Here is a 49,442-nt window from a genome sequence, read left to right as displayed (position 1 = left end):
CTGCGTCCATGACGACGACGTCCGGCACCGATCTCGATCCGCGCACCCCCGTCATCGTGGGGGTGGGGGAGGCCTCCGAGCGGCTCGGCGAGCCGGGGTGCGCGGGTCTGTCGCCGGTGGCGCTCGCCGCGGCGGCGGCGCAGGCGGCGCTCACGGATGCGGCCGTCGCGGCCGACACGGGTGACGCGTCGCAGACGTCCGTCGTGGATCGGCTCGCGCGGGACGTCGACGTCGTCGCGTTCGTGCGGCCGTTCGAGGACTCGGGTCTCGAGGAGCGGTCGCCGCTCGGCCGGGCCGACAACGCGCCGCGCGCGGTGGCGCGGCGGGTCGGTGCGGATCCGGTGCGGGCGGTCCTCGGGGTGGGTGGCGGGCAGTCGCCGCACGACCTCGTCGTCGAGTTCGCGGCGGAGATCGCCGCGGGTCGGGCGAAATCGGCGCTCGTCGTCGGCGCGGAGGCGTTGTCGTCGTCGCGGCACTGGTCGCAGCGCCCCGCGGAGGACCGGCCCCACTGGACGGAGACGGTCGGCGGTGACCTCGAGGACCGCGGGCCGGGGCTCGCCGACATGACATCACCGCGGCAGGCCGCTCTCGGCCTGGACCACGCGCCGCCGGCCTACGCCCTCTTCGAGAACGCCCGGCGGGCCCGCCTCGGCCTCCCGCGCGAGGCATACGCCCGCACGATGGGGGAGCTCTTCGCGCCGTTCACGGAGGTCGCGGCGACGAACCCGCACGCGGCGGCACCCACGCGGCGCAGCGCGGAGGAGCTCGTCACCGTGACGGAGCGCAACCGGCTCGTCGCCGAGCCGTACCCGCGGTTCGTCGTCGCCCGGGACCAGGTGAACCAGGGCGCGGCGGTGCTCCTCACATCGCTCGGGCGGGCGCGTGACCTCGGCCTCGATCCGTCCCGGTTCGTGTTCTGCCACGGTCACGCCTCCGTCAAGGAGCGGCCGCTCATGGAGCGGGCCGATCTGTCGACGTCACCCGCGGTGGCGCTCGCCGTCGGCGCGGCCCTCGACGAGGCGGGTCTTGCCGCGGACGATCTCGACGTTCTCGACGTGTACTCGTGCTTCCCGATCGCGGTGACGGTCGTCCGCGAGGCGTTGGGGTTCGCCCCGGACGACCCGCGGGGGTTCACGGTCACCGGTGGTTTGCCGTTCTTCGGCGGGCCGGGCAACGACTACGCGCTGCACTCCCTCGCGCAGGCGGCCGCCCGCCTGCGGGAACGCCCTGGGACGAAGGGTCTCGTCACGGCGAACGGGGGCATCCTGTCGAGCCAGTCGATGGGGGTGTGGTCGAGCGCGCCGGCGCTGTGGCGCCCGGGCCGCGACGACGCCCTCGCCGCTGAGGTCGCCTCGTGGGAGGCCCCGCGGACGACGGACGACCCGCGGGGTGCCGCGCGCGTCGAGACGTTCACCGTCGTCCACGACCGGGACGGCTCGCGGCGTGGCCTCGTCGTCGGACGTCTCGACGACGGCGACCTGCGCTTCCTCGCCCGGGCCGCCGACGACCCGGCCACGTGGGCACTGCTCGACGCCGACCAACCCGTCGGCGCGGCGATGGTCGTGGGGGCGGACGGGCTCGTGCGGGCGGCCGCGGCGGAGACCGACGCCTCGTCGTGACGGCGAGGCGGGCCGACGACGCCGCTCAGGCGGGTCGGTGGGCCTCGACGACGAACTGGAGGGGGAGGCGTTCGGGCCGGTCGTGGAGACGGTAGCCGCCGTCGCCGTCGTCGCACATGAGGTCGGGCCAGGGGCACCAGGCCGACGTCGTCGTCTCCTCGAGGGCGTCGAGCACGAGTCCCGCGCGGAGCAGGGCGGTGACGATCTGGCCGAGGCCGTGGTTCCACTGGTGGTTACGGCCGTGGGTGATCCGGGGTGCGTCGGGGCCGGCGTCGACGTAGCTCGTGTCGTCGTCCCAGGTGAGCGGGTCGGGGAGTTCGAGATAGGGCTGCTCGACCCGCAGTCCGTCGGTGACGTCGTCGCCGATCGTCATGAACATGGGGTGGTCGTCGCGGATGACGAACCGGCCACCCGGCCGGAGGAGCGAGGCGACGATGCGCGCCCAGGCGGTGACGTCGGGGAGCCAGCAGAGGACGCCGAGCGACGTGAAGGCGAGGTCGAAGTCGCCGGTGACGGCCTCGCGGGCGTCGTAGACGTTCGCCTCGACGAACTCGATGTCGGCGCGGACCTCGTCGGCGATCGCTTGGGCCCGGCGGAGTGATTCGCCGGAGAGGTCGAGCCCGACGAGGCGACGGGCGCCGAGACGCGCGAGCCCGACGGTGTCCGTGCCGAGGTGGCACTGGAGGTGGATGACGTCGAGGCCCGTGAGGTCGCCGAGGCGGTCGACGTCGGGCGCGAGGGTGGCGGGCACGGCCTGCGGGTCCGCCAGCAGGTCGGCGATGCCGTAGCCGGCGGCGACGTGGACGGCGGCCCGATCGTCCCAGTTGCGTCGGTTGTCCTCGAAGAGGCGTGCGCGGGAGGGCTGGTCGGGGAAGGCGGGCATCCCTCGACCCTAGCTGCACTGATCGGGGAGGTTGGTTGAGTTGTCGTGACCGCACGGTCATATCGAGTTGCGAGCGTTGCCTGGACGGTTGTCCATCGGCGGCTGCCCTAACCTCGGGCCCATGGGAAATCCCGTGCATCACATCGAGCTGTGGACGTCCGACCTGGCGGCGTCACGGCCGGCGTTCGACCGGGTCCTGAGCGCTCTTGGCTGGCGCGCCGAGCAGGATCCTGACTGGGCGGTGGGCGAGATCTGGCACCACCCCAGTGGTGCTTACATCGTGCTCGAGCAGTCCCCGGACGTCACGGGTCCGCACGAGCGAACCCGGGCAGGTCTCAACCACCTGGCGTTGCGCGTGGAGAGCCGCGCTGCCCTGGACGTACTTCGCGCCCAGGCCTGTGCGAACGGATGGTCCGAGCTGTTCGCAGACCGCTACCCCCACGCCGGGGGACCTGATCACACTGCGCTGTTCATCGAGAACTCCGAGGGCTTCGAGCTCGAGCTCGTCGCCGACTGAACCACCCGCTCGTGCCGCATCGCGGGCGGCTACGCTCGCCCGCTCGTGCCGCGCTGCGGGTTCAGCGGTAGACGTCGGCGCGGTGCTCGATAGCGGTGACGGTGACGACATCGCTGAGGCGGTAGATCACCCGATAGTCACCGCGGCGGGCGCTGTGCAGTCCTTCGAGCTCGAAGCGCAGGGCCTTGCCGACGCGGTGCGGGTTCTCGGCCAAGGGGCCGTAGATGAACTCGCCGGCAGCGGTTGCCACCTTTTCGGGCAACCGCGTCAGGGCGCGCTTGGCCGTGGGGGTCCAAGCGATGGCGTAGGGCTCGGTCATCAGGGGCGGAGGGCGGCGAGGACGTCGTCCTTGCTCAGGACCTCCGCCTGGCCGGCCTGGAGCTCGTCCAGGCTGTTGCGGATCTGTCCGATCAGCTTGGGTCGGCTCACGATCTCGAGCGTCTCCTCGAGAGACGCGAGATCGTCTGCGCTGATGACGACGGCGGCCGGCTTGCCGTGACGCGTGATGACGACGCGGTCGTGCTCACGCGCGACCTGGTCGACGACCTCGGAAAGGCGGTTCTTCACGTCGCGCAGCGCCATGGCAGCATCAGTGAACATGGCTACAAGTGTAGCCATGACCGGATCGCAGTCAACCCACTCTTCTGCCGCCGACGGATCGACCAACGTGTCTGGGCATCACATCTGGCCACGTCCGTGCCTCACCGCGACGTGCTTCCTACCAGCCCCACCGTCCGGGACGCGACGGGCCGACGCCGCGACGGGCCGGCGCGACGGCGGTCCTCACCGGTCGATGCGGTGCGGGCGGGTCGTCGAGGTGATGCTCGCGTTCCCCTGCCGTGAGGGCCCGGCGCGGTCAGCGGCCCCGGGAACGGGAGGCGACCTGCCGGCGCACCCAGCGGGCTCCGGAGCGGAGGGTGGAGACCGGGGAGGTGCGCAGGTCCTCCCAGGCGCCGTCGGGGAGGGCGTAGCGGAAGACCTTGCGCCACACCGACGCGTACTGGCGGTGCAGGGGGCCCGTGACGTAGGGCAGGTCGTAGCGCTCCATGATGTCCCGCACCCGCGTCGCGACCTCGGCGTACCGGTTGCTCGGCAGGTCGGGGTACATGTGGTGCTCGATCTGGTGGGACAGGTTGCCCGTCATGAGGTGAAAGAACGGGCTGCCCGAGAGGTTCGCCGAGCCGAGCATCTGCCGCAGGTACCACTCCCCGCGGGATTCGCCCTCGATGGAGTCGGTCGCGAACGTCGCGACGCCCTCGGGGAAGTGACCGCAGATGATGACGGTGTTCGTCCACAGGTTGCGGGCGAGGTTGGCGGTGAGGTTCGCCGTCATCGTCGACCGCCACGACGGCCCCGACAATGCCGGATGGACGACGTAGTCCCGGACGACGTGACGGGCGATCTTCTTCACCGCCGCGGGGGCATCACGGCGGAAGCGCTCCCGCGACTCCGGGGTGCGCTTCTCCGGTTCGGAGAGGTAACCGACGAGGTCGAGGTCGTAGAACGCGATCGAGTACTGGAAGAACAACGCGTTGAGGACGTTCCACAGCGGCTGCGCGAGGAAAATCGGCCGCCACGGCTGGTCCGCGTCGACGCGGAGGATGCCGTAGCCGAGGTCGTCGTCCTGGCCGATGACGTTCGTGTACGTGTGGTGGAGCTCGTTGTGGCTGTGCTTCCACATGTGCGCCGGGGCGGCGTGGTCCCACTCCCACGTCGAGGAGTGGATCGCCGGGTCACGCATCCAGTCCCACTGGCCGTGCATGACGTTGTGGCCGATCTCCATGTTCTCGAGGATCTTCGCGAGCGTGAGGCCCGCCGTGCCGACGACCCACGCGCCGCGGTGGCGGGAGAACAGGAGGACGAGACGCGAGGACGCCTCCAGGGTGCGCTGGGCGCGGATGAGGCGCCTGATGTACGCGGCGTCGGCGGCGCCGCGGGAGGCGACGATCTCCTCGCGGAGCGCGTCGAGCTCCCGTCCGAGCTCGTCGATCTGCTCCGGCGTGAGGTGCCCGGCCGGGTCGGTGTCGCCCTCGTGCTTGGGGGCCCAGTGGCGTTCCGTCGTCGTGCCGGCGATGCGGGAGGAACGCGTCGGCGTCGGACGCGCGGGGGTGGGGGCAGGCGTGATCTCGTCGGTCGCGTCGGGGGTGTCCGCGAAGGTGCCGTCCTGCGGGGACGTGGGGGTGGGGCGGGGAAGTGTCGTGGTCACGTCGTGCTCCTGTGGTGTCGGGGTCGGGCGGTGGCCCGGGGATGGGGCGCCGGGGTCGCGCGCCGGTGGTCGGACGCCGGTGGTCGGGGCGTGTGGGGCGGGGCCGAGCAGGTGGTCAGCCGTCGATCTCGCAGGCCCCCGCAGGGGCGGAGATGCACGTCTGGACGCGGACGCCGTCGCCGCCTTCGGTGAGCTCGCCGGTGCGGAGGTCGCGGACGACGCCCTCGCGGAGGGGGAGGGCACAGCCGAAGCAGATGCCCATGCGGCAGCCCGAAGGGAGGAGGGCGCCCGCCTCCTCGCCGGAGTCGAGGATGGGGCGGTCGCCGGGGGCGTCGACGGTGAGTCCGGAACGGGTGAAGCTCACCTCGCCGCCCGCGTCGTCGACGACGGCGACGGCGGGTCGGAACCGTTCGACGTGGAGCCGGTCGGCGGAGCCCGCGGCCTCCCAGTGGGCGGTGGCGTCGTCCAGGAGGCCGGTGGGGCCGCACACCCACGTCTGCCGCCGGCGCCAGTCGGGGACGAGGTCGTCGAGCTCGGCGAGGTCGAGGAGACCCGCCTCCGCCGTGTGCCGTTCGACGAGGTGGATGCCGCCCTCCGCGGCGAGGGCCCGCAGTTCGGGGCCGAAGACGACGTCCTCGGCGCGCGGGGCGCTGTGGACGACGGTGGCGTCCTGCACGTGCCAGACGTGGTGACGCAGCATCGCGATGACGGGGGTGATGCCGCTGCCCGCGGTGAGGAAGAGGAGACGACCGGGCGGGACGACGGGGAGGGTGAAGTCGCCGGTCGCCTGGTCGAGGACGAGGAGGTCGCCGGGGCGGGCGTGGTCGACGAGGTGTTCGCTCACCCGACCGCCGGGGAGGCGCTTGACGGTGATCGCGATGGTGCCGCGCGGTGCGTCGGGGCCGTGGGTGAGGGAGTAGGCCCGCCAGTGACGCACTCCGTCGACGTCGACGCCGACGCGGACGTACTGCCCGGGGACGTGGCCCTGCCAGCGGCGACCGGCGCGGATCACGAGCGTCGTGGCGTCGGGGGTCTCGGGGCGGCGTTCGACGATGCGGCCCTGGAGGTCGGCGCCGAACGTGAGGGGGGCGACGAGGCCGAGGTAGTCCCTCGGGAGGAGCGGGGTGGTCGCGAATTGCGCTGCACGGAGGAGGCCGTGCCCCACGCGCCGGGGGATCCCTCTTCCCGCAGGGGAGTTCAGAAGGATGAGCGAGGGCGGTGTAACGGCCATGTGTCCAGCATGTTGGACTGAGGGGGCTAAAGTCTTGACCGAATTATGTGAATGCCTTCCCTCGGATTGATCGCAGAGGACAAGCATGCCTGATTCCGCCCCCGCGGTCCGCCCCGCCCGTCTCGAACTCACCCCCGACCTCGCGGCGCGTCTGCGCGGCGAGCTGGGGCCGCTCGCCGACGAGGCCGTCGACTCGATCATCGCGGAGGTGCCGGCCTACGCCCGCCTCGACTCCCACGACGGCGGTCTGTTGCGGGAGGCGGTGACCCTCGCGCTCGGCGCGTTCCTCACGTTGGTCGGACAGCAGGTCGACGCGTCCGTGCCGATCGCCCCGAGCACATCGGGGGCATACGACCTCGGCCGGGGCGAGGCCCGCAGCGGGCGGAGCCTCGACGCACTCCTCGCCGCCTACCACATCGGGGCGCGCGTGAGTTGGCGTCGCCTCTCCCGGGTGGTCGCGCAGGAGGGGGTGTCGGCGGCGGCGGTGGGGGCGTTCGCGGAGCTCGTGTTCGCGTACATCGACGCGTTGTCGGCGGCGAGCGTCGCCGGTCACTCCGACGAGATCGCGAAGACGGGTCGGGCGCGGGAGCGGTACCTCGACCGTCTCGCCGAGGCGCTCGCGGCGGGGGCGCCGGACGCCGAGCTCGACGCGGCGGCGGAGCGGGCGGTGTGGTCGCCGCCGTCGACGCTCACGGCGGTCGTCCTGCCGGGGGCGTCGGCGACGCAGGTGCGGCATCTCTTCGACGACCGGTCGCTCCTGGGGTCGGGGGAGGCCGTCGGGCTCGACGACGACACGGCCGTGCTCTTCGTGCCGGACGTGCGGGATCGCGCGCGGGTGCGGCGCATCCTCGCCGAGCACGGCGCGTCGATCGGCCCGGCGCGGCCGTGGCGGGAGGCGCGGTGTTCGTTGCTGCGCGCGGTGCGGGGGCGGGGGCTGGCGTCCTGGCCGGGGGAGAGCGTCGACACCGACGATCGTCTCGCCGACCTCGTCCTCACCGCCGACCCCGAGGCGCTCGACGAACTGAGGACGCGGGTGCTCGCGCCGTTGCAGGGGGCGCGGGAGGCGACCCGGCCCGTGCTCGAGGAGACCCTGCGGTCCTGGCTCCTCCACCGGGGCAGGCGCGCCGACGTCGCCGCCGACCTCCACGTCCACCCGCAGACGGTCCGTTACCGGATGGGACTCGTCCGCGACTGCTTCGGCGACGCCCTCGACGACCCCCGCACGGTCCTCGCCCTCGTCGTCGCCCTCGGAGCCCCGAGAGCGCAGCGGTGACGCGGGTGGCCCGGTCCGGGGCGGATTCCCCTGAGACGGCCCTGGTTCGGGCCATGACGGGCCGTTACTCTTCGGCTCACCGTGGACGCAGGGTTCGCGCGTTGTGATGACCGACAGGAGCGCTTCCGATGAACCTCGCCGCCAACCTCGCCGTCACGGCTGCGCGCCTCCCCGACGCGATCGCCGTCAAGATCGACGACGAGGAGTGGACCTACGCACGCCTCGCCGACGCGGCCGCGCGGTTCACGGCCCACCTCCGGTCGACGGGGATCCGCCCCGGTGATCGGATCGCCCTCAGCCTCCCGAACGTCCCCGCGTTCCCGATCGTCTACTACGGCGCCCTCGCGGCGGGGGCGATCGTCATGCCCCTGAACCCGCTGTTCAAGCCCCGCGAGGTCACCTACTACCTCGAGGACGCCGGCGCGTCCCTCCTCGTGTGCCTGCCCGACTCGGACGCGGAGACCTCCGCCCGGGCCCTCGGGGTCGACGTCGTCACGGCCGACGCGTTCTCCGACCTCCTCGCTGCCTGCGAACCCGACACGCGCATCGAGGACCGCGACGAGCGGGACACCGCCGTGCTCCTCTACACCTCCGGGACGACGGGGCGGCCCAAGGGTGCCGAACTCATGCATCTCAATCTCCAGTCGAACCAGCGCGTCACCGGCGACGTCCTCATCCACGCGACGGAGGACGACGTCGTCATGGGGTGTCTTCCCCTCTTCCACGTCTTCGGCATGACGTGCGCGATGAACATGGCGTTCGCGGTGGGGGCGACGCTCACCCTCATCCCTCGTTTCGAACCGGCCAAGGCGCTCGACATGCTGCGCCGCGACCGGGTCACCGTGTTCTTCGGCGTGCCGACCATGTACGGCGCCCTCCTCGCCGCCGCCGGCGCCCTTCCCGAGGGCACCGACCTCGGCATCGACGCCCTCCGCGTCTGCATCAGCGGCGGTGCCTCGATGCCCGTGGAACTCATGCGCCGTTTCGAGGCCCGGTTCGGATGCATGATCCTCGAGGGTTATGGGCTCTCGGAGAGCTCGCCCGCCGCCTCGTTCAACCAGCCGCACGCCGAGCGCAAGCCGGGCTCCGTGGGGTTCCCCGTGCCCGGTGTCGAGATGAAGCTCGTGCCCGTCGCCGTCGAGGGCGACGAGGGCTCCGCTGCGGCCGAGGGTCTCGGCGAGATCGCCATCCGCGGCGAGAACATCATGCGCGGCTACTGGAACAACCCGGAGGCCACGGCCGCCGTGCTCGACGAGGACGGCTGGTTCCGCACGGGCGACATGGGCCGCGTCGACGAGGACGGCTACTACTACATCGTCGACCGGGCGAAGGACCTCATCATCCGCGGCGGGTACAACGTGTACCCCCGGGAGGTCGAGGAGGTCCTCTACGAGCACCCGGCCGTCGCGGAGGTCGCCGTCGTCGGCATGACCCACGAGCAGTACGGCGAGGAGGTCGGCGCCTACGTCGTCGCCCGCGCCGGCCACTCGATCGACGTCGAGGAGCTGCGGGAGTTCGCGAAGGAACGCGTCGCCGCGTACAAATACCCCCGCGTCATCCGCATCCTCGAGGAACTGCCCAAGGGCGCCACGGGCAAGATCCTCAAGCGGGAGCTCCCGCGCGACGTGTGACCCACCTCGGCCTGGGCGGCTCCCGGCGCGACGTCAGGGACGCGGGGTCCTCGACGCCGACCTCGTCGTCGCCGGATCGGGCGGGCGCAGTCGTACAGTGATCCGGAACGCGTCGCCGCGAGGAGGCGGTGGGGCGTCGTCCCACGTGAGGAGGTCGTCATGGCACGGCAGGTGGATGTCCATCCGGTCGACCCCCAGCCGCGAGTGGTGTCGCGGGTGGTGCAGCGGCTCCGGGACGGTGAGGTGATCGCCTACCCGACGAGCTCCGGCTACGCCCTGGGCTGCACGATCGACAACGTCGACGGGCGGGAACGGATGATCCGCATCCGTCACCTGCGCGACGACCACCACTTCACGCTCCTCTGCCGCGACTTCGCGCAGCTCGGGCAGGTCGTCGACGTGTCCAACGCGGTGTTCCGCGCCGTCAAGGCGGCGACGCCGGGGCCGTACACGTTCATCCTCCGTGCGACGCCGGAGGTGCCGCGGCGTCTCTCCCACCCCAAGAAGCACACGGTCGGCGTGCGTATCTCCGACGACCCGCTCGCGCAGGCGCTCCTTGCCGAACTCGGGGAGCCGCTCCTCACGACGACGCTCATCCTCTCCGGCGAGGACACCCCGATGACCGAGGGCTGGATCGTCAAGGACGAACTCGACCATCTCGTCGACATCGTCCTCGACACCGGCGAGTGCGGTGCCGAACCGACGACCGTCGTCGACCTCTCCACCGGCACCGCCGAGGTCCTCCGCCACGGCGCGGGCGACGCCTCCCCGTTCGAGATCGACTGACACGCCGCCACCACCCCGGGCCCGCGACCCGGGGGCATCCGGTGGGAATCACCCCGAAGAACACGGTCGTTCGACTCGATCCTCGTTGTACCCATGCAGGTCACGGCGTGCAGGGTGGGGCTCCGGCGTGCCCGTAGCCTGGTCGGGTGAGACGGGTGAGGATGCGACCGATGCCGGCCCTGCGACGGCAGGACGTGCTCGTGTTCACGGCGAGCCTGCCCGTCCTCGCCCTCGGCGTCGCGCCGGTGTGGCTCGCGGGCGAGTCGATGTGGCGGATCCCCTGCCTCGTCGCGCTCGTGCTCATGCACCTGCCCCTCCTCGTCCGCTCCCGCCTGCCGTGGGTGACATTCGCGGCGACCGCCGTCGGAGCACTCGTGCTCCTCACGTCCCCGGCCCTCCCGCCGTCGGCGACACACCTGCCCGGGGCGTTGCCCCCGGTGCTCCTGCCGAGCGCCGCCCTGTTCGGCGTCGCGATCTACTCCGTCGCCGCCCACGCCCGCACGTACCGCCCGCTCGCCGCGCTCATCGGCGTCGCCGGCGCGGTCGAACTCACCGCCGCCCTGTGGAACGGCCTGCCCTGGCTCCTCGTCCCGTCGATCCCCGAGGCGTGGCGCGTCGCCGTCGGCCTCGGCGGGGCCCTGCTCGTCGCCCTCGCCTACGCGTGCGGCCGGTGGCGTGCCCTCGCCGCCGCCCACGGCGACCTCACCGCCCGCTGGTCGTACGCCTCCGAGGAGAACCACCACCAGCACCTCGACCTCGCCGTCACCCAGCAGCAGGCCCGCATGGCCGGGGAGGTGCAGCGCGCCGTCGCCGCCCACCTCGAGGACATCCTCGACCAGGCCCGGGAGGGACGCCGCGCCGCACGCCGCGCCCCCGGACTCGCCGCCGACGCGCTCGCCGGCATCACGACCTCCGGCGAGGAGGCCCTCGGTCGGGTGCAGTCCCTGCTCTCCCTCCTCGACGCGCCCGACCCGACGAGGTCCTCGACCACCAACCCGTCGTCGCCGTCCTCGCCCCCGAGCACGCCCTCTCGCCGCAGCCGCAGCTCGTCGACCTCCCGCGCCTCATCGACGCGGCCCGCGGGGAGGGCCTCGCCGTCACCCTCGAGATGATCGGCGACCGTCGCGACCTCACCGTCGCCGGGCAGCTGGCGCTCTACCGCACCGTGCAGGAGGCCCTGACGAACACCGCCCGTCACGCCGGCCCCGGCGCCGTCGCGCACGTCGAGTTCGACTGGGAACGGCCCGACTCCGTCGCTGTCGTCGTCGAGGACGAGGTGCCCGGCGCGACCGACCCCGGCGCGGGGGACGCCCTGTTCGGGGACGCCGACCACGTCGAGGGCCGCGGCCTGCGGGTCGTGCGGGAACGCCTCGAATCCCTCGGCGGCGCGCTCGAGGTCGAGCAGATGGAGGACGGCTACCGGGTGCGGGGCGTCGTGCCCCGCGACGCTCAGCTGCTGCCCGGCTGACCCTCACCCGTGCCGGCCTCGGACGCTCCCGCGTCCTCCCGCTCGATCGGGTGCCGCATGACGAGCACGGCCTCGGCAGGGCCACCGATCGGGACGAACACGTGCGGCTGGTCGGCCGCGTACGCGACCTGGCCGCCGGTCTCGATCTTGCGGGGGGTGCTCGCCGATCCCGCCGACAGCACCCCGGCCACGAGCGTGAGGTAACCCCGCGTGCCCGTGCGGGCGGCCGGGCGCCGCACCGTGTCGGTGATGCGCACACGGTGGATCTCCACCTGGACGTCGCCCTCGGTCCACACGTCGAGGACCTCCACCTCGAGTCCCGGCACCGACGTGAGACGGCACCGGCCCCCCGAGACGCGATCACGGAGGAGGTCGGGGACCGGCACTCCGAGTCCCGCCGCGATCTTCGCAAGCGTGTCGAGACTCGGGGTCCGCAGCGTGCGTTCGAGGTCGGTGACGGTGCCACGCCCCACGCCGCTCCGCTCCGAGAGCTCGGCGATAGTGAGCCCCCGCTCCTGCCGTTCGGCGCGGATCCGTGCGCCGAGGCGTTCGACGGCCCTGCCGGTGGACGAATCGGTCATCGGATCCTCTTCTCGCGTGAACGTGCAGGGGCGCCCTCGACAGTACGCGAGCCGTCCGACGGCCCGGGCGACACGCCACCGACCTCGATGTCCGCGACCCCGCGCTCGCCGGTCCTGGGGGCCTGCTGTCGTGGCCCCGATCCCGCGCGCCGGTGGCTCGCTTCGGCCGGGATCCGCGTCGAGGCGCCGGCCCCGGGCCGCCCACCCCGAACGTCGCCCCTGCTCGCCGGGTCGCCCCGCGGCCCGGCGCGGGATCAGAGCGGCCGATCCGTCGGGGAACAGGTCGTGCGTACCACGAAGCAGGACACTACGGTGGGACGGGTGACCGATGACTCCCTGCACACCTCCGTGACCATGGCCGCCCTCGCCGGCGGCACCGTCGCCGCCTGGACGGCCCTGCCCGAGTACGTCGATGGGCGGTGGAAGCGGCTCGCGGCACGCGGGGCGCTCCTCGCCACGTCCTCCGTCGGGGTGATCCTCGCCGACGATTCCGACCCTGTCCCGCACCCGGAGCGCGACGCGAAGTTCGCCGTCCTCAGCCGCGCCCTCGAGGACCCGGTGCAGCGGGCCGCGATCTGGCTCATCGCCCTCGTCGGGCTCTCGGCCGTCTCGTCCGTGCAGGAGAAGGCCCTCGACACTGCGGCCGCGCGGTTCCGTGCCCGTGGCGCCAGCGCTCCCCGCACCTCGCTCGGCCTCGCCCTCGGGGCCATCGCGGCGGGCACCCAGCTCGCCCCCGCCCCGAAGGCGAAGGACTGACCTCCTCGCTCCACCACGACGCTGCGCCCTCCTGTCGAGGGCGCAGCGTCGTCATAGGTCCGCCGTGCGCAGGCACGAGCGCGGTCGGGTGCCCCGTCGAGCAGGAGCACGAGGACCCACGCGGAGGCGGCCCGGGCACGGGCCGGCCGGCCTCGTCCCGCTCGCGGACGCCCAGGCCTGTCGGGCTCGAGCGAGCCCGGCCCGTTGCCGCCCGGCCGATGTCGCCTCAGGGGCGGCTCGTGAACTCCGGGTGGCGCTTCTCGAAGAAAGCGGTGAAGCCCTCCTGGGCGTCGGCGGTCGTCGCACCCGCGGCCATCGACTCGATCGCGAGGTCGTAGGCGGCGCGCTGGTCGAGCCCGATCTGGGCGTAGAAGGCGTGCTTGCCCATGCTGCGGCCGGCGGCGCTGCCCCGGGTGACGCGGGCGACGAGATCGGCAACGGCCGAGTCGAGCTCGTCGTCGGGCACGGCGGCGTTGACGAGCCCCCAGTCGGCGGCGGTGCGGGCGTCGATCGGGTCGCCGGTGAGGGCGAGTTCGAGGGCACGCTTGCGGGAGACGTTGCGGGACACCGCGACGAGCGGCGTCGTGCAGAACAGGCCGCCCTTGCCGCCGGGCAGGGCGAACCTGGCGGACTCGGCGGCGATCGCGAGGTCGCACGTGGCGACGAGCTGGCACCCGGCCGCGGTCGCGAGCGCGTGGACGCGGGCGACGACGGGCTGCGGGATCGCCTGGACCGTCTCCATCATCTCGGTGCACAGCGCGAACAGTGCGCGTGTGGCGGCGAGGTCGGCGCCCGCCATGTCGCGGAAGTCGTGCCCGGCGGAGAACACGGGGCCTTCGGCGGCGAGGACGACGGCGAGGGTGTCGCTGCTTCCTGCCTCGGCGAGGGAGTCGCGCAGGTCGGTCATCATCGCGATCGAGAGGGCGTTGCGCTTGTCGGGGCGGGCGAGGGTGATCGTCGTCGTGTCGCCGTCGCGGTCGAGGCGGAGGTTCTCGTAGGCCATGCCCCAGCATCGGCCGACGGGCGTGGGTGTGTCGACCATGTGCTCGAACCCTGGTCGCGGAGGCGTCGGTCCGGCTGCGGGCGTGGGCGCGACCGCAGGGCGTCTTCGCTGTTCATCCGGGGTGCGATCCGGAAAGTCTCACCTGGTGGACGGGGTCGTGAATACGACACGGCGTCGTTGGCTAAGGTCGACGGTGAAAGGCACCGTCCCGGAGTCGACCTCCGAACGACGTCGCGCAGCCGCCGAGGCCACGCGAGTCGGATGGTCGCCCGAACGATCTCGTCGACGAGAGGATGATCATGGACATCTACACCCTGCCCGACCTTCCCTACGACTACACCGCGCTCGAGCCGCACATCAGCGGCCGCATCATGGAGTTGCACCACGACAAGCACCACGCGACGTACGTCAAGGGCGCGAACACGGCGCTCGAGAAGATGGCCGAGGCCCGCGAGGACGGCACCATCCCCGACAAGGCGCTCCTGCTCTCGAAGAACCTGGCCTTCAACCTCGGTGGCCACACGAACCACTCGATCTTCTGGAAGAACATGAGCCCCGACGGTGGCGACAAGCCCACCGGCGAGCTCGCCGCCGCGATCGACGAGTTCTTCGGCAGCTTCGACAAGTTCCAGGCGCACTTCACCGGCGTCGCGACGACGATCCAGGGCTCCGGCTGGGCCGTGCTCGGCTACGACCAGATCGGCCGGCGCCTCGTCATCGAGCAGATGGAGGACCAGCACAACGGCGTCACCGCAGGCATCGTCCCCGTCGTCATGCTCGACATGTGGGAGCACGCGTTCTACCTGGACTACCAGAACGTCAAGCCCGACTACGTGAAGGCCTGGTGGAACGTCGTCAACTGGGCCGACGCACAGCAGCGTTTCGACAACGCCCGCACCGGTACCCCGCTCGTCGGCTGACGTACCCGTAGGTCGTCACGGAGGCCGCCACCCCCTCGGGGGTCGGCGGCCTCCGTCGTGCCCGGGGGTCTCAGCCGAGGCGGGCCGCCCGGTCGAGCGCGGCGGTGAGGTCGGCCAGGACGTCGTCGACGGCGTCGATGCCGACGGAGAACCGGAGGAGCCCCTCGCCGATGCTGGCGACCTCGCGCGCGTCGGGAGTCATCGAGGCGTGGGTCATGGTCGCGGGGTGGGCGACGAGCGACTCGACGCCACCGAGGGATTCGGCGAGGGTGAAGATCTCCAGACCGGTGACGAACGCGCGTACGGCCTCGACCCCGCCCGCGAGGTCGGCGCTCACCATCCCGCCGAACCCCTGCTGCTGCCGGGCGGCGATCTCATGGCCGGGATGTTCGGGCAGGCCGGGGTAGTAGGTGCGAGCGACGGCGGGGTGGCTCGCGAAGAGCTCCGCGACGGCGGCGGCGTTGCGCTGATGCGCCTCGAGCCGCACCGCGAGGGTGCGCAGCCCACGGAGGGTCTGGGCGGAGTCGTACGGGCTCGCGGGCAGGCCGAGGACGTTCGCCCACCACGCGACCTCCTCGGCGAGCTCGGCGGTGCCGGAGACGACCGCACCGCCGACGACGTCGCTGTGACCGTTGACGTACTTCGTGGTCGAGTGGACGACCGCGTCGACGCCGAACTCGAACGGCCGCTGCACGAGCGGGGAACAGAACGTGTTGTCGGCGACGACCTTCGCGCCGGCGGCGTGGGCCGCCTCCGTCACGGCGGCGAGGTCGGTGATCCGCAGCAGCGGGTTGCTCGGCGTCTCGACCCACACGAGCGCCGGGGACTGCGCGAGCGCCTCCCGGAGGGCGGCGCCGTCGGTGAGGTCGACGGTGACCATGAGCAGGTCGCCCCGGGCATGGAGGGAGTCGAAGAGGCGCCACGTGCCGCCGTAGCAGTCGTGGGGGACGAGGACCGTGCCGCCGCGCGGCAGGAGCGCGTAGAGCGCGTTCGTCACCGCCGCCATGCCGCTCGCCGTGATCGTCGCGCCCGCGCCGCCCTCGAGGGTCGTAATCGCCTCGGCGAGGACGTCGCGCGTGGGGTTGCCGCAGCGGGTGTAGTCGTACTCGGGGGTCTGCCCGAGCTCGGGGAACGCGAAGGTGCTGCTGAGATACATCGGCGGCACCACCGCGCCACGGCTGGAGTCGGTGCCGATGCCGGCACGCAGGCCACGGGTGAGGCGGGAGATGTCGCTCATGTCTGCTCCTTCGCGTCAGGGTGGCGACCTGGCGAGGTGCACGACCTGCGGCGGAGGGCAGCGGGGCGGCGAAGGCCGACCCGTCCCATCTTCCAGTGGGCATCGCTGCCCTCCGCAGGAATTGGCACCGAACCCCGACCCCCTGGTGGGAGGCGGGAGGTTGCCCCGGCGTCGTCGGGCCTGTCCCTCGACCGGTCTGGATGGATGTCCCGCCACGGTAGACCCGCCCGGACGCACGAAGGCGGGACCGGTCCACGATGTGGGATCCCGGTCCCGCCTCCGAGACGGTGCCGCGGCCGTAGCCGCGGCACCGTGGCCTCCGAGGAGCCGTCAGGGCTTGAGGACGACCTTCAGGCAGCCGTCCTGCTTCTTCTGGAACTTCTCGTAGTACTCCGGCGCGTCGACGAGCGGCGGCCGGTCGGTCGCGAGGCCCTCGAGGCCGAACACGTCTCCCTCCGTCGAGATGATGCGGAGGAGGTCGTCGGTCCACCGCTTGACGTTGGTCTGACCCATGCGGAGCGTGAGCTGCCGGTCGAACATGTCCAACATCGGCAGCGGATCGGCGGCGCCGCCGTACACGCCGGAGATCGACACGGTGCCGCCGCGACGGGCCGAGCCGATCGCGGTGAGGAGCGCGTCGAGCCGGTCGATGCCGACCTTGTCGATCGTCTTGCGCGCGAGCGGGTCGGGCAGCTTGCCGGCCATGGAGATGACCTGCTCGGCGACGGGGTTGCCGTGCGCCTCCATGCCGACGGCCTCGATGGAGACGTCGACGCCGCGGCCATTCGTCATCTCGCGGACGACGTCGGTGACGTCCCCGTCGATGTCGCGGGCGTCGACGGTCTCGACGCCGTGCGCGGCCGCGACGCCGAGTCGCTCGGTGACGAGGTCGATGCCGATGACCCGCTCGGCGCCGAGGTAGAGCGCTGCACGCGCGGCGAGCTGACCCACCGGGCCGAGACCGACGACGGCGACCGTGCTGCCCTTCTCCACGCCGCCGTACTGCACGGCCTGCCACGCCGTCGGGAGGATGTCGGAGAGGTAGAGGAACCGCTCGTCGGGGCCGTCGGCAGGCACGACGATCGGGCCGTACTGCGCCTGCGGCACACGCAGGTACTCGGCCTGTCCGCCCGGCACCGCGCCGTACATGCTCGTGTAGCCGAGCAGGGCCGCGCCCTTGTCCTGGCTGTGATCTGCCGTCGTCTCGCATTGGCTCTGCAGGCCTCGCGTGCACATCCAGCAGTGACCGCAGGAGACGTTGAACGGGACGACGACACGGTCGCCGACCTTGAGGTGTCCGGCCGCCTCGGGGCCGACCTCTTCGACGATGCCCATCGGCTCGTGGCCGAGGATGTCGCCGGGCTTGAGGAACGGGCCCAGCACCTTGTAGAGGTGCATGTCGGAGCCGCAGATCGCGGTCGAGGTGACCTTGATGATCGCGTCGGTGGGCTTCTCGATGCGGGGGTCGGGGACCTCCTCGATCGTGACCTTCTCGGTGCCCTGCCAGGTGAGTGCCTTCATGAATCGTCTCTCCTTCTGGCCGCTGGGAGGCGGCCCCTGACGAATACCCCGTGACGGGCTCGTCCATGCGGGTTCAGGGCGGCGGCCTCGTGGGTAAGAGGGGGGACATGGATCTCACCTCCCGCACCGGCGCGGCCTCCGCGCGCTCCTCGCACGCCCCCGTCGCACTCGTCGCCGGGGCCTCCCGGGGCCTCGGCCTCCTCGTCTCGCGTGAACTCGCCCGCCGCGGCCACGTCGTCGTCGGGCTGTCCCGCGACTCCGACGCGCTCGCGGGGGCGCAGGAGGCGATGCGCGGGTGGGGGCAGGAGCTCCACACCGCGGTCGCCGACGTGCGCGACGAGGCGCGGCTCCGTGAGGTCGTCGCGCAGGTCGAGGCCGAACACGGCCCGATCGAGGTCGCGATCCACGTCGCGGGCGTCATCCAGGTGGGACCGGAGGAGTGCTTCGACCGCAGCCACTACGAGGAGGCGATCGACATCATGCTGTGGGGACCGATCAACCTCACGCAGGCGGTCCTTCCCGGCATGCGGAGCCGCCGCCGCGGGCGTCTCGGCGTCGTCACTTCCATCGGCGGAATGATCAGCGTCCCCCACCTCGTGCCGTACTCGACGGCGAAGTTCGGCGCGGTCGGCTACACCCGTGGCCTCTCGATGGAACTCGTGGGCACCGGGGTCACGGCGACGACGATCGTTCCCGGCCTCATGCGCACCGGCTCCCACGTCCAGGCGTCATTTGTCGGCGATGCCGCGGCCGAGTACGCGTGGTTCGCGCCCGGCGCGTCCCTGCCGCTCGTCTCCATGGACGCCGAACGCGCCGCCTCCGCGATGGTCGACGGGGTCCTCGCCGGCCGTGGCCTCGTCCTCCTCTCCCCGCTCACGAAGATCGGCGTCCGCGTCGAGGGGCTCGCCCCCGCGACGACCGGGGTGCTCCTCGGTGTCATGGCGCGGCTCCTCCCGTCGGCGCCGCGCGGCGGTGAGGGGCGAGAGACCGTCCTCGGCCACGACGCCCGCGCACGGCTCTCCTCCTCGGTCGTCGAGAAGCTCACGACGCTCGGCACCCGTGCCTCCGCCCGGTTCAACGAGAACCGGCGCCCCCGTCCCGCCGCCGGCGTCCGGTCCGAGACGACGCACCGGGGCTGAGGGAGGAGGGGGATGTTCGGCGTCACCGGCCTCGGCACGGTGTTGGTCGCGTGGGCGTGCGCGATCGGTGCTCTCGCCGCCGTGACCCGCGCCTGGCCCCACCTCGCCCACCCTGGGCTGCGGAGCGTCCTCACCCGCGTCGTCGCCCAACTCCTCGTCGCGGTGCTGCTCGTCGTCGCCGCCGGGGCGACGGTCAACCGGGCCGGACTGTGGTTCGTCTCCTGGCGCGACCTCGGCTCCGTCGTCCTCGGTCCGCCGACGGGTGCCCTCGACGCCCACGGCGCCACACCCGCCACCGCGGCGGCCGCCCAGGTCGGGCCGTGGGGGCCGACGTCCGCAGCCGCCATCGCGAGCCCGCCGTCGGACACCGACCCCCACACCGGTCTGCGGTCCTACAGCCTCACCGGCCCGGCGAGCGGCCACACGGGCACCGTGTTCGCGTGGGTGCCGCCGCAGCCGGTGCGCTCGGCGCTGCAGGTCTTCCACGGCTACCCCGTCTCGCCCCAGAGCGCGTTCGCCAACCTCGGCCTCGGCGACCACGGCGACGGCGCGCTCCGGCACACCGTCGTCCTCCTGCCCGACTGGTCACCCCGCGAACTCGACACCGAGTGCGTCGACGGCCCGGCCAGCGCGATGGAGACGTGGCTCACGACCGACGTGCCGGCCTGGGCGGCAAGGACGTTCGGCGTCCCTGCCGAGCGCACCGCGTGGACGGCTCTCGGTTACAGTGCGGGCGGCTGGTGCGCCGCGATGTCGGCGATGCGCCACCCGGAGACCTACGCCGCCGCGGTGAGCCTCGGCGGTTACACCCGCCCCCTCTTCGCGCCCGGTTACGAGCCTCTCTCGCCCACGGGTGGAGGTCACGACCTGCCGCTGCTGGCCCGCCGCGACCCGCCGCCCGTCGCGGTCCTCGTCCAGTACTCGACGCGCGACACCCTCGTCGCCCCCTCGGTCGAGGAGCTCGTCGCCGCGGCCCGCCCGCCCCTCTCCGTGACTCGATGGTCGACCCCCCATTCCGGCCACCGCGTCGGCGCCTGGAAGCCCCTGATCCCCGAGGCCCTCGCCTGGCTCGACCACGTCGTGCCCGGCACCGCCTGACCGCCTGACCGCCCCACCGAAAATCGCTCCACCGAACACACGAGACCGGCCATGTCCGTCCGTTCCACCAGCCATCTCGCCGCGGGCGCCGCGACCCTCGCGTGCGCCGCTGCGGGCAGCCTCGCGTCCGATCCCGACGGCCTCTACCACCGGCGCCTCGACAAGCCGTCGTGGAACCCGCCGGACGCCGTGTTCCCCGTCGTGTGGAGCACCTTCTATGCCGACATCGCGGCGACGAGCGGCATCGTGATCTCGCGGCTGCGCGAGACGGGTCGGAACTCCGAGGTGCCGCGCTCGGCACCCACCTCGCCCTCAACGCGGGCTGGAGCTACGTCTTCTTCCGGTCCCACGAGCCCGCGCTCTCCGCGGTGTGGTCGGGGTGCGCTCGCCGCGAGCTCGGCCGGCCTCGTGCGCCGCACGGCGAAGGTCGACCGTCGCGCCGGGGCCGCCCTCACGCCGTACGTGGCATGGACGGGATTCGCCACCGCGGTCAGCACCGAGGTGTGGCGCCGCAACAGGTGATCCGCGGCAGGGGACGCGCTGCCCGACGACCGCCGCGGCGCGAGTCTACGCGGAGAGACGCCACGAGGGGCGCCCCGCCGATCAGGCCGGGCGCCCCTCGTTCGTGGTGCCGCGGGTGCGTCTCGTCCCCTCAGACGGTGCGTCGACGACGACCTCGAGCGCGAGGACGGGGCGGTCGGTGACGATGTCGCCGACCCGTGCCTCGGCCGCTTCGGCCCAGGGAGGTCGGCGATCGCCCCGAACGGTCGCTCGCCCGGTCGAGCATCGTGTCGTGGGCGACGATCAGTGTGCCGTCGGCCGTGACGTGGACGTCGGTCCCCATGCGGCGGGCACCGGCGTCCTACGCTGCGCGGGACGCGAGAAGGGTGTTATCCCGGCCGACGTTCCCGGGCATGAGCGCGCCGCCCCGGTGTGCGAGCACGAGGGCGGCGCGGAGATGACGTCGCTCACGGCCTCGGCATGACCCGTCGAGGACGGGAAGCGGGGCCGGGAGAGTCGAGGTTCAGCGCATCGGGACGATGCTGTGGGCCTGCCGACCCATCTCGACGGAGCTGAGGTTGCGACCGGCGCGGTTGAGCGAGGCGCTCACGCGGTCGGGAGCGGTGGAGCGGTTGCTCATCATCGACAGGCCGGCGGCGACGGAGAAGACGGAGACAAAGAGAACGAACATGATGGACCCCCTCGGATGTGGTGTGGATGCGTCGCGGAGGGTGCGGCATCACGAGGTTGGGACAGCGTTGTCGACCAGGTTCGTGGTGGCCCGCGTGGCGGGCTCTCGCAGCGACGAATCGATTATGTGCCACGTCAACTGGTAAACACAAATAACGTAATGTGCATCGAATCATGTAGATTCACTACATGCTCGATCCTCGCCGGCTGCAGTGTCTCTACGCCGTCCACGTGCACGGATCCGTGCTCGACGCCGCCCTCGAACTCGGCCTCACGTCCTCGGCCGTGAGCCAGCAGATCGGCAAACTCGAACGCGAGGTCGGGGCCCAACTGCTCGAACGCGCGGGCCGCGGTGTCGTCCTCACCGACGCCGCGCGCATCCTCGTCGAGGCCGCCGAGGAGATCTCCGCCGCGACCGATCGTGCGACCGCCCGCCTCGAGGACCTCCGCCACGATCTCAGCGGGACCCTCCGCGTCTCCTCGTTTCCGAGCATCATCGGACCCTTCGTCGCGCCCACGCTTGCGCGCATGAAGGCCGACGCCCCAGGGCTGCACATCCATCTCCACGAGATGTTCCCCGAGCGTGGCCGGGAGGCCGTCGTCGGCGGCCACATCGACGTCGCCCTCATCCACCTCTGGGGCGACGCGAGACCTGCACTTCCGCAGGGCTTCACCTCGACGGTCGTCGCCGACGACCCGATCGAGGTGCTCCTCCCGTCGACGCACCCTTTCGCCGGCCGCGACGAGGTCGCCCTCGCGGACCTCGTCGACGACGTGTGGGTCACCGACGACCTCGAGGGGTTCTGCCGCGGTTGGCTCGTGCGCCGGATGTCGGCCCTCGGCCGTCGCCCCCGCATCGACCATCTCGTCGACGAAATCGCCGGACAGCTCGCCCTCGTCTCCGCCGGGTTGTGCAACGCCCTGCTTCCTCGCATCGCGTTCGGGCACGTGCCGCCCTCGATCCGATCCGTCCCCCTGGTCGGGGAGACCCCGTTCCGCCGCCTCCACCTCCTCTACCGCGAGTCGGCGGCCGACCGCCCGGCCCTGCGGAGGTTCGTCACCGAGCTGGAGTCCCGGGTGTCCGGATCGTGGACGGCGCCGAAGGAGTGAACGCGGTGGAACGCGAACGGCTCCCCGCCCCGGTGTGTCGCGCGAGCACCTGAGCGGCTTCCACCTGCAAACCGTGTCGCCGTGGACCCCTCAGCGCGTTGCTCGAGGCGACGACCGTGCCTCGATCTCGTCGTCTCGCCCCCGTGGGGCGCCCGACCCGGGCCGCGACGCTCCTCGACCAGGGAGAGATCGTCACCACCGCCGCCCACCGCAGCGGATTCGCCGACCCGTTCGAGTTCAGTACGGCGTCTCGCCCTCGCGGTATCGCGAGCGGGGGGTCCGCGGACTCCGCCTGAGCGTCAGCCGCGCGGCTCCGCGGGGCGGGCGCGGTAGAGCCGCCCCAGGTGTGCGGCAACGCCGTCGCACCGCACCGAGCGGGGGACGGAGATCTCGTGGAGGACGAGTTCGTCGTCCGTCGCGGGGGCGGCCTTGCGGGCCGCGGCGACGGCGGCCTCGGCGGCGGCACGGGTTGCGTACCAGCACCAGCTCGACAGGCGCCGACGCTCGCCCTCCCCGGTGGGTGTGCAGTGGGCGAGCACCCACACCGACCGCGTCGACCCCTCGAGGCCCGGGGGACGCCGGTGGATGATCTCGGCGGCGCGCCTCACGACGGCGTCCGGTTCGTTCACCTCGTCGAGCACCGCCGCCTCGAGCGGGTGCGGAAGTCGCGACCACTGCGTGACGTACTCGTCTACCTCTACGTCGACGTTCCCGTCGGCGACCACCGGTGCTGATTCCGGCACGTCCTCATCTCCTCGGTCGAGCGTTCTGCTCACAAAGTGGGTGCCATCGTGGCACGCCCCGGTGACGGCGTGGCATCCCCCCGTGCTCATCGGCGGGCGGGATGGGTGGGCAGGGTCCACACCCGCGTCCCCTCGGTCGACTCCGTCCGCACGAGACCGCCTGCAGGAGAAGACATCTCGACGAGAGCAGAGCGGACCTTCACGGGGGTCGGGCGTGAACCGGGGGCGGCGCGCATGAGGTCGTCGCCGAGCATCCCGTAGGCCTGATCGACGCCGACGAGCACGGTGCGCCACTCGCCGAGATCCGTCACCAGTCCCGCGTCGACGTCGACGAGGCTGCGGCCGAGGATCCCCCACGAGCCGGAGGGGGACGGCGCCCACGTCGGGTTCGACGCGGGCACGTAGGGGCCCTGGAAGCTGCCGCGCACGACGGGTCCGTCGTGGTGGACGACCAGGCGGGGACGAACGGGGTCCGGGTGGACGAGGACGACGGCCGACCCCGCCGTGCCGACGACGACCGGCGCGCTCGTCGGCTGGTCGGTGGGGGAGCCGACGGGCTCCCACGGGGTCGGATCGCCCGCGACGGTCGCCGGGGTCATGTGCCACCAGCCCTTCGGCGAGGCGACGAGGACGGTGCCGTCGGGTCGGCCCGCGAGGGCCGTCGCGCCCGCGGGGACCTCGACCTCGCCGAGGCCGTCCGAGGTGAGCAGCGCGGCCCGCGTCGCGGTCAGACGCACCATCGGCGCCTCACCCGCGGTGACGAGCTCGGCCCGTGGCGGGAGTTCGGCGTCGGCGAGGACACGCCCGTCGTGGACGGCCCACACGAGGGCACGCTCGCCCACCTGCGCGGCGAACCCCTCCACGCCGCCGATGTGGGTGATCGCCGGGCCCGTGCGGAGCTCGCCTTCGGGCAGCGACGTGCTCCAGCGTGCGCGTCCCGTCGTCGCGTCGACGACCGACATCGCCCGGGTCGCCGTCACGTAGGCGACCGAGGCGCCCGCTGCCGCGGACGTGGAAGCGGATGTGCGGCGCGCCTTGCCGGCGGCCGGGGATCCCACCCTGCTCACGGCCACCCGGGACGCCCGGTCGATCGGTGGGCTCGCCCACGAGGCGCGCGCGTCCCACCCGTCGGGCGCGGATTGCGGGAACGCCCGCCCGGTGAGGACGGGCTCGGCCGCGGGGGCGGGATCCGCGTGATGTACGGCCACCGCAGCGAGCCCACCGAGCCCCAGCACCGCACAGAACACCGTCGGGATCACCCAGCGTCGTCGCGGTGCCCGACCGCCGCCCTCGGCGGGGTCCCCATCGGGTCCCGCGTCCTCGGGGTGCTCCTCCCGCGTCTCGATCGGGCCGCCGTCGACCTGCGCCGCCCCATCCCGGTCCTGGGCCGCGAACGGCCGTGGGTCCGCGGGCATCTCGCGGTCCCCGGGTGCGGTCGGCCCCAGGTGGGCAGGCGGGCCCGCGGGGCCGATCGCATCGGCGGCCCCGACACCGGCCGTGACGTCGGCCCCGACACCGGCCGTGACGTCGGCCCCGACACCGGCCGTGACGTCGGCCCCGGCGTCGTGCCGGGGGCCGACCGGTTCCGCACCATCGGTCTCGCACTCTCGCGCCGCCGGCGGGGGTGGGGATGCCGGGAGGGGAGGCGGGACGTGGCGGGCGCGGGCGCGCGGGGCCCGGGTGCGTCGTGCGGTGTCGACGGGGTCGGGCCACGACGCATCCCGCTCCTCCCATCCACCACCGTCCGGCCGGGCGAGGCCGGCCCGGTAGCGGGCCTCGGCGGCCACGGCGGCGGCGACACGGGCCCGTTCGGCGGCCTCGATGCCGTCGGCCTCGCGCTGCTCGCCGCCCTCCGCCTCGGCGTGCTCCCCGTCGTCGTCCCCACCGGCCGCAGGGTGGGTGACGCCGTGGCCGTCGGCCGTGGCCCGCGGGGAGGTCTGGCCGAGGACACGGAGCCGGCCCGCGGGCCCGGCCGCGACGTGGAGGACGACGCCCGACGGCATGTGGATGTCCACGACCCGCGGCTCGGTCGCGTCCGCGAGGACGACCCGCAGAGCGGCCTCCCGGGCGGACTCCCCGTCACCGGGCTCGATCGGCCTGCCGTCGACGAAGGCGCACTCGTCATCGCCGGACTCCTCGATGCGGACGAGGACCGGGGCGCTCATCCGCCGAAGAGGGCGCGGTAGGTGTCCGTGATCGCGCGCGGGGCGTCCGTGGGCTCCGCGTACGCCTCGTACGCGAGCGCGCGCTTCGCGGCGACGCGGGCGACCCAGTCGTGCACGTTGCGGACGTACGCCTCGTTGATCGCGCGGTCCTCGACGGCGCCCTCCCGCACCCCCCACCGGGCGACGGCGACGCGGCGGCCGTGGCCGTCGGCGAACGCCGCCCAGTAGTTGAGGCCGTACGCGCCGTTGACCTGCTCCGACCACGGCCGACGGTCGGCCGTCGCGTCGACGCCGACGACGTCGACGAGGTCGTGCTCCGGCCACGCCGACAGCACGGACTCGCCCGGCATGCCCGGCTGCGACCCGAGGACGGGCGTCCACTGGAACGCGACGTTCGGGGCGACCGCCTTCACCGTGCGGGCCACCTCGGAGTAGCACTTCGAGTACATGCCCGGGTCGCCGCTCCACGGGGTGCCGGGAGCGTTCATCCCTGGCCCGAGATCGACGATCGGCGCGTTCGGCAGGCGACGGAGTCGCGACGCGAACTCCTGCCACTGGGTGCGGTACTCGCCCGACGCGCACTGCGGCAACGTCGCGCCCGTCGAGGGGAGCATCGGGGTGCGGAGGACGATCCGCGCCTTCGTGTCGCGGAGCGGGTCGGCCACGGAGGCGGCCGTCATCGTCCGCCACGAGGACCCGTCGACGGGCACGACGACGACGTCCGCCGGCCGCCCGCGTTCCGGCGTGACGTCACGACCCTCGCGGACGACGCCGCTCGCCCAGTCCGGACTCGTCGAGGTGGGGCGTGGTGACGGTCGTGTCGCCACCGTCGGGGCGGGGGGCGCGGGTGCGGCCGCGGCGGACGGCACGGGCGTGTACTCCCGGGGCGGCAGTGGGGCGGGGACGAGGTGGTCGACCTCGTCCGGCCCGCTCGGACGCGGCGATCGGCGCGGCGGGGTGGTGAGTCCGGGCACGTGGGGCGCGGGGGTGACGTGTTTCGGGCCTGGGACGTGTCCCTCCCCGTCCGACGCCGCAGGGCGATGCGGTGCGGGCGGGTCGACGGGGGCGTCGGGGCGACGCGTGGACGACGCCTCCGGAGCAGGGTCCTCCGTCGGCCTCGTGGGGCGCGTCGGGGTCGCCGAGGGGGTCGAGGAGGCGGGGGAGGGGGAGCGCCCAGGCGTGGGGCGCTGCTCACCGCGGGTGGGGTGGCCCGGCGTCGTGGTCCTGTCGGGGGTGGACCCGGGGCGGTCCGCCGCGTCCGTGGTCGCCTCGTCCGGCGTCCCGGCGGTGGGGCGGCCGTCCCGGCCCTTCGTGGGCGGCGTGGACGGCCGGGAGGTCTCCTCGGGGTCCGGGGCGCCGCCACGGGTGGAGTGCCCGCGCGTCGGGGTGCCACGCCCGGGGGTCTGCGGTGCGGATTCGCGGTCGGGGTCCGCCGTCGTCGACGCCCCCCGCTTCGGCGTGCCGTCACCACGCGTCGTCCTGCCCTTCCGGGCCTCGCGGGGCCCGCGGGTGAGCTTCGCATCGTCGGCGCGGTCCGAGGATGCCGCGGGCCGGTCGTCGTTCTTCGCCGGCAGTCCGAGGGCCTCCCGGGTCGCGTCGCGCACCTCCTCGCCCCGCGTCCCGGGGCGTGCACCGCGCATGGGCGTGGACGACCCGGCCCGACCGTCGGCGCCACGGGCGGACTTCTCGGTGCCTGACGTCCGCGAGACGGCCTTCTTCGCCTCGGTCCCGCCGACGTCGCCCTTCTCCCGAGCGGTGCTCCCGGACGCGGTCCTCGTCGACGAGGACGTCGGACGATCCGCCCTCGTCCGGTGGGTCTCGTGCCGGTCGGCGCGGTCACGCCCGGACGACGTCCCCTCGGAGGTCGGGCTCTTCCTCCGCGACGACTCCTGTCCGGCGCGCGGGGCGGCGCGGTTCTCGCCCTCGGCGTCGCGTGCCTCGTCCCGCGTCGCCTCGCGGCGCTCCCGGTCGCGGGAGAGGCGTTCGAGGAGGGAGATCCGATCCCCGTCGCGCCCGGGACGGGACCCGTCGTGGGCGGCGGACGTGGGTGTCGCGTCCTCGGCGTCCCCGGATCCCGCCGCGGCGCCCGCGGCGTCAGAGGGAGGTGCCTTGTCGCCGTTCCCGTGTCGTTCGACGCTCGGCAGTCCGGGCAGGGACGGGCGGCGCATCTCGGTCGAGGCGGCCCTCTCGTCGGCGGGGTGCGCCGAGGTCGCGTCGCCGGCCGCGGCGTCGGCCACGTCGCCCTGCGCCGTGTCGCGGACGGTCACCGGGACGGGAGCGGCGACGGGGACGACGGAGGCGACCGCTCGGTGACCGGTGTCCTGGGCGTCCGCGATGCCGGGCGTCGCCCCGATCGGGCCAGGGGTCACGGCGGGCGCGCACGACGCCGCCCGCGTCGCCGGGCACCCGATCCCTCCGACGGCGGCCGCCACCGCCGCGGCGTCCTCCGTCGTCGACGTCGGCTCGGCGGAGCGGACGGTCGTCACGGGGGCGCTCGCCCCGGCCCGTCCGGCCGTCGCCGTGCTCTCGTCGGTGCGAGGTGACCGGGCGACCGACGTCCCGGTCTGCGAGGTCGACGTGTCCGTGCTCGTCGCGTGCGACCCCTCGGCGTTCGTCTCGTTCGTGCGGGTGGTCTCGGAGGTCGTGGAGGCATGCGATGTCGTGGTCGCCCGCGTGGGCGAGGCGTCGGCGGCGTGACGGGTGGTGGTCGCCGCGACGTCGCGTCGCGACGTGTCCTGCAACGTCGGAGTCGTCTCCTCGGCGGTGTCCCGCTGCTCCGAGGCCCGTCGCCGCTCCTCCTGGTCGGCGCGTCGACGCGCGTCGTCCGCCTCGGCGGTCTCGGTCGCGGCCCTCTCCTGTCGCTCCCGAGCCTGCGCGTCGACCTGCGCACGTTCCGCCTGCGCACGTTCCGCCTGTTCGCGATCCGCTCGGTCACGGGCCTCCTGCTCACGGGCACGGGAGGCGTCGTCGCGGGCCTGCGCCACGGCCCGTTCGTGCGCCCGGCCTTCCTCCGCCCGGGCGGCCTCGCGCCCCTCGCGGTGACGCTCGGCCCGGACCTCGTCGCGGGCACGCTGCGCCTGCTCGTCGCGTCGGGCTTCCTCGCGCTGGGCTTCGTCGCGTCGGGCCTCGTCCTGCCGGGTCTCCTCGCGCTGGGCTTCGTCGCGTCGGGCCTCGTCCTGCCGGGTCTCCTCGTGCCAGGAGGCGCGGTCGTCGTGATCGGAGGACTCCTCGGCCGACCGCCCGTCGTGGGCGGGTTCGGTCGGCGCCGTGTCGCGCTCCTCGGACCCCGCCGAGCCCTGCTCCGAGGCCTGGCCCTCGGTGCCGGGGACGTCGTCGGGCGCCTGGGTCGTCACGCTGTCCAGCGGAGGGGTCTCCTCGCCTTCGTCGGCGTGGGCGGCGTAGGTCGTGGCGGCACTCGCCGCGATGACGGCGAGCGACGTCCCCACGGTACGGGCGGCGAGGACACCGAGACGTCGTCCGGCGGGGAGGGGGGTGGGGCGGGGCACGAAGTCCTCCGGGAGGGGTAGAGGGCGGACCCCGCGACCGTAGTGACGGCCCGACCCCGTGTGGGTCGACCCGAGACACCCACCCAGGCAGGGGCCGGGAAAGACCTTCTCTCGCGAGGCGTCTCGGGATGTGAGATGTTCCAGGTCGTTCGATGGTCGCGGCCCCTCCGACCCGTGCAAGGTGCGGGTGCGACATGCCCGGATCGCCTCAGAGGTAGTGGCGGAACCGGACCCGGACGGCCTCCCGGGTGGGGTGGTGGTCACCGTTCTTCACCCGGATGGCGTCGGCGATCTGCTGGTACGAGAGGCCGCGGCGGTGAGCCTCCCGCACCCCCTCCTTGAGGCGGAGGTCGTTGCCGGTACGGCGCGCGTGCTCGTCGAGCTCGGTGAGTCGGCGTTGGATCTGACGCACGGTGGGTTCGGAGACGTGGCGGGCCTCGCGCTCCTCCAACCAGCGGTCGATCTCACCGGCGTCCCACAACGTGCGTCGCCCCCACTTGAGGTCGGTGGGTGCGGGCATCTGGTCCCGGCTCGCCATGCCTCGGATCGTCGAGGCGGGGATCGAGGTCTTGCCCGTGATGCGGGCGAGGCGTTCCGCGATCATCTCGGCCGTGACGTACCCGGATGGCGGCCCGTCGGTGGGGGTCGCCCGTCGCCCGGCGGGGGCGGTGCGGGGCGGGCGTCCTCGGGAGACCGCACGTGCTGCCCGGTCGACCGGGGGCGTGGCGGAGGGGGTCGCGGCCGGGTCGGTCGACTCGACGGGTGGGGCGCTGCGGGCGGGGGCGACGCGGAGGGCGTCGACGCACCGCTCGGTGGGTGTGGCCCGGGGGGCGGGCGTGACGGGTGAGGCGCACCACTCGGCCGTCGCCATGCCTCACCTCACCTCGCCTGCCGTGAACTCGCGGGTCAGCCTAGCGAGTCCGAACGGCGGTGGTCGGGCCCTGTGGGTCGGGTGTGGGTCGGGTGTGTGGGTCCGATCGTGAAAGTGAACTTTGGGTGAACGGGCTGGGGTCGCGGGCCGGGTGCTCTGTGCCCGGGGGCGTGCGCTGCCGTCGTCAACCCGCGTGGTGGTCATGGCAATTGCTCTGCGGAACGGTTTCGCGTCACCATGGCGCACAGTCGGACGATCGTTCAAAGCTCAATCATTTTCGCAGGTGAGTGCACGTTTAGTCTTGACGTTGGCAGCGCATCGGCGCCAGAATCCCGGCGTTCTCACAGAAAATCCGAAAGGACCGTCGTGACCGCCACGACCATGCGACCCACGGGTCACCTCACCCTCGCCACACCGGGCCCGGCCGCCGCCGCCGAGGTGCCGTCGGCCACCTTCGTCGGTGACGCCGCCTGCGCCTCGGCGCGGACCAACGGCATCCCCCCGTCGGCGTGGACTCCGGAGGTCGAGGCCGACACCGTCCCCCTCACGCTCCTGCGGATCTGTGCCTCGTGCCCGGTGCGGGGGGCCTGCCTCAGCGAGGCCGTCCGCCTCAACGACGTCGGCTACCGGGCCTCGACGACGACGGGTCAGCGTCGCCGCATGTATCCCGAGCTCGTCGGCGAGCCTGCCATCGGCCACGGACCCCGCCTCGCGGGCGTCGACGACGAGGGGCGGCGCCGTCCCCTCCACCCTCGTGGCGAGGGCAGCCTCTCCCGCTACCGCCGTGGCTGCCGCTGCGACGAGTGTCGCGGCCACAACGCCGCCGCCCGTCGTCGTGAGCGCGCCCGGGCCTCCTGAGTCGGGTCTCGCCCGTCTCACCCCATCGACAGATCCACCAGCCGAGGAGCGACCATGACGATGCCACCGAACACATCGAAGAAGCCCGTCAACCCACGACCCGAGCCGGACGTCGTGCGGTACACGGCGACCGCCCGCCCGTGGCGACGCGACGACGCCGCCGACCGTGCGGCCCGCCGCCACTCCCCGTCCGTCGTGTCCGTCGCGCTCGGCGCGATGGGCACGACGGACGAGGCGGGGGCATCGGCGATGGCCGGGGCGGCAGGAGCGGCGACCATGACGTCGTCCGACGACGTGCGCGGCATGCCCGCGAACCCGTCTCGGGTGGGCCACGACGACGGCCCTGGTGGGACGGCGACCTCTGCGACGGCCGGGTACTCGTCCCCCACCCCGGCCTCGGGCGTCGGTGCGGTCCCCGGGCGGACGCTGCCGCCCGTCGAGGTGCCGATGGTGCGTCCGCGGACGCCGAAGCCGCGGTCGGGCTGGCAGTCGGTCGCCTACCGCGTCACCGGCGGCCGGTGGAACCCCGGCCCGGGCGAACGCGAGCGGCGTCAGCGGGAGCGGGAGGCGCAGATCGCGACGCAACTCCGCGGCAAGCACGTCACCGCGTTCTTCTGCCTCAAGGGCGGCATCAGCAAGACCTCGACGACGGCGGCGACCTCGATCGCCCTCTCCGACCTGCGCCCCGACCCGGTGTTCGCCATCGACGCCAACCCCGACGCCGGCGACCTCGCCGAGCGGCTCGTCGGTGAGAAGCTCTCGGGCATCGCGGCACTCGCCCGCGACATCGACGACGTCGACAGCCTCGAGGCGTTGAGCCGGTACACGGCGACTCGGGGGCGTCTCACCGTGCTGCCCGGCGAGCCCAACCCGATGCTCGGCGACTCGCTCCGTGCCGACGACTTCGACGCCGTCGTGCAGGTCGTCCAGCGGTACCACTCCTTCGTCCAGGTCGACTGCGGCACCGGCGTCACCCACCCCCTCATGGAGGGCGTGCTGCGCTACGCCGACACCGTCGTCATCCCGGCGGCGTGGTCGGTCACCGGCGCCAAGCGGGCCGCGGAGACGATCGACTGGCTCCGCGACCACGGCTTCGCCCACCTCGCCGACACGTGCATCGTCGTCCTCACGGCGAAGGACATCGTCTCGGGCGCCGTCGACAAGGACGCGGTGCTCGATCACCTCTCGCGCGCGGCGGACGTCATCGTCGTCCCCGCCGACCCGCACGTCGCCGACGGGGCGCTCCTCGACTGGGAGAGCCTCCAGCCCGCGACGCGGGAGGCCTATCTCGACATCGCCGCCGCAATCACACGCCGGTTCGACGCGCACCGCTGAGGGGTCGGCCCCTGCGGGCCACCCACCGGATACCGACGCGGAGGCGCCGCCCACGACCGGGCGACGCCTCCGCGGTATCGGGAGGGGTGGGCGTCAGCGCGTCGGCGTCGACCCCGACGTCGCGCGACCGGACGGGGACGACGAGCCCCACGAGGCGAGCTGGTCGAGGTACGCCCGCCGGGCCTGCGGGTTCTGCGTGAGCGAGCAGCGGCAGTAGTCCTCCCGCTCGTCGAAGTAGCTGTCGAACGTCATGATGTCCGCGTTGGCCTTCATCCAGCCCATGACGTGGGTGATGTAGGCGGGGTTGTCGCCGCCAGAGCTCGACGAGCCCGGGATGACGCCCCACTCGGGCACGGCGAACATCTTGCCGTGGGAGCGCGCGAACTCGCCCCAGAAATCCCATCCGCCCGGCTGGGTGAGGTGCTTCTGCCAGCCTCGGCCGTCGTCGTAGGGCGGGCTCCAGTCGTAGGCGTCGATGCCGACGACGTCGACGACGTCGTCACCGGGGTAGGCCAGCGTCGCGTCGGCGAGGGAGTTGCCCTTGCCCTCGTTGGGGTTGAAGACGATGCGCAGGTGCGGGCCGCCCTTCTTGAGGGAGGTCGACGCGTGCCGGAAGGCCTGCTTGTACTGCTCGACGTTCTCCTCGGTCGCGCGCCACGGCCAGTCGACGATGTTCATCTCCCAACCGGGACGCACGTAGGCGGTGGGGTACTTCGAGGCGATGAGGCGGCCCATCTTCTCCCACTGGGCGTTGTCGGCGCCGCTCGCGGCGCGCTCCATCGAGCCGTCACCGGGAAAGAGGGGGAGGGCGACGTTGAGGGTGCCCTCGAAGCCCGGCGGGATCGAGTTGTCGGTGAGCCACCAGGAGTCGAGGAGGTCCTTCCACGTGTCGCGGGTGGGGGCGACGCCGATGACGTCGAGCGGACGGCCGCGGAGCTCCTCGAACTCCGTGGCGAGGCCGGCCTTGTTGTGGACGACGCCGCTGTCCCACGGGAGTCCGCTGAGGGTTCCTCGGGGTGGGGTGTCGGCCGGCGGCGTGAACGGGGGCCGCTCCGGTGCCGTCGTCGTGGGCGGTGCGGGCGCGGGTTCGTCGGCGTCGCCGCACCCGGCGAGCAACAGCACGACAGCGGCCGCACCTGCGGCGATACCCCGGATGGCACGGATGCCCATGATCTCTCCCCCTGTGACAGTGACGCTCCCTCATGGTAGTGGATGGGGGCCCACGGCCCACCTCCCGACGAGGCGCCGCGGGGCACGACAGGGGGCGTCGACCGCCGCCGCCGACGGGGTCCCCGGGCGGGGGAGATCACGGATCGGCATCGGTGCAGGAAACTTCCTCAGGAGACGTAACGGCGTCGGAGGCCCCACCGATGACACGAATGACACACCCGGGGTGGAGAGCCGCACCGGAGGCGGGCCTCGGCCCGTCCCCGTCGTTGCGAAGCGCGCGGAGAAGCGCGAGCGGCCCGGCGTCCAGGAGGACGCCGGGCCGATCCGTGTCCGGGGTCGATCCGCAGATGCCCGCCCGTCAGGGCGGGACGGCGCCTTCACGAGGTCCGCCGCCGGGTGCGCGCGACGTGTGCGGCGAGGTCGTCGCGGGCGCCGGTGCCCGCCACGAGGACGACGGTCCGCGAGGCGGGATGGGCGTGCCGCAACAGCGCGAGCTCGAAGACGTCCTGGACGAGACGCACGACATCGAGGCGCCCGAGGGGGCCGGCGACGGCGTGCGCCTCGACGAAGACCGTGCCGGCCGGGTCGGCGCCGTCGACCATGATGCAGGCGCCGCTCGGCAGGACTACCGGTGACGGCGCGAGGTCGACGCCGAGGGAATCGGCGTACCGCCGCACCAGGGCGGCCCACGCCGAGGTGACTCCGCTCGACGTCTGCCGCCGAGTGGGGGCGACGGCCGGCGCAGCGGTGGAGGTGGGCAGGGGGTGGGCACGGCCGGGTCCTTCTCTCGGCCGGATGGGCGGGGTGCCGCACGCCGGCACCAGGGGCGCGCACGCCGACGTTCGTCGGCACGTCCCCGTACGGCGTGCGGGCACGTCGACCCGCCCCTGGGCCGCTGCGGCCGGGATCGGAGTCCGGGGGGCGGATCTCGTGCGGATCGCCTGTGCGGCCGAGGAACTCGTCCCCGTTCGCGCTGCTCGGGCCTCTGCGATCCGGTCCGCGCCCCCCAGCCGCGCTTTGCGGGTCCGGGCGGACGTGGGGTCAGCCGTCGAGCAGGATCCGCGGGGTGCGGCGCCGGTGGGTCGTGCGGTCGTAGCACCGGAACCCGCGCGGGAGGAGCGCGGCGGTGCGGTCGACGAGGGAGGCGGCGAGATGCGGCACGTCGCCCGGGCGGCCGGGACGACCCACGGCGCGCAGGTCGGCGGCGAGCTCGGGGAGGAGGACCTGGGCGTACCGGCCGGCCGTCGCGCTGAGGTCGGCGGCGACGCGGAGGGTCGCGAGGTCCTCGACGAACGCGGCGAGATCGGCGCGGGCGACGAGGGTGCCGAAGAGGGCGCCGTGTCCGACGGGGGCCGGGTCGAGGAGGACCATGCCGCAGGCGGAGGCCGTCCACGGGCTCGGCAGTCGGTCCTCGAGGAGGAGGACGGCCTGGGCCGTGGCCGCGCCGGGGGTGACGCCGATGACACCGCGGAGAGTCTGGGCGAGTGCCTGGGGCGTCGACGGGGGCACGTCGACGGGAGGAAGTGCGGCCCGTGCCATCGCGAGGGTGCGGGCGAGGCGGCGGACGTCGGCCGGTCCGTACCCGATGGGGGCGGCGGCCTCACCGACGAGGTCGACGGGGTCGCGCGACCACGGCACGTCGTCCTCGGCGGACGCGGGGAGGGCGGCGAGGACGTCGAGGAGGACGAGGCGGCGGCGTTCACAGGGCAGGAGGATGCCGGTGTCGCGGATCTGGTGCCGCACGCTCGAGAGGTGGGCGACGAGGCGGCCGTCGGCGGCGCCGAGACGCTGGAGCTTCTCGTGGACGAGGTGGGCGGGGGCGAGGCAGGCGTCGCGGACGAGGACGTAGTGGTGGATCCACTCGACGAGATCGAGTTCACGCGCGTCGAACGTCACGGGGCCGAGGGGGCGCGTGGCGCGACCGCCCTCGGTCCGACGAGGGCGGTCCATCGCCATGAGACACCTCCGACTGCGGGCCCGGGCGGGGCCCGGAGTTCTCGCACATCATCGGCCACGGAGTCACAGGCCTGAGTTTCGAGAAGGTCAATTCCTGTGCAAGATGCCGGGATCGGGCGGGCCACGCGTCGTCCATCGTCGGCGGAGGTACGTGGGCGGCCCCCTCAGTCGCGGACGTGGACGACGACCCCGCGGCCGAGGTTCGGGGGCCGGTGCCACCGGGTGAGGGCCTGCCCGGCGACCCGCAGGGCGTCGGCCTCCTGTCGGCCGCCGAGGAGCCCGAGCGTCGTCGCGGCGGGGACGCCGAGCCGGAACTCACGGGCGAGAGCGCTCACCGCGGCGTCGTCGACGAGCCGGTCGCGGAGCGTTGCGGCGGGACTGCCGGGCAAGGAGGCGGCGCGGAGCACCTCGAGGACGCCCTGGACACGCTCGCGCCGCTCGGCGGCGACCGGCAGCGTGGGCGACGTGTCCCGTGGGCCCGTCGGGAGGCCCAGGTGGGCGCGGAGGGCGGCACGGGGGAGGTCGGGGACGACGTCCTCCACCGCCGCGTCGAGGACGGCCCGCAGCTCGGGGGCCGGCGGGGTCGCCGCAGCTCCCGGCGGAGGTGTCGACGACGGGTCGGGCCGGGTGTCGGTGGCGGGGAGGGCGTCAAACGCTCCGTCTGCCTCGCCGGTACGGTCCACCTCGTCGAGGTCACGCGTGACGTCCGTGACGTCGACGTCGGTGCGCCCACCCTCCCCGGGGGTGGACGGCGGGGTGGGCGCGGCCGATGGGGGATCGTCGGGGTCGACGGCGGCGGCCCAGTCGCCGAGGTCGAGCATCCCCGTCGCGGCGACCACGGCGGCCGCTCGGGATCGCACCACGTGGCGGCCGGCGCGAAGGAGCCGGGAGACGGTGTCCTCGGCGAGGAGGTCGGCGCGTTGTGCGGTCGACAGTCGCACGCCGGTCGCGTCCTCCCAGGCGGCGACGACGTCGTCGCCGGCCGTGGGGGTGGGGAGGACGGACCCGGCGCGTATGCGTAGCCACAGGAGGTCGAGATCGGCGCCGGGATCGGTCGGCGCGGGACCGGGTGGGTCGCCGAGGAGGCTCAGGAGGCGGTGTCGGACGTCCTCCGCGTCCCGGTCGAGCTCACGGCCGAGGCGCGTCGGCGGCACCCCGGCCCGCAGCCCGGCGAGGAGTCGACGCTGGTCGCCGGACGACCAGGGGCGCCGCCGCTGCGTCCTCGGTCCGTCCACGTCCACCCCCGGTCGCTCGTCGTCGGGAGGATCCGCGGTCTGCGTCGTCGGCCCACCCGGGCGCAACCTACCCGCGTGTGCCCACACGCCACCACTGGCCGTGGGACGGCCCGGGCGGCACAGTGGTGTCCACACGTCTGTCGAGGAGGACCCATGACCCCCACCCGCCGTCTGGCCACGTTCGCGCTCGCCGCGGCACTCGTCCCCGCTCTCGGGGCGTGTGGGGAGGGCGGGTTCGTCGACTTCGTCAAGGGCAGTGGGTCGGCGGGCACCGCCGCCCCCTCGCCGTCGGTCCCCACCCCCACCGGCACCGACCTCCTCACTGCGAGCGAGAGCCCCGAGGACAGCGCGTCGCCGAGCGAGTCGTCCGGCGAGGGCACCTCGACGGATGGCCCGAGCGAGTCGCCCACCGACGACACGGCGACCTCCGGGACGTCGTCCCCGGTCACGACGTCGGCCACCCCCGACGAGTCGACCACGTCGGCCTCGTCCGCGTCGTCGACCGCGTCGACCGCCCCGCAGGGTGGGGTCGTCCAGGTCGACGGACGCACGATCCAGGACGTCCCGGCGGGTCTCGCGTTCCCCGGCGGGGCGAAGATCGAGGGCACGAGCGCCTTCGAGGGTGGCGGCGGGTCCGTCGTCCTCTCCGAGCCGGCCGAGGCGGAGGTCTTCTCCTACTACCGGTCCGCCCTCTCGGGGGCGGGATACCGGGTCGTGAGCGACACGGCGGGCGTGCTCGCGTTCACCGGTCACGGCTGTCGCGGGTCGATCGTCGGCACCGGGGGCGGCGCCGTCATCACGTGGTCGCCCACCCGGTCCTGAGGATCTCGACGCCTCAGTTGCAGCGCCTCTGACCTGCGGGTCCGTCGTTCTCCCAGCCGATCCCGGGTGTTGCATGCGAGCGCCCCGCCGCCGAGTTGGTCGCGTGTTCTGGACGGGCGTACAACAGGGGGCGTGACCTGCTCCGCCGGGTCGCGGGATCCGGCCCCTCTCGGAGCTCGCACTCTCCGCGGTGTGGGCTGCGACGTCCCGCTTGCGGGATGCCGGGGTCATGCCTCCCACGCCCGGGGGTGCGCGGTGCGCCGCGCTCCCCGGGGACGTGTGGTCGAGGAGGGTGCGTGGTCGGGGGAGTTCCCGGCCGCTCGGTCGTCAGCGCAGTGCGCGCCTCAGCACCTCGGCGAGGTGGAGTCCCGACCGGCCGGTGCCCTGTTCGATCTGGGTGCGGCAGGAGAACCCGTCTGCGAGGACGAGGTCGTCGTCCTCGCAGCAGCCGACCTTGGGGAACAGCTCCCGCTCGGCGCACGCCGTCGACACCTCGTAGTGACCGGGTTCGAACCCGAAGTTGCCGGCGAGACCGCAGCAACCGCCGCCGACCTCGTCGAGGTCGACCCCGAGTCGGCGGAGGACGACCCGGTCCGGGTCGTAGCTCCCCTTCGCCTTGAGGTGGCAGTGGACCTGCGCGACGGCCGCGGCGTCGAGGCGCGCGAACGGCCAGCGGCTCCCCGCGTCGGCAGCGTGCGGGGCGACAACCTCGGCGAGCGTCGCGACGAGCTCGGCGAGCTGCTCCGCACGCGGGTCGTCGGGGAGCAGCTCGTGGGCCTCGGTGAGCATCACCGTGCACGACGGTTCGAGGCCGACGACGCGGCGCCCGGCAGCGAGGTGCGGCTCGAGGACGTCGAGGGTGTGCCGCAGGACGGCCTTCGTGACGTCGAGCTGCCCCGTCGAGTGCCACGTGAGGCCGCAGCACACCCGCCCGTCCGGCACGACGACGTCGTATCCGAGGGCCTCGAGCACCTCCACCGCCGCCACGCCGACGTGGGGGGAGAGGTGGTTGGTGAACGTGTCGGGCCAGAGGACGAGGGTCTCCCGCGCGGCGTCGGCCGGGCGCTGGGGCGCCTCACCACGGCGTCGGCGCTCGGCGAACCACCCGGTGAACGGCAACTGCTCGGCGAAGGAGATCATGCGGCGGCGCGACTCGACCCCGGCGGCCTTCATCACCGCGACCTCGAGGGGGCGGATCGACGTGATCCGATTGACGAGCCCGCCGAGGCGGAGCGACGTCACCGCTGCTGCCGCGAGCGGCAGCCATCCCATCGAGTAGTGCGCGAGGGGCCGTATCCGGCCGCGGTAGTGCTCGTGGAGGAACTCCGCCTTGTACGTCGCCATGTCGACGTTGACGGGGCACTCCGTCGCACACGCCTTGCACGACAGGCACAGGTCGAGGGCCTCCCGGGCGGCCTCGCTGCGCCACCCGTCGTCGAGGAACTCGCCCCGGAGCATCTCGGCGAGCACACGCGCCCGACCCCGCGTCGTGTGCACCTCGTCGCGGGTGGCGTGGTAGCTCGGGCACATCGCTCCCGCGTCGGAGCGGCAGGCGCCGACGCCGACGCACCGGTTGACGGCGGAGGCGACGTCACCGCCGTCCCTGCTGAGCGCGTGGACGGGGATGACGACGTTCGTGCGGATCCCCGGCCCCGGCCGCACGCCCGCGTCGATGGGCTCGGGGTCGACGAGGACACCGGGGTTGAGGGCGTTCTCCGGGTCGAAGATCGCCTTGAACCGCGCGAACAGGGCGAGCATCTCGGGGGAGTACATCCGCGAGAGGAGCTCCGAGCGGGCGCGTCCGTCACCGTGCTCGCCGGAGACCGACCCGCCGTACGTCGCGACGAGGTCGGCCGCGGCCTCGATGAACTCCCGGTACCGCGCGACCCCGGCCTCCGTGCCGAGCTCGAAGTCGATGCGGACGTGGATGCAGCCCTCGCCGAAGTGACCGAACGGGATGCCCGTGAGGCCGAGCCGCGCCATGAGCGCGTACAGGTCGCGGAGGTAGTCGGCGAGGTGCTCGGCGGGGACGGCGGAGTCCTCCCAGCCGGGCCACGCCTCGCCGCCGTCCGCACGGCGGGTCGCGATGCCGGCGGCGGCCTCGCGGATGCCCCACAGCGTGCGGGTCTCGGCGCGGTCGGTGACGACGCGGAGGCTGTCCGGCCCGGCCACGGTCGCGGCGGCGACGAGGTCCTCGGCGCGGGCGACCGCCTCCTCGGGGGTGTCGCCGCCCACCTCGCAGTAGAGCCATGCGCCACCGGCGGGCAGGGTCGAGCCCGCGGTCTCCTGCCCGGGACGCGTGCGCAGGGCTGCGACGAGGTCGGACCCCATGCCCTCGATCGTCGTCACCCCCGGCAGGCGTAGCCGGGCCGCGTCGGCGGCGGCGAGGAACGCGTCCTCGTACCCGAGGACGACGAGCACCGTCGCTGCGGGCGGCGCGACGAGTGCGACGGTGAGCTGCGTGAACACCCCGCACGTGCCCTCGCTGCCCGCGAGGGCCTTGGCGACGTCGAAGCCGTGCTCGGGGAGGAGGTAGTGGAGTCCGTAGCCCGAGACCTGGCGGGGAAACCGGCCGAGCTCGCGGCGGATGAGCTCCTCGTTCTCCTCGACCAGTACCCGCAGTTCGGCCTCGATGCGCGGGTCGCTGCAGCTGCCGCGGGTCGCCTCGACCTCGCGTCCGTCGGCGAGGACCATCCGTAGCGCGACGAGGTTCTCCGCGCTCGTGCCCCACGCGACCGAGTGCGACCCGCACGCGTTGTTGCCGACCATCCCGCCGATCGTGCAGCGGGAGTGCGTCGAGGGGTCGGGGCCGTACGTGAGGCCGTGCTCGCCGGCGGCGACGCGGAGGGCGTCGCACACGACCCCCGGCTCGACGGTCGCGCTGCGGCGGGCCGGATCGATCGCGATGCCCGTGAGGTGTCGGCTCGTGTCGACGACGAGGCCCGTGCCGATCGCGTTGCCCGCGACGGACGTGCCGCCACCACGCGACGTCACCGACAGCCCCTGAGCCCGCGCCCACCGCACCGCGTCGGCGACGACACTCGCGCTCCGCGGCTCGACGACGCCCTCCGGCACGCGACGGTAGATCGACGCGTCGCTCACGTACGCGGCCCGCGTCGCCGCATCCGTGCGGAGACCGGGCATGTCCGGCCGCGACGAGGACGCATCGGCACCATGCCGCACCTCGTGCGAGGTGCGGCGGGTCGGACGGGAGATGAGGGGGAGCGGACTCACGATGCCTCCGGGGGTCGAGGAGTTCTCCCGACCGTACGACGCCCGACCCGCGCACGGGGGCAGGCGTTCGTCACACGGGCACGTGCTCACGGTGACGGTGTCGCCGTCTCGACAGGTGGTCACTCTTCGGGCGCCCAACTCGTGACGTCCCTCACGAGAGAGGGTGGGAGACGTCCTTCCCCAACCGATTTCGGCCCCCGACCTGGACGACCGTTCTGGACGCACGCATCCCCGCCCGCCGTCCTCGGAGAAGCGGGGGATACGGTGCGCCCATGCCGCGGGGGCGGTCGGAGGGGAACACCGGGTGCGTCGGGGGGCGCGAGGGGGACGTACCGACCGGCAGCCGCACCGCATCCGCCTCGAAAGGACACACCTCGTGAGAAGCCTCGTCGCCTCTGCCCTCGCTGCCGCGCTCGCCGTCCCGGCCGCGCTCCTCGCGCCGGTCGTGGACGCCGCCTCGGCCACCACCGCGACTCCTGCCGCCTCCACCGCGGCTCCCGCCGGAACCACCGGGATGTGGCGGGGTCGCCCCGGCACCATGGCCCGCGAGTACCTCGGCACTCCGAAGTCGGGGCTGTCGTGGCACAGCGGCGCGTGGACGGGGGAGTTCATGAACGCCCGCAACGCGACCCGCTGGGGCACGTGGCGGGGTCGCCCCTCGGACGCCACCCCCACCTACCCGGAGTGGCGCACGTGGAAGGAACTCGAGAACTCCGCCTGGCACATCGAGACGTTCAACGGGTTCAAGGGCACCCTCGTCTACGGCATGCCGATGCTGCCGAAGAACGCGAAGCCGGCCCAGCTGCGCGACGTGGCCGCCGGCCGCCACGACAGGACGTACCGCACGATCGCCCGCCAGCTCCGGACGAAGTACAAGAGCGGCAAGGTCGTCGTCCGCATCGGGTGGGAGGCGAACGGGTCGTGGATGTCGTTCCGCACGACCTACGCCAAGGCCCCCGAGTATCGGGCCGCGTTCCGACGCATCGCGAAAGTCGTCAAGAAGGAGTTCCCCGGCGCGGTCATCGACTTCGACATCAACTGCGGCACGCGCCTGCCGGGGCAGAAGAACCGCCTCGACTCCCTCACCCGCCTCTACCCGGGTGACGACGTCGTCGACCTCATCGGCTGCGACACCTACGACTGGGACGTCCTCAAGGCACGCTCCGAGCGGGAGTGGGGCCGCGCGCTGCGGCCGAGCGCCGCCGTCGGCATCCAGGACGTCGCCGACTTCGCCCGCAAGCGCCGCAAGGGGCTGGCGTTCCCCGAGTGGGGCCTCACCCACGCCTACGACGGCTACGGCGACAACCCGTTCTACGTCCGCAAGATGCACGCGTTCTTCCGCGCGAACAGCGACGTCCTCGTCCTCGAGGACTACTTCAACGTGCCCGATCAGCACATGAAGAACTCGCTGTGGTCGGTGCGGCCGCAGAACCCCAAGGCCGGAGCGGAGTACAAGCGCCTCTGGTGAGGCGCAGGATTCACGGCGCGAGGGCCTCGACGATCTCCGCGGCGGGGGCCTCGCGTGCGGCCCGCCAGCCGGCGCCCGCCCACACGGAGATCCCGTCGATGTCGCCCTGCCGGGCGGCCTCGGCACGCAACGGCTTCGTCATCGTGTCGACGCCCGGGTAGACCGCGGGCGCGTACTCGTCGTACCGCTCGACGAACCCGTTGCGCAGGCCGCGCGCGGGGCGACCGGTGAAGGCGCGGGTGACGCACGAGCCCAGCCGCGGGTCGGTGAGACCCATGCGGTGGGCGGCGCTCGTGCCGGCCTCGTCGCTGAGGAGGAACGCCGTGCCCGCCTGCACCGCCACGGCGCCCGAGGCGAGGGCCCGCCGGGTGTCGCCGGACGTCGTGATCCCGCCGGCGGCGACGAGGGGCAGACCGACGTCGGTGAGCATCGGCAGCAGCGCGAGGTGGTCGAGCTGGTTGGGGGTGGCGGCGGCCCGGTGCGTGCCGCGGTGGCCGCCCGCCTCGTACCCCTGGACGACGAGGATGTCGGCACCGGCCTCGGCGGAGGTCCTCGCCTCCTCCGTCGTCGTCACCGTGACGGCGACGCAGATCCCCGACGCGTGGAGCCGGTCGACGATCTCCGGGTGGGGGCATCCGAACGTGAACGACACGAGGGGCACCCGTGCCGCCTCGACGACGTCGAGCTTGTCCTCGTAGTGGTCACCGGTGTCGAGGCCGGGGACGGACACGTGGGCCCCGTTCTGGGCGAGGAGATCCCGGAACGCCTCGAGAGCCACCCGGTCGGCCTGCAGTCGGGCCTCCGTGTCGGTCGACGCCGGATCGACACGCTGCCGCGACCAGGCGGCCGCCGCGGGCACGAAGACGTTGACGCCGAACGGGCCGTCGAGACGTTCCTGCACCTCGGCGATCTCGGCGACGACGTCGGCCGGCCGCTTGTATCCGGCCGCGAGCATCCCGAGTGCGCCCGCCCCGCCCGCCGCGACGACGAGATCCGGCCCCGAGGGGCCACCCGCCATGGGGGCGACGACGATCGGTCGAGACGTCACCGGCATGTCGATCGCTGCAGCCATGCGCCCCACTGTGCCAGAGGGACGCGGCCGGGCGGCGTCCCCGGGCGGTCCCGTCCCCCCTGTCGAGCGGGACGGGGCGCGGGTCGTCAGAGGCGAGGAGGGCCCGGTTCGCCCCGGAAGTTCTCCTCCTCCTTGCGTTCGCCGCGACGCTTGAGGATTCCGGCGCCCGGCAGGCCGGCGAGCGCCTTGGTCATCTCGTGGACGGTCTGGAGGATCTCGTGGACGTCCGGCCCGACCTGGTCGAGCCGACCGAGCATCGGCAGGACGTCGTCCTCGAGGTGGTGGAGGAGGACGGGCAGCCGGTCGACGATGCCGACGAGAGCGACCACCTCGTCGGGGTCGACGTGCTCCACGAACCGGGCGACGACGGGCGCGGCCTCGGCGGAGACGGGCTCCCACGGCGAGAGCAGCGCGTCGGTGCGCTGCACGAGTGCCGCCGCGTCGGCCGCGGTGAGCGACGCCGCCTGCGCCGTCGCCGACGCCTCTGCGTTCGTGCGTTGCACCTCGACGACCGTCGACGCCGCGGCGGCCGCCGTCCGCTCGGCACCGCCGATGGCGACGTCGGCGCGGACGAGGAGACGGTCCCCGGCGTCGAGCATCGACTCCGCCGCCTCGATCGCCGCCTCGCCGCGGGCGAGCATCTCCTCCGCCCGGCCGAGGAGACCGTCGACGCGGTCGAGCATCTCGCCTGCGCGGGTGACGAGGTCGAGCACGTCGCCGACGGTGCCCGGGATGTCGAGCACGACGTCCGTGACCTCGTCACGGATCGTCGAGGCGGCGGAGAGCAGAGCCGAGGGGCCGAGAATGCGCATGGCGCCATCATCACCCGCGCCGCTCGTCGTCCGCGCGCCGGCATCCGTGCACCGGCCACGACGGTCGGGGCCCGGCGCCGACGTCCCGCCGCCGTCACCCCTGCACGAGACGGCCCCCGCGTCGTGAGGTCCGCGTGGTGGCGCCCGTGCCTCCCGCACCTCCGGCGGGTCCGGCCGCGCCTGTGTCCCACCCGCAGCCTCCGCGCCGCCCGGTCGGTTCCCGACCCCGCCGCGTCCGGCGGCCGGTCTTGTCGGCGATCAGACAGGCGGGCGCCGCCCCGAGTTGCCACCATGGGGGGATGACGACGTACCGCATCGCGTGCATCCCCGGAGACGGTATCGGCACGGAGGTGGTCCCCGCCGCGTGCGAGGTGCTCGAGGCCGTCGGCGCCGCCCACGACCTCGAGTTCCGATTCACCGGGTTCGACTGGTCGTGCGAACGGTTCACCCGCGAGGGCGCGATGATGCCGCCCGACGGGCTCGACCGGCTCCGCGAGCACGACGCGATCCTCCTCGGCGCCGTCGGCTACCCCGGCGTGCCCGACCACGTGTCGCTGTGGGGGCTGCTCATCCCGATCCGCCGCGCGTTCGACCAGTACGTCAACCTCCGCCCGGTGCGGGTGTTCGAGGGCGTGCCCGGCCCGCTCCGCGACGCCAGCGGCACCGACCTCGTCATCGTCCGCGAGAACACCGAGGGCGAGTACAGCGAGGTCGGCGGCCGCATGTTCTCCGGCACCCCGGATGAGTTCGCCGTGCAGGAGTCCGTGTTCTCCCGCCGCGGCATCACCCGCGTCGTCGACTACGCCCTCGACCTCGCCGACGAACGCGGCCGTAGCCTCACGTCGGCGACGAAGAGCAACGGGCTCATCCACACGATGCCGTTCTGGGACGAGATCGTCGAGGAACGCTGCGCCGAACGCCCCTCGGTGAGTTGGGAGTCCGAGCACATCGACGCCCTCGCGGCCAAGCTCGTCCTCGACTCCCGCAAGTACGACGTCATCGTCGCCTCCAACCTCTTCGGCGACATCCTCTCCGACCTCGCCGCCGGCGTCGCAGGGTCGATCGGCATCGCCCCCAGCGGCAACATCGACCCCGAACGACGCAACCCATCGATGTTCGAGCCCGTGCACGGCTCGGCCCCCGACATCGCCGGGCAGGGCATCGCGAACCCCCTCGGCACGGTGTGGGCGGCGGCGCTCATGCTCGACCACCTCGGCCACGACGACGCCGCATCCGACGTCATCCGCGCCATGGAACGCCTCCTGACCGACGGCCCCCGCACCCCCGACCTCGGCGGCGGCGCGACGACGACCGAGGTCACCCGCGCCCTCCTCGACCTGCTCTGACGCGCGCCTCGCGGGATCGGCGACGGCTCGTCGACCGTTCGGCCCGGATCGTGGACGGGGTGGGCGGGCGTTCGACCGCGCACCCCGGGCCGCCGCCGTCGTCCGTCGTGGGATCCGAACGGTGGGGTGACGGTGGGGCGAGGTCGTGGGCGGTCGTCCTCGTGCTGCTCGTCGCCCCCGTCCTTGCCGGCCACCACCGTCGCCGCGCCGTGCGGGCGGGCGCCGCACCTGCGGGTGAACGCTGACCTCCTGTCCCCGCCGCAGCGGGCGGGTGACGTGGGGTCGAGCGGATCGGGTGTCACCCGATCCGTCGCTCACCATCCGGCGATTCGGGGTCGGCGGCCTGCACCTCGGGTGGGAGGTGTCGCCGATTCGGGTGGGTCGGCGCGATCTCGCGAGCACGGCCGGGGCAGGACGATCGGACCGTGGAGCGGCTCGGTCGGGCGTCAGGCGTGACGGAGGACGGCGACGAGGAAGCCGGAGTCGTCGGTGAACGGGCGGAGGTCCCAGCTCGCGAGGCGGAGGTCGACGGCGAGGCCCGCGCGCGTCGCGTCGCGGAAGAACTGGTCGAAGTCGTACCCGCGGCCCGCGCCGAACCCGACGACGGCCCGGCCCTGCGGGGCGAGGTGGGCGGCGAAGCGGCGGAGGATCTCGACCTGGGTGCCCGGTGCGGCGAACGTGACGACGTTGCCGGCGCACACGATCGCGTCGAACGGTTCGACGATGCCGGCGGCGGGGAGGTCGAGCTCGGCGAGGTCGCCCTGCCGCCACGTCGCGTCGGGGAACTGCTCGGCGGCCGCGGCGACGAGCGCGGGATCGACGTCGACGCCGACGACGGTGTGCCCCTGGGTGGAGAGGTGCCCGCCGACCCGGCCCTGCCCGCATCCGGCGTCGAGGATCCGCGACCCGCGCGGGACCATCGCGTCGATCGTGCGGGCCTCGCCGACGATGTCGTCACCGGCGGCCCGCATCGTCTCCCACCGGGAGATGTACCAGGTCGAATGGTGTGGGTTCTGCGCGAGACGCTCTTCCCACAGGGTGCGGCGACGGGTCACGGGAGTCCTTCCACGGGGGCGGATGAGATCATCGACGACGTCATCGTCGCCGGTGTCATGAGCCCCGATCCGACGACGTCATCAGTGACATCATCCCCCGGCCGGGTTCGGGCGACGACGCCGAGTGGGCGGTCGGGCGGTGGCGGGGCGGAGGCGTCCGTGCCGTTCGCGTCGTCCGTGAGGTGGCACCCTCGGCGATGCGGGCGAGGAGTTCACCGAGACCGTGCGCGGCGCGACCGGGGGTGCGGCCGGAGGTCGCGACCGACGGGTGGCGCGGCGTCGCGACGTGGCGCCCGGAGGCGCGCAGCGCGGCGACGAGCCCGTGTTCCTCGCCGTGCTCGGGGGCCGGGAACCCGCCGACGGCGCGGTAGTCCGCGAGCCGCACGACGAGGTTCGCCGCGTAGACGTGCCCGTGCCCGGTGGGCGTGAGGCCCGCCTCGACGAGCCGCGTGTACGCCTCCCGCGCGGCCGGGTCGGCGTGCCAGTGCTCGACGTCGACGAGTCCGGCGACGGCCGCGGCCCGGGGGCCGCCCGTGGGGTGGGCGGCGGCGAGCATCTCCGTGACCCAGTCGAGCGGCACGCGGGAGTCCGCATCTGTGGAGAACATCCACGTCGTACCGGGCAGGTCGTCGGCCCGGGCGAGGAGGCGGTGTCGCACGGCACCGACAGGCGGGGGCATCTCGTCGACCACGACCTCCCCGGCGCACCACGACGGCAGCCCGGTGAGGGCGACGTGTGCGCGCGCGGCGGTGTCGTCGCCGCACCGATGCGCCGAGACGAGGATCCGCGCGGCGCGCACGGTCCCGACGCGATGGGCATGTGCGAGAGCCCGGGTCACGCTCGCGAGGCACGAGGCGATGTACGCCTCCTCGTCGTGCGCGGGGATCGCGACGACGACGTCGACCGGCCCCTCGCCCTCGCCCGGGCGCCGGTCGGTGCGGGAGGCGGCATCCTCGATCCCGGCGGCGCGGGGAGGCCCGGCGGGCCCGCCTGCGACGGGGGGCGGCGCGTGCGGGCTCTGCCGGATCGAGACGTCCCGCGCGGCCGTGGGGGTCACGACGCGGCCCATCGACCCAGGTGGGCGGCGTCGGAGTCGGGGTTCTGCTGGCGCAGGTAGAGCTCGGTGTCGTGGAGGGCGGCGGTGAGGTCCTCGTCGTAGGCGAGTCCGGCGGGCCCGACGATGCGGCGGGCCTCCTCGGCGAGGAGAAGCACGGCCGTCGCGACGCCAGCGCGGACCTCCGTCGACAGGTCGTGCACCTGCGCGACGAGCTCCTGCGGGGCGAGCACGGCCTGCCCGCGGGGGGAGTCGGCGAGGAGCGTCTCGAGGCGATGCCCGGCCGTCGTCACGAGCGCGAGGGCCGCGGCGAGGTCGGCGCGCATCCGCCCGAACCGGGGCGCACGGGTCGGGTTGGGCGGGGCGGAGGTCGTCGCCGCGACCGTGAGGTCGAGGAGCCGCGCGCCGAGACCGGCCCACACGGCGGCGACGCCGACGCCGCCGGGGAAGAACCCGGCCCGGCCGAGGTACCAGCCCTCGGGTCCGACCTGCCGCGCGTCCACGCGGCGGTCGGAGAGGTGGATCGTGTGCGAGTGGCTGAGGCGCATCGCGCCCGTGCGCCACATGGTCGTGTCGGGGGTCCAGTCGTCGACGGCGACGTCGACGAGGACCGAGGTCGACCCGTCGAGCCATACCGGCACGAGGGCGCGGTCGAGCACGCCTGAGCCGGAGGCGAACCGGAGGGTCCCGTCGAGGACCCACGCGTCGTCGCCACAGGACTCGTCCCGGCGGGCGCGCAGGCCGGTCGCGTGGCTGCGGGAGGCCCACACGCCGTACATCGCCCCCGCCACGGGCCCGGCCCCGGCCTCGCCGAGGATCCGCACCGCGTCGACGTGCCCCTCGGTGAGACGGGAGAGCGGCACGTCGGTACGGCCGAGGGCGACGAGGGCGTCGAGCAGCTCGGGCCAGGAGAGGGTCGCCCAGTCGCGCTCGGCCGCGAGGCGCGCCATCGCGTCGTGGAGCTCGGTCGTCGTGAGCTCGTGCCGGTGGTCGTCCCCGGGGAAGCCGTGGGGTGCAGGGGCGGGGACGAGGGTGGTGAGGTCGGCGGAGGTCATCGCGGTTCCTTCGGGGTGGGTGCCCCGTGGGCCGGGGCGGGGCCGTCGTCGTCGACGTGGGTGGTGCCGGGGGTGCTGTGGGGCGTGTCGTGCGGGGTGGTGCCGAGCGTGTCGTCGTGCGCGTCGTCGGGTGTGTGGTGAGCGGTGGGGACGTGGAGGAGGGGGGTGTCGTGGTGGGCGAGCATCTCGGGCGGCACGATGGGGCCGATGCCGTGCGTCGGAGGCTCGAGCTGGCTGACGAACGCGGCGAGGGCCGCCTCGCGGGCGTGGTCGTCCGCGGGGTCGGCGGCGACGCGCCGCAGACCGGGGTCGGCCTCCGCGGGGTCGCCCCAGTACGTCATCCACACGGGGTAGGAGCAGAACCGGGCCCCGAGCTCGGCGGCGAGGCGCGCCCCGGCGCGGCCCGCGGCGCGGTGGTCGGGGTGGGGGTCGTGCGGCCACGGGGCGAGCACCGTCGTCACGTCGTCCGCGACGCGGCGCAGGACGTCGAGGGCGTCGTCGTCGGCGAGCCCTCCGTCGGGGAGTCCGTGCGGATGCCGGTCGTGGACGCCGAGGGCCTCCATCGCGGCGTGCCACTCGGCCTCGCGACGGCCGGCCATGCCGGGGAGGAGGTCGGCGGGCGCGTCGAGGTCGCGCAGGACGTCGGCGAGGTGGTCGAAGCACGCGTCGCCGCGGGTGAGGCACGCGGCCCGTAACCGGAGCCCGGTCCGCGCCCAGTGGGCGAGGAGTCGCCCTGCGCCGAGCGTCTCGTCGTCGGGGTGGGCGGAGACGACGAGGGTCACACCACCCGTGTCGGCGAGGTCCTCGGGCGTGACCGGCGGTGCCGCCCTCACCACGTCGGCCCACACGTCGAGACCGTGTCCTGGGGGCGTCGCCGGCGTCGTCATGAACCCCCCCGTACCCACCGGGTGATTCGGACATTCGCCACGAGGACGCGTGTGGGCTCGGGCGGTCGCGGGGACGGCGGGGCCGGGCGGTGCCGCGGATCGGTGCGCGGGGTCGGCGGCGCGCCCGTCGTCCCCGACCACCCGGGCGGGTGCGGGACCCCGCCGACGGGGACCGCCGTGTCGATGCCGTGGGGCCCGATCCGGGATCAGCGGCGCGGGGCGGCACCACGTCGGGTAAGGACGTCGTACCCGGCCTTGACGGCGGCGAGCCGTTCGCGTGCGACGCCCTCGTTCCACACGGCGGGGGCCGCGGTGCGCATCGAGTCGTCGCCGACGCCGACGGCGTCGAGCCCGGCCGCACGGGCGAGCGCGAGGGCGCGGGGCAGGTGGTAGGTCTGGCTCACGAGCGCGACGTCGTGGACGTCGTAGACCTCGGCGGCCCGCACGCACGACGCCCACGTGTCGCGTCCCTCAGGGTCGGTGACGACGAGGTGGCCGGGGATCCCGCGGGCGAGGAGGTGGCGGCGCATCGCGCCGGGCTCGTCGTGGTGCTCGGATCCGCCGTCGCCGCTCACGAGGATCCTGTCGACGCGGCCACGCCGGAGGAGGTCGGCGGCGACGTCTAGGT

45 protein-coding genes, 1 pseudogene and 1 riboswitch are annotated in these 49,442 nt (G+C 73.7%); of the genes and pseudogenes, 19 read left to right on the top strand and 27 right to left on the bottom strand.

Annotated features, from left to right (window positions below; translation table 11 throughout):
- On the top strand, window positions 1–1,619 hold a 1,619-nt coding region (locus tag MOPEL_RS17870), incomplete at its 5' end, for a TLP1 C-terminal extension domain-containing protein (protein ID WP_217994549.1).
- A gap of 25 nt (window positions 1,620–1,644) precedes the next feature.
- Here MOPEL_RS17870 and MOPEL_RS14355 read toward each other — a convergent pair.
- Window positions 1,645–2,502 carry a class I SAM-dependent methyltransferase gene (locus MOPEL_RS14355; RefSeq protein ID WP_009483604.1) on the bottom strand — a complete coding sequence of 286 codons (858 nt, stop codon included), beginning with the start codon at window positions 2,500–2,502 and terminating at the stop codon, window positions 1,645–1,647.
- A gap of 121 nt (window positions 2,503–2,623) precedes the next feature.
- Between MOPEL_RS14355 and MOPEL_RS14350 the strand changes: the two genes are divergently transcribed.
- Entirely contained in the window at window positions 2,624–3,019 is a 396-nt protein-coding gene (locus MOPEL_RS14350; RefSeq protein ID WP_040634888.1) for a VOC family protein, read from the top strand.
- 61 nt (window positions 3,020–3,080) lie between these two features.
- Here the strand turns inward: MOPEL_RS14350 and MOPEL_RS14345 are convergent, their stop codons facing one another.
- The 4 genes from MOPEL_RS14345 to MOPEL_RS14330 all read right to left on the bottom strand — a co-directional run bounded on the left by MOPEL_RS14345 (window position 3,081) and on the right by MOPEL_RS14330 (window position 6,456).
- A complete protein-coding gene (locus tag MOPEL_RS14345) occupies window positions 3,081–3,338 on the bottom strand; it encodes a type II toxin-antitoxin system RelE family toxin (RefSeq protein ID WP_009483602.1) in 258 nt (85 codons plus the stop codon).
- On the bottom strand, window positions 3,338–3,619 hold the full coding sequence (locus MOPEL_RS14340) for a type II toxin-antitoxin system Phd/YefM family antitoxin (protein ID WP_040634887.1): 282 nt from the start codon (window positions 3,617–3,619) through the stop codon (window positions 3,338–3,340). The genes MOPEL_RS14345 and MOPEL_RS14340 overlap by 1 nt, the downstream gene beginning before the upstream one ends.
- Window positions 3,620–3,875: 256 nt before the next feature.
- Window positions 3,876–5,225 (bottom strand): fatty acid desaturase family protein, encoded by a 1,350-nt coding sequence (locus MOPEL_RS14335; RefSeq protein ID WP_009483600.1) that lies wholly within the window; start codon window positions 5,223–5,225, stop codon window positions 3,876–3,878.
- A gap of 115 nt (window positions 5,226–5,340) precedes the next feature.
- The gene (locus MOPEL_RS14330) at window positions 5,341–6,456 is read right to left on the bottom strand and encodes a ferredoxin reductase (RefSeq protein WP_051992341.1); all 1,116 of its coding nucleotides are present in this window, start codon (window positions 6,454–6,456) and stop codon (window positions 5,341–5,343) included.
- 85 nt (window positions 6,457–6,541) lie between these two features.
- Here MOPEL_RS14330 and MOPEL_RS14325 point away from each other — a divergent pair, with 85 nt between their 5' ends.
- The 5 genes from MOPEL_RS14325 (at window position 6,542) to MOPEL_RS14310 (ending at window position 11,614) form a co-directional block, all read left to right on the top strand.
- On the top strand, window positions 6,542–7,729 hold the full coding sequence (locus MOPEL_RS14325; RefSeq protein ID WP_009483598.1) for a PucR family transcriptional regulator: 1,188 nt from the start codon (window positions 6,542–6,544) through the stop codon (window positions 7,727–7,729).
- Window positions 7,730–7,857: 128 nt separating this feature from the next.
- Window positions 7,858–9,360 carry a long-chain-fatty-acid--CoA ligase gene (locus tag MOPEL_RS14320; protein WP_009483597.1) on the top strand — a complete coding sequence of 501 codons (1,503 nt, stop codon included), beginning with the start codon at window positions 7,858–7,860 and terminating at the stop codon, window positions 9,358–9,360.
- Window positions 9,361–9,519: 159 nt separating this feature from the next.
- Entirely contained in the window at window positions 9,520–10,146 is a 627-nt protein-coding gene (locus MOPEL_RS14315; protein WP_009483596.1) for an L-threonylcarbamoyladenylate synthase, read from the top strand.
- A gap of 170 nt (window positions 10,147–10,316) precedes the next feature.
- The gene (locus MOPEL_RS16230; protein WP_009483595.1) at window positions 10,317–11,258 is read left to right on the top strand and encodes a hypothetical protein; all 942 of its coding nucleotides are present in this window, start codon (window positions 10,317–10,319) and stop codon (window positions 11,256–11,258) included.
- The gene (locus MOPEL_RS14310; protein ID WP_009483594.1) at window positions 11,255–11,614 is read left to right on the top strand and encodes an ATP-binding protein; all 360 of its coding nucleotides are present in this window, start codon (window positions 11,255–11,257) and stop codon (window positions 11,612–11,614) included. The genes MOPEL_RS16230 and MOPEL_RS14310 overlap by 4 nt, the downstream gene beginning before the upstream one ends.
- On the opposite strand, the gene MOPEL_RS16225 is transcribed toward MOPEL_RS14310, so the two are convergent.
- Complete coding sequence (locus MOPEL_RS16225) at window positions 11,596–12,195, bottom strand: helix-turn-helix domain-containing protein (RefSeq protein ID WP_009483593.1); 600 nt, start codon at window positions 12,193–12,195, stop codon at window positions 11,596–11,598. The genes MOPEL_RS14310 and MOPEL_RS16225 overlap by 19 nt on opposite strands.
- A 321-nt stretch (window positions 12,196–12,516) precedes the next feature.
- Between MOPEL_RS16225 and MOPEL_RS16220 the strand changes: the two genes are divergently transcribed.
- Window positions 12,517–12,951, top strand: coding sequence for a hypothetical protein (locus MOPEL_RS16220; RefSeq protein ID WP_051992340.1), 435 nt, complete (start codon window positions 12,517–12,519; stop codon window positions 12,949–12,951).
- Window positions 12,952–13,177: 226 nt separating this feature from the next.
- Here the strand turns inward: MOPEL_RS16220 and MOPEL_RS14295 are convergent, their stop codons facing one another.
- Entirely contained in the window at window positions 13,178–13,993 is an 816-nt protein-coding gene (locus MOPEL_RS14295) for an enoyl-CoA hydratase-related protein (RefSeq protein WP_009483591.1), read from the bottom strand.
- Between the two features lie 260 nt (window positions 13,994–14,253).
- Between MOPEL_RS14295 and MOPEL_RS14290 the strand changes: the two genes are divergently transcribed.
- Window positions 14,254–14,874: a superoxide dismutase gene (locus tag MOPEL_RS14290; RefSeq protein ID WP_040634896.1), complete on the top strand. Its 621-nt coding sequence runs from the start codon at window positions 14,254–14,256 to the stop codon at window positions 14,872–14,874.
- 70 nt (window positions 14,875–14,944) lie between these two features.
- On the opposite strand, the gene metB is transcribed toward MOPEL_RS14290, so the two are convergent.
- Window positions 14,945–16,111 (bottom strand): cystathionine gamma-synthase, encoded by a 1,167-nt coding sequence (gene metB, locus MOPEL_RS14285; RefSeq protein ID WP_009483589.1) that lies wholly within the window; start codon window positions 16,109–16,111, stop codon window positions 14,945–14,947.
- An 82-nt stretch (window positions 16,112–16,193) separates the two neighbouring features.
- Window positions 16,194–16,318: riboswitch (SAM riboswitch) on the bottom strand.
- A 123-nt stretch (window positions 16,319–16,441) separates the two neighbouring features.
- Window positions 16,442–17,632 carry a zinc-dependent alcohol dehydrogenase gene (locus tag MOPEL_RS14280; RefSeq protein ID WP_009483588.1) on the bottom strand — a complete coding sequence of 397 codons (1,191 nt, stop codon included), beginning with the start codon at window positions 17,630–17,632 and terminating at the stop codon, window positions 16,442–16,444.
- 107 nt (window positions 17,633–17,739) lie between these two features.
- Between MOPEL_RS14280 and MOPEL_RS14275 the strand changes: the two genes are divergently transcribed.
- Genes MOPEL_RS14275 through MOPEL_RS14265 form a run of 3 tightly spaced genes read left to right on the top strand, consistent with a single transcriptional unit; the run spans window position 17,740 to window position 20,391 of the window.
- On the top strand, window positions 17,740–18,771 hold the full coding sequence (locus tag MOPEL_RS14275) for an SDR family NAD(P)-dependent oxidoreductase (RefSeq protein ID WP_009483587.1): 1,032 nt from the start codon (window positions 17,740–17,742) through the stop codon (window positions 18,769–18,771).
- Window positions 18,772–18,783: 12 nt separating this feature from the next.
- Window positions 18,784–19,869, top strand: a complete 1,086-nt coding sequence (locus MOPEL_RS14270; protein ID WP_009483586.1) for an alpha/beta hydrolase — start codon at window positions 18,784–18,786, stop codon at window positions 19,867–19,869.
- 51 nt (window positions 19,870–19,920) lie between these two features.
- On the top strand, window positions 19,921–20,391 hold the full coding sequence (locus tag MOPEL_RS14265; RefSeq protein ID WP_009483585.1) for a TspO/MBR family protein: 471 nt from the start codon (window positions 19,921–19,923) through the stop codon (window positions 20,389–20,391).
- 130 nt (window positions 20,392–20,521) lie between these two features.
- Here MOPEL_RS14265 and MOPEL_RS19040 read toward each other — a convergent pair.
- Both MOPEL_RS19040 and MOPEL_RS17865 read right to left on the bottom strand, forming a co-directional pair.
- A pseudogene (locus tag MOPEL_RS19040) lies at window positions 20,522–20,716 on the bottom strand (glycerophosphodiester phosphodiesterase family protein); the annotation flags it as partial.
- 177 nt (window positions 20,717–20,893) lie between these two features.
- A complete protein-coding gene (locus MOPEL_RS17865) occupies window positions 20,894–21,061 on the bottom strand; it encodes a hypothetical protein (protein ID WP_009483583.1) in 168 nt (55 codons plus the stop codon).
- Between the two features lie 188 nt (window positions 21,062–21,249).
- On the opposite strand from MOPEL_RS17865, the gene MOPEL_RS14255 reads away from it, so the two are divergent.
- A complete protein-coding gene (locus MOPEL_RS14255; RefSeq protein ID WP_009483581.1) occupies window positions 21,250–22,170 on the top strand; it encodes a LysR family transcriptional regulator in 921 nt (306 codons plus the stop codon).
- Window positions 22,171–22,313: 143 nt separating this feature from the next.
- A complete protein-coding gene (locus MOPEL_RS17860; protein WP_169316328.1) occupies window positions 22,314–22,466 on the top strand; it encodes a hypothetical protein in 153 nt (50 codons plus the stop codon).
- Between the two features lie 3 nt (window positions 22,467–22,469).
- On the opposite strand, the gene MOPEL_RS14245 is transcribed toward MOPEL_RS17860, so the two are convergent.
- The 4 genes from MOPEL_RS14245 to MOPEL_RS14230 all read right to left on the bottom strand — a co-directional run bounded on the left by MOPEL_RS14245 (window position 22,470) and on the right by MOPEL_RS14230 (window position 29,455).
- A complete protein-coding gene (locus MOPEL_RS14245; RefSeq protein WP_009483580.1) occupies window positions 22,470–22,913 on the bottom strand; it encodes a hypothetical protein in 444 nt (147 codons plus the stop codon).
- Window positions 22,914–22,999: 86 nt separating this feature from the next.
- Window positions 23,000–25,078, bottom strand: a complete 2,079-nt coding sequence (locus tag MOPEL_RS14240; RefSeq protein WP_009483579.1) for a hypothetical protein — start codon at window positions 25,076–25,078, stop codon at window positions 23,000–23,002.
- The gene (locus MOPEL_RS14235) at window positions 25,075–28,584 is read right to left on the bottom strand and encodes a hypothetical protein (protein WP_009483578.1); all 3,510 of its coding nucleotides are present in this window, start codon (window positions 28,582–28,584) and stop codon (window positions 25,075–25,077) included. Before MOPEL_RS14235 ends, MOPEL_RS14240 begins: the two co-directional genes overlap by 4 nt.
- A gap of 208 nt (window positions 28,585–28,792) precedes the next feature.
- Window positions 28,793–29,455, bottom strand: coding sequence for a helix-turn-helix transcriptional regulator (locus MOPEL_RS14230; RefSeq protein ID WP_009483577.1), 663 nt, complete (start codon window positions 29,453–29,455; stop codon window positions 28,793–28,795).
- Between the two features lie 366 nt (window positions 29,456–29,821).
- Here MOPEL_RS14230 and MOPEL_RS14225 point away from each other — a divergent pair, with 366 nt between their 5' ends.
- Window positions 29,822–30,313: a hypothetical protein gene (locus MOPEL_RS14225; RefSeq protein ID WP_009483576.1), complete on the top strand. Its 492-nt coding sequence runs from the start codon at window positions 29,822–29,824 to the stop codon at window positions 30,311–30,313.
- A 54-nt stretch (window positions 30,314–30,367) separates the two neighbouring features.
- Window positions 30,368–31,648, top strand: a complete 1,281-nt coding sequence (locus tag MOPEL_RS14220) for a MinD/ParA family ATP-binding protein (protein ID WP_009483575.1) — start codon at window positions 30,368–30,370, stop codon at window positions 31,646–31,648.
- Window positions 31,649–31,741: 93 nt separating this feature from the next.
- Here MOPEL_RS14220 and MOPEL_RS14215 read toward each other — a convergent pair whose 3' ends face one another.
- The 4 genes from MOPEL_RS14215 to MOPEL_RS14200 all read right to left on the bottom strand — a co-directional run bounded on the left by MOPEL_RS14215 (window position 31,742) and on the right by MOPEL_RS14200 (window position 36,009).
- Window positions 31,742–32,818, bottom strand: coding sequence for a glycosyl hydrolase (locus MOPEL_RS14215; RefSeq protein WP_009483574.1), 1,077 nt, complete (start codon window positions 32,816–32,818; stop codon window positions 31,742–31,744).
- A 377-nt stretch (window positions 32,819–33,195) separates the two neighbouring features.
- The gene (locus MOPEL_RS14210) at window positions 33,196–33,495 is read right to left on the bottom strand and encodes a hypothetical protein (RefSeq protein ID WP_040634882.1); all 300 of its coding nucleotides are present in this window, start codon (window positions 33,493–33,495) and stop codon (window positions 33,196–33,198) included.
- A 364-nt stretch (window positions 33,496–33,859) separates the two neighbouring features.
- Window positions 33,860–34,768, bottom strand: a complete 909-nt coding sequence (locus MOPEL_RS14205; RefSeq protein ID WP_169316327.1) for a hypothetical protein — start codon at window positions 34,766–34,768, stop codon at window positions 33,860–33,862.
- 170 nt (window positions 34,769–34,938) lie between these two features.
- Complete coding sequence (locus tag MOPEL_RS14200) at window positions 34,939–36,009, bottom strand: hypothetical protein (protein WP_141631369.1); 1,071 nt, start codon at window positions 36,007–36,009, stop codon at window positions 34,939–34,941.
- Between the two features lie 153 nt (window positions 36,010–36,162).
- Here MOPEL_RS14200 and MOPEL_RS16205 point away from each other — a divergent pair, with 153 nt between their 5' ends.
- Complete coding sequence (locus MOPEL_RS16205; protein WP_009483570.1) at window positions 36,163–36,831, top strand: hypothetical protein; 669 nt, start codon at window positions 36,163–36,165, stop codon at window positions 36,829–36,831.
- Between the two features lie 327 nt (window positions 36,832–37,158).
- Here the strand turns inward: MOPEL_RS16205 and MOPEL_RS14190 are convergent, their stop codons facing one another.
- Window positions 37,159–39,975: an FAD-binding and (Fe-S)-binding domain-containing protein gene (locus tag MOPEL_RS14190; RefSeq protein WP_009483569.1), complete on the bottom strand. Its 2,817-nt coding sequence runs from the start codon at window positions 39,973–39,975 to the stop codon at window positions 37,159–37,161.
- A 466-nt stretch (window positions 39,976–40,441) separates the two neighbouring features.
- Between MOPEL_RS14190 and MOPEL_RS14185 the strand changes: the two genes are divergently transcribed.
- A complete protein-coding gene (locus MOPEL_RS14185) occupies window positions 40,442–41,533 on the top strand; it encodes a glycoside hydrolase family 26 protein (RefSeq protein ID WP_009483568.1) in 1,092 nt (363 codons plus the stop codon).
- A 10-nt stretch (window positions 41,534–41,543) separates the two neighbouring features.
- Here the strand turns inward: MOPEL_RS14185 and MOPEL_RS14180 are convergent, their stop codons facing one another.
- Window positions 41,544–42,605: a nitronate monooxygenase gene (locus MOPEL_RS14180; RefSeq protein WP_009483567.1), complete on the bottom strand. Its 1,062-nt coding sequence runs from the start codon at window positions 42,603–42,605 to the stop codon at window positions 41,544–41,546.
- 86 nt (window positions 42,606–42,691) lie between these two features.
- Window positions 42,692–43,417: a hypothetical protein gene (locus MOPEL_RS16200; protein ID WP_009483566.1), complete on the bottom strand. Its 726-nt coding sequence runs from the start codon at window positions 43,415–43,417 to the stop codon at window positions 42,692–42,694.
- Window positions 43,418–43,716: 299 nt separating this feature from the next.
- On the opposite strand from MOPEL_RS16200, the gene MOPEL_RS14170 reads away from it, so the two are divergent.
- On the top strand, window positions 43,717–44,763 hold the full coding sequence (locus MOPEL_RS14170; RefSeq protein ID WP_009483565.1) for a tartrate dehydrogenase: 1,047 nt from the start codon (window positions 43,717–43,719) through the stop codon (window positions 44,761–44,763).
- A 446-nt stretch (window positions 44,764–45,209) separates the two neighbouring features.
- On the opposite strand, the gene MOPEL_RS14160 is transcribed toward MOPEL_RS14170, so the two are convergent.
- The 5 genes from MOPEL_RS14160 to MOPEL_RS14140 form a co-directional block, all read right to left on the bottom strand.
- On the bottom strand, window positions 45,210–45,818 hold the full coding sequence (locus tag MOPEL_RS14160; protein WP_009483564.1) for a class I SAM-dependent methyltransferase: 609 nt from the start codon (window positions 45,816–45,818) through the stop codon (window positions 45,210–45,212).
- Between the two features lie 55 nt (window positions 45,819–45,873).
- Window positions 45,874–46,875, bottom strand: coding sequence for a glycosyltransferase family 2 protein (locus MOPEL_RS14155; protein WP_141631368.1), 1,002 nt, complete (start codon window positions 46,873–46,875; stop codon window positions 45,874–45,876).
- Window positions 46,872–47,927 carry an acyl-CoA dehydrogenase family protein gene (locus MOPEL_RS14150; RefSeq protein WP_009483562.1) on the bottom strand — a complete coding sequence of 352 codons (1,056 nt, stop codon included), beginning with the start codon at window positions 47,925–47,927 and terminating at the stop codon, window positions 46,872–46,874. Before MOPEL_RS14150 ends, MOPEL_RS14155 begins: the two co-directional genes overlap by 4 nt.
- On the bottom strand, window positions 47,924–48,814 hold the full coding sequence (locus tag MOPEL_RS14145; protein WP_083841883.1) for a PIG-L deacetylase family protein: 891 nt from the start codon (window positions 48,812–48,814) through the stop codon (window positions 47,924–47,926). Before MOPEL_RS14145 ends, MOPEL_RS14150 begins: the two co-directional genes overlap by 4 nt.
- Window positions 48,815–49,020: 206 nt before the next feature.
- A partial coding sequence (locus tag MOPEL_RS14140; protein ID WP_009483560.1) for a SanA/YdcF family protein occupies window positions 49,021–49,442 on the bottom strand: 422 nt, incomplete at its 5' end.

The organism is Mobilicoccus pelagius NBRC 104925 (genome assembly GCF_000247995.1).
Taxonomy (GTDB): Bacteria; Actinomycetota; Actinomycetes; order Actinomycetales; family Dermatophilaceae; genus Mobilicoccus; species Mobilicoccus pelagius.
The sequence above is the reverse complement of the archived record's forward strand: the minus strand, read 5'-3'. Positions and strand labels throughout refer to the sequence as shown.

Coding starts and splice junctions, on each gene's coding strand:
- MOPEL_RS17865 (WP_009483583.1), bottom strand. CDS start 21,061: ATGTTCGTTCTCTTTGTCTCCGTCTTCTCCGTCGCCGCCGGCCTGTCG.
- MOPEL_RS14275 (WP_009483587.1), top strand. CDS start 17,740: ATGGATCTCACCTCCCGCACCGGCGCGGCCTCCGCGCGCTCCTCGCAC.
- MOPEL_RS14315 (WP_009483596.1), top strand. CDS start 9,520: ATGGCACGGCAGGTGGATGTCCATCCGGTCGACCCCCAGCCGCGAGTG.
- MOPEL_RS14150 (WP_009483562.1), bottom strand. CDS start 47,927: ATGACCTCCGCCGACCTCACCACCCTCGTCCCCGCCCCTGCACCCCAC.
- metB (WP_009483589.1), bottom strand. CDS start 16,111: ATGAGCGACATCTCCCGCCTCACCCGTGGCCTGCGTGCCGGCATCGGC.
- MOPEL_RS14295 (WP_009483591.1), bottom strand. CDS start 13,993: ATGGTCGACACACCCACGCCCGTCGGCCGATGCTGGGGCATGGCCTAC.
- MOPEL_RS14330 (WP_051992341.1), bottom strand. CDS start 6,456: ATGGCCGTTACACCGCCCTCGCTCATCCTTCTGAACTCCCCTGCGGGA.
- MOPEL_RS14270 (WP_009483586.1), top strand. CDS start 18,784: ATGTTCGGCGTCACCGGCCTCGGCACGGTGTTGGTCGCGTGGGCGTGC.
- MOPEL_RS14320 (WP_009483597.1), top strand. CDS start 7,858: ATGAACCTCGCCGCCAACCTCGCCGTCACGGCTGCGCGCCTCCCCGAC.
- MOPEL_RS14345 (WP_009483602.1), bottom strand. CDS start 3,338: ATGACCGAGCCCTACGCCATCGCTTGGACCCCCACGGCCAAGCGCGCC.
- MOPEL_RS14325 (WP_009483598.1), top strand. CDS start 6,542: ATGCCTGATTCCGCCCCCGCGGTCCGCCCCGCCCGTCTCGAACTCACC.
- MOPEL_RS14180 (WP_009483567.1), bottom strand. CDS start 42,605: ATGGCTGCAGCGATCGACATGCCGGTGACGTCTCGACCGATCGTCGTC.
- MOPEL_RS14220 (WP_009483575.1), top strand. CDS start 30,368: ATGACGATGCCACCGAACACATCGAAGAAGCCCGTCAACCCACGACCC.
- MOPEL_RS14280 (WP_009483588.1), bottom strand. CDS start 17,632: ATGAAGGCACTCACCTGGCAGGGCACCGAGAAGGTCACGATCGAGGAG.
- MOPEL_RS14240 (WP_009483579.1), bottom strand. CDS start 25,078: ATGAGCGCCCCGGTCCTCGTCCGCATCGAGGAGTCCGGCGATGACGAG.
- MOPEL_RS16230 (WP_009483595.1), top strand. CDS start 10,317: ATGCCGGCCCTGCGACGGCAGGACGTGCTCGTGTTCACGGCGAGCCTG.
- MOPEL_RS14310 (WP_009483594.1), top strand. CDS start 11,255: ATGATCGGCGACCGTCGCGACCTCACCGTCGCCGGGCAGCTGGCGCTC.
- MOPEL_RS14350 (WP_040634888.1), top strand. CDS start 2,624: ATGGGAAATCCCGTGCATCACATCGAGCTGTGGACGTCCGACCTGGCG.
- MOPEL_RS14265 (WP_009483585.1), top strand. CDS start 19,921: ATGTCCGTCCGTTCCACCAGCCATCTCGCCGCGGGCGCCGCGACCCTC.
- MOPEL_RS14145 (WP_083841883.1), bottom strand. CDS start 48,814: ATGACGACGCCGGCGACGCCCCCAGGACACGGTCTCGACGTGTGGGCC.
- MOPEL_RS16225 (WP_009483593.1), bottom strand. CDS start 12,195: ATGACCGATTCGTCCACCGGCAGGGCCGTCGAACGCCTCGGCGCACGG.
- MOPEL_RS14340 (WP_040634887.1), bottom strand. CDS start 3,619: ATGTTCACTGATGCTGCCATGGCGCTGCGCGACGTGAAGAACCGCCTT.
- MOPEL_RS14170 (WP_009483565.1), top strand. CDS start 43,717: ATGACGACGTACCGCATCGCGTGCATCCCCGGAGACGGTATCGGCACG.
- MOPEL_RS14255 (WP_009483581.1), top strand. CDS start 21,250: ATGCTCGATCCTCGCCGGCTGCAGTGTCTCTACGCCGTCCACGTGCAC.
- MOPEL_RS14290 (WP_040634896.1), top strand. CDS start 14,254: ATGGACATCTACACCCTGCCCGACCTTCCCTACGACTACACCGCGCTC.
- MOPEL_RS16205 (WP_009483570.1), top strand. CDS start 36,163: ATGACCCCCACCCGCCGTCTGGCCACGTTCGCGCTCGCCGCGGCACTC.
- MOPEL_RS14230 (WP_009483577.1), bottom strand. CDS start 29,455: ATGGCGACGGCCGAGTGGTGCGCCTCACCCGTCACGCCCGCCCCCCGG.
- MOPEL_RS14355 (WP_009483604.1), bottom strand. CDS start 2,502: ATGCCCGCCTTCCCCGACCAGCCCTCCCGCGCACGCCTCTTCGAGGAC.
- MOPEL_RS16200 (WP_009483566.1), bottom strand. CDS start 43,417: ATGCGCATTCTCGGCCCCTCGGCTCTGCTCTCCGCCGCCTCGACGATC.
- MOPEL_RS14215 (WP_009483574.1), bottom strand. CDS start 32,818: ATGGGCATCCGTGCCATCCGGGGTATCGCCGCAGGTGCGGCCGCTGTC.
- MOPEL_RS14205 (WP_169316327.1), bottom strand. CDS start 34,768: ATGGACCGCCCTCGTCGGACCGAGGGCGGTCGCGCCACGCGCCCCCTC.
- MOPEL_RS14190 (WP_009483569.1), bottom strand. CDS start 39,975: ATGCCCGGTCTCCGCACGGATGCGGCGACGCGGGCCGCGTACGTGAGC.